At 59.8% G+C, this 56,695-nt stretch carries 58 protein-coding genes (1 of these 58 cut by a window edge); 38 read left to right on the forward strand and 20 right to left on the reverse strand.

Features of this window, described 5'->3' with window-relative positions; genetic code table 11:
* The first annotated feature begins 380 nt into the window (after positions 1–380).
* From KJP29_RS07590 to KJP29_RS07675, 18 genes are all read left to right on the forward strand, one after another.
* Positions 381–1,130, forward strand: a complete 750-nt coding sequence (locus tag KJP29_RS07590; protein ID WP_218462994.1) for a hypothetical protein — start codon at positions 381–383, stop codon at positions 1,128–1,130.
* Between the two features lie 199 nt (positions 1,131–1,329).
* Positions 1,330–6,534 carry an ATP-binding protein gene (locus KJP29_RS07595; RefSeq protein WP_218462995.1) on the forward strand — a complete coding sequence of 1,735 codons (5,205 nt, stop codon included), beginning with the start codon at positions 1,330–1,332 and terminating at the stop codon, positions 6,532–6,534.
* Positions 6,535–6,732: 198 nt separating this feature from the next.
* A complete protein-coding gene (locus tag KJP29_RS07600) occupies positions 6,733–7,224 on the forward strand; it encodes a twin-arginine translocation pathway signal (protein WP_218462996.1) in 492 nt (163 codons plus the stop codon).
* A gap of 6 nt (positions 7,225–7,230) precedes the next feature.
* Entirely contained in the window at positions 7,231–7,851 is a 621-nt protein-coding gene (locus KJP29_RS07605) for a ferric reductase-like transmembrane domain-containing protein (RefSeq protein WP_255553505.1), read from the forward strand.
* A gap of 167 nt (positions 7,852–8,018) precedes the next feature.
* Positions 8,019–8,792: a 23S rRNA (adenine(2030)-N(6))-methyltransferase RlmJ gene (rlmJ, locus tag KJP29_RS07610; RefSeq protein ID WP_218462998.1), complete on the forward strand. Its 774-nt coding sequence runs from the start codon at positions 8,019–8,021 to the stop codon at positions 8,790–8,792.
* A 5-nt stretch (positions 8,793–8,797) separates the two neighbouring features.
* Positions 8,798–9,232, forward strand: coding sequence for a TerB family tellurite resistance protein (locus KJP29_RS07615; RefSeq protein ID WP_218462999.1), 435 nt, complete (start codon positions 8,798–8,800; stop codon positions 9,230–9,232).
* Positions 9,233–9,256: 24 nt separating this feature from the next.
* On the forward strand, positions 9,257–9,691 hold the full coding sequence (locus KJP29_RS07620) for a TerB family tellurite resistance protein (RefSeq protein WP_218463000.1): 435 nt from the start codon (positions 9,257–9,259) through the stop codon (positions 9,689–9,691).
* Entirely contained in the window at positions 9,688–10,425 is a 738-nt protein-coding gene (locus KJP29_RS07625; RefSeq protein ID WP_218463001.1) for a phosphate/phosphite/phosphonate ABC transporter substrate-binding protein, read from the forward strand. Before KJP29_RS07620 ends, KJP29_RS07625 begins: the two co-directional genes overlap by 4 nt.
* 125 nt (positions 10,426–10,550) lie before the next feature.
* Positions 10,551–11,324 (forward strand): ABC transporter ATP-binding protein, encoded by a 774-nt coding sequence (locus KJP29_RS07630; protein WP_218463002.1) that lies wholly within the window; start codon positions 10,551–10,553, stop codon positions 11,322–11,324.
* Positions 11,325–11,351: 27 nt separating this feature from the next.
* On the forward strand, positions 11,352–12,074 hold the full coding sequence (locus KJP29_RS07635; RefSeq protein ID WP_218463003.1) for a transporter substrate-binding domain-containing protein: 723 nt from the start codon (positions 11,352–11,354) through the stop codon (positions 12,072–12,074).
* Positions 12,075–12,125: 51 nt separating this feature from the next.
* Complete coding sequence (locus KJP29_RS07640) at positions 12,126–13,010, forward strand: ABC transporter permease (protein ID WP_218463004.1); 885 nt, start codon at positions 12,126–12,128, stop codon at positions 13,008–13,010.
* Positions 13,010–13,816, forward strand: a complete 807-nt coding sequence (locus KJP29_RS07645) for an ABC transporter permease (protein ID WP_218463005.1) — start codon at positions 13,010–13,012, stop codon at positions 13,814–13,816. The genes KJP29_RS07640 and KJP29_RS07645 overlap by 1 nt, the downstream gene beginning before the upstream one ends.
* A 52-nt stretch (positions 13,817–13,868) precedes the next feature.
* Positions 13,869–15,203, forward strand: coding sequence for a glutamine synthetase family protein (locus tag KJP29_RS07650; RefSeq protein ID WP_218463006.1), 1,335 nt, complete (start codon positions 13,869–13,871; stop codon positions 15,201–15,203).
* Positions 15,204–15,242: 39 nt separating this feature from the next.
* Positions 15,243–15,932, forward strand: coding sequence for a type 1 glutamine amidotransferase (locus KJP29_RS07655; protein WP_218463007.1), 690 nt, complete (start codon positions 15,243–15,245; stop codon positions 15,930–15,932).
* The gene (locus KJP29_RS07660; RefSeq protein WP_218463008.1) at positions 15,925–17,286 is read left to right on the forward strand and encodes a glutamine synthetase family protein; all 1,362 of its coding nucleotides are present in this window, start codon (positions 15,925–15,927) and stop codon (positions 17,284–17,286) included. Before KJP29_RS07655 ends, KJP29_RS07660 begins: the two co-directional genes overlap by 8 nt.
* A 46-nt stretch (positions 17,287–17,332) precedes the next feature.
* On the forward strand, positions 17,333–18,631 hold the full coding sequence (locus tag KJP29_RS07665; protein WP_218463009.1) for an FAD-binding oxidoreductase: 1,299 nt from the start codon (positions 17,333–17,335) through the stop codon (positions 18,629–18,631).
* An 89-nt stretch (positions 18,632–18,720) separates the two neighbouring features.
* The gene (locus tag KJP29_RS07670; RefSeq protein ID WP_218463010.1) at positions 18,721–19,899 is read left to right on the forward strand and encodes a DegT/DnrJ/EryC1/StrS aminotransferase family protein; all 1,179 of its coding nucleotides are present in this window, start codon (positions 18,721–18,723) and stop codon (positions 19,897–19,899) included.
* Between the two features lie 525 nt (positions 19,900–20,424).
* On the forward strand, positions 20,425–22,035 hold the full coding sequence (locus KJP29_RS07675; RefSeq protein ID WP_218463011.1) for a calcium-binding protein: 1,611 nt from the start codon (positions 20,425–20,427) through the stop codon (positions 22,033–22,035).
* A gap of 253 nt (positions 22,036–22,288) precedes the next feature.
* On the opposite strand, the gene phaR is transcribed toward KJP29_RS07675, so the two are convergent.
* Both phaR and KJP29_RS07685 read right to left on the reverse strand, forming a co-directional pair.
* On the reverse strand, positions 22,289–22,846 hold the full coding sequence (phaR, locus tag KJP29_RS07680; protein ID WP_218463012.1) for a polyhydroxyalkanoate synthesis repressor PhaR: 558 nt from the start codon (positions 22,844–22,846) through the stop codon (positions 22,289–22,291).
* A gap of 125 nt (positions 22,847–22,971) precedes the next feature.
* Positions 22,972–23,862 carry an epimerase gene (locus KJP29_RS07685; protein ID WP_218463013.1) on the reverse strand — a complete coding sequence of 297 codons (891 nt, stop codon included), beginning with the start codon at positions 23,860–23,862 and terminating at the stop codon, positions 22,972–22,974.
* Positions 23,863–23,964: 102 nt separating this feature from the next.
* Here KJP29_RS07685 and KJP29_RS07690 point away from each other — a divergent pair, with 102 nt between their 5' ends.
* Complete coding sequence (locus KJP29_RS07690) at positions 23,965–24,837, forward strand: LysR family transcriptional regulator (RefSeq protein ID WP_218463014.1); 873 nt, start codon at positions 23,965–23,967, stop codon at positions 24,835–24,837.
* A gap of 89 nt (positions 24,838–24,926) precedes the next feature.
* Here the strand turns inward: KJP29_RS07690 and KJP29_RS07695 are convergent, their stop codons facing one another.
* Positions 24,927–25,373, reverse strand: a complete 447-nt coding sequence (locus KJP29_RS07695; protein ID WP_218463015.1) for a phasin family protein — start codon at positions 25,371–25,373, stop codon at positions 24,927–24,929.
* A gap of 142 nt (positions 25,374–25,515) precedes the next feature.
* Complete coding sequence (locus tag KJP29_RS07700; protein WP_218464873.1) at positions 25,516–27,321, reverse strand: alpha/beta hydrolase; 1,806 nt, start codon at positions 27,319–27,321, stop codon at positions 25,516–25,518.
* Positions 27,322–27,469: 148 nt separating this feature from the next.
* Here KJP29_RS07700 and phaZ point away from each other — a divergent pair, with 148 nt between their 5' ends.
* The 3 genes from phaZ to KJP29_RS07715 all read left to right on the forward strand — a co-directional run bounded on the left by phaZ (position 27,470) and on the right by KJP29_RS07715 (position 31,526).
* Positions 27,470–28,744 carry a polyhydroxyalkanoate depolymerase gene (gene phaZ, locus KJP29_RS07705; RefSeq protein ID WP_218463016.1) on the forward strand — a complete coding sequence of 425 codons (1,275 nt, stop codon included), beginning with the start codon at positions 27,470–27,472 and terminating at the stop codon, positions 28,742–28,744.
* Between the two features lie 5 nt (positions 28,745–28,749).
* Positions 28,750–29,331: a DUF6151 family protein gene (locus KJP29_RS07710; protein ID WP_218463017.1), complete on the forward strand. Its 582-nt coding sequence runs from the start codon at positions 28,750–28,752 to the stop codon at positions 29,329–29,331.
* A gap of 83 nt (positions 29,332–29,414) precedes the next feature.
* Positions 29,415–31,526 carry a hypothetical protein gene (locus KJP29_RS07715; protein WP_218463018.1) on the forward strand — a complete coding sequence of 704 codons (2,112 nt, stop codon included), beginning with the start codon at positions 29,415–29,417 and terminating at the stop codon, positions 31,524–31,526.
* 27 nt (positions 31,527–31,553) lie between these two features.
* Here the strand turns inward: KJP29_RS07715 and KJP29_RS07720 are convergent, their stop codons facing one another.
* From KJP29_RS07720 to KJP29_RS07750, 7 genes are all read right to left on the reverse strand, one after another.
* A complete protein-coding gene (locus KJP29_RS07720) occupies positions 31,554–32,264 on the reverse strand; it encodes an alpha/beta fold hydrolase (RefSeq protein WP_218463019.1) in 711 nt (236 codons plus the stop codon).
* Positions 32,265–32,369: 105 nt separating this feature from the next.
* Positions 32,370–33,422, reverse strand: coding sequence for a transporter substrate-binding domain-containing protein (locus KJP29_RS07725; protein WP_218463020.1), 1,053 nt, complete (start codon positions 33,420–33,422; stop codon positions 32,370–32,372).
* Positions 33,422–34,501: a transporter substrate-binding domain-containing protein gene (locus tag KJP29_RS07730; RefSeq protein WP_218463021.1), complete on the reverse strand. Its 1,080-nt coding sequence runs from the start codon at positions 34,499–34,501 to the stop codon at positions 33,422–33,424. Before KJP29_RS07730 ends, KJP29_RS07725 begins: the two co-directional genes overlap by 1 nt.
* 124 nt (positions 34,502–34,625) lie before the next feature.
* Positions 34,626–35,240 (reverse strand): hypothetical protein, encoded by a 615-nt coding sequence (locus KJP29_RS07735; RefSeq protein ID WP_218464874.1) that lies wholly within the window; start codon positions 35,238–35,240, stop codon positions 34,626–34,628.
* Positions 35,241–35,257: 17 nt separating this feature from the next.
* Positions 35,258–36,139 carry a carboxylesterase gene (locus tag KJP29_RS07740; protein WP_218463022.1) on the reverse strand — a complete coding sequence of 294 codons (882 nt, stop codon included), beginning with the start codon at positions 36,137–36,139 and terminating at the stop codon, positions 35,258–35,260.
* Positions 36,129–37,475, reverse strand: a complete 1,347-nt coding sequence (locus tag KJP29_RS07745; protein ID WP_218463023.1) for an MFS transporter — start codon at positions 37,473–37,475, stop codon at positions 36,129–36,131. Before KJP29_RS07745 ends, KJP29_RS07740 begins: the two co-directional genes overlap by 11 nt.
* Before the next feature lie 72 nt (positions 37,476–37,547).
* Positions 37,548–38,300 (reverse strand): alpha/beta fold hydrolase, encoded by a 753-nt coding sequence (locus tag KJP29_RS07750; RefSeq protein ID WP_218463024.1) that lies wholly within the window; start codon positions 38,298–38,300, stop codon positions 37,548–37,550.
* A gap of 122 nt (positions 38,301–38,422) precedes the next feature.
* On the opposite strand from KJP29_RS07750, the gene KJP29_RS07755 reads away from it, so the two are divergent.
* From KJP29_RS07755 to KJP29_RS07765, 3 genes are all read left to right on the forward strand, one after another.
* Positions 38,423–39,196, forward strand: coding sequence for a helix-turn-helix domain-containing protein (locus KJP29_RS07755; RefSeq protein WP_218463025.1), 774 nt, complete (start codon positions 38,423–38,425; stop codon positions 39,194–39,196).
* A gap of 3 nt (positions 39,197–39,199) precedes the next feature.
* Positions 39,200–39,616 (forward strand): MAPEG family protein, encoded by a 417-nt coding sequence (locus tag KJP29_RS07760; RefSeq protein ID WP_218463026.1) that lies wholly within the window; start codon positions 39,200–39,202, stop codon positions 39,614–39,616.
* A gap of 192 nt (positions 39,617–39,808) precedes the next feature.
* Positions 39,809–40,273, forward strand: coding sequence for a GNAT family N-acetyltransferase (locus tag KJP29_RS07765; RefSeq protein ID WP_218463027.1), 465 nt, complete (start codon positions 39,809–39,811; stop codon positions 40,271–40,273).
* Here the strand turns inward: KJP29_RS07765 and KJP29_RS07770 are convergent.
* Positions 40,258–40,470 (reverse strand): hypothetical protein, encoded by a 213-nt coding sequence (locus tag KJP29_RS07770; protein ID WP_076626896.1) that lies wholly within the window; start codon positions 40,468–40,470, stop codon positions 40,258–40,260. The two genes, KJP29_RS07765 and KJP29_RS07770, sit on opposite strands and share 16 nt — an antisense overlap.
* 172 nt (positions 40,471–40,642) lie before the next feature.
* On the opposite strand from KJP29_RS07770, the gene KJP29_RS07775 reads away from it, so the two are divergent.
* The 6 genes from KJP29_RS07775 (at position 40,643) to KJP29_RS07800 (ending at position 46,619) form a co-directional block, all read left to right on the forward strand.
* Entirely contained in the window at positions 40,643–41,806 is a 1,164-nt protein-coding gene (locus KJP29_RS07775; protein ID WP_218463028.1) for an MFS transporter, read from the forward strand.
* An 87-nt stretch (positions 41,807–41,893) separates the two neighbouring features.
* A complete protein-coding gene (gene thrS, locus KJP29_RS07780) occupies positions 41,894–43,852 on the forward strand; it encodes a threonine--tRNA ligase (RefSeq protein ID WP_218463029.1) in 1,959 nt (652 codons plus the stop codon).
* A gap of 191 nt (positions 43,853–44,043) precedes the next feature.
* Positions 44,044–44,352, forward strand: a complete 309-nt coding sequence (locus KJP29_RS07785) for a DUF2282 domain-containing protein (RefSeq protein WP_218463030.1) — start codon at positions 44,044–44,046, stop codon at positions 44,350–44,352.
* Positions 44,353–44,427: 75 nt separating this feature from the next.
* Positions 44,428–45,288: a DUF692 family multinuclear iron-containing protein gene (locus KJP29_RS07790; protein ID WP_218463031.1), complete on the forward strand. Its 861-nt coding sequence runs from the start codon at positions 44,428–44,430 to the stop codon at positions 45,286–45,288.
* A 4-nt stretch (positions 45,289–45,292) separates the two neighbouring features.
* A complete protein-coding gene (locus tag KJP29_RS07795) occupies positions 45,293–46,051 on the forward strand; it encodes a DUF2063 domain-containing protein (protein WP_218463032.1) in 759 nt (252 codons plus the stop codon).
* 4 nt (positions 46,052–46,055) lie between these two features.
* Positions 46,056–46,619 carry a DoxX family membrane protein gene (locus KJP29_RS07800; RefSeq protein WP_218463033.1) on the forward strand — a complete coding sequence of 188 codons (564 nt, stop codon included), beginning with the start codon at positions 46,056–46,058 and terminating at the stop codon, positions 46,617–46,619.
* On the opposite strand, the gene KJP29_RS07805 is transcribed toward KJP29_RS07800, so the two are convergent.
* Complete coding sequence (locus KJP29_RS07805) at positions 46,616–46,933, reverse strand: ArsC/Spx/MgsR family protein (RefSeq protein ID WP_218463034.1); 318 nt, start codon at positions 46,931–46,933, stop codon at positions 46,616–46,618. The genes KJP29_RS07800 and KJP29_RS07805 overlap by 4 nt on opposite strands.
* A 185-nt stretch (positions 46,934–47,118) precedes the next feature.
* Here KJP29_RS07805 and KJP29_RS07810 point away from each other — a divergent pair, with 185 nt between their 5' ends.
* Entirely contained in the window at positions 47,119–47,325 is a 207-nt protein-coding gene (locus KJP29_RS07810) for a cold-shock protein (RefSeq protein ID WP_039682550.1), read from the forward strand.
* Positions 47,326–47,391: 66 nt separating this feature from the next.
* On the opposite strand, the gene KJP29_RS07815 is transcribed toward KJP29_RS07810, so the two are convergent.
* Positions 47,392–47,688, reverse strand: coding sequence for a hypothetical protein (locus tag KJP29_RS07815; protein ID WP_218463035.1), 297 nt, complete (start codon positions 47,686–47,688; stop codon positions 47,392–47,394).
* A gap of 169 nt (positions 47,689–47,857) precedes the next feature.
* Between KJP29_RS07815 and KJP29_RS07820 the strand changes: the two genes are divergently transcribed.
* Positions 47,858–48,097 (forward strand): hypothetical protein, encoded by a 240-nt coding sequence (locus tag KJP29_RS07820; RefSeq protein ID WP_218463036.1) that lies wholly within the window; start codon positions 47,858–47,860, stop codon positions 48,095–48,097.
* On the opposite strand, the gene KJP29_RS07825 is transcribed toward KJP29_RS07820, so the two are convergent.
* The 3 genes from KJP29_RS07825 to thyX all read right to left on the reverse strand — a co-directional run bounded on the left by KJP29_RS07825 (position 48,094) and on the right by thyX (position 50,892).
* Positions 48,094–48,351: a hypothetical protein gene (locus KJP29_RS07825; protein ID WP_218463037.1), complete on the reverse strand. Its 258-nt coding sequence runs from the start codon at positions 48,349–48,351 to the stop codon at positions 48,094–48,096. The two genes, KJP29_RS07820 and KJP29_RS07825, sit on opposite strands and share 4 nt — an antisense overlap.
* Positions 48,352–49,051: 700 nt before the next feature.
* The gene (locus KJP29_RS07830; protein ID WP_218463038.1) at positions 49,052–49,990 is read right to left on the reverse strand and encodes a hypothetical protein; all 939 of its coding nucleotides are present in this window, start codon (positions 49,988–49,990) and stop codon (positions 49,052–49,054) included.
* A complete protein-coding gene (thyX, locus tag KJP29_RS07835; protein WP_218463039.1) occupies positions 49,987–50,892 on the reverse strand; it encodes an FAD-dependent thymidylate synthase in 906 nt (301 codons plus the stop codon). The genes KJP29_RS07830 and thyX overlap by 4 nt, the downstream gene beginning before the upstream one ends.
* A gap of 209 nt (positions 50,893–51,101) precedes the next feature.
* On the opposite strand from thyX, the gene KJP29_RS07840 reads away from it, so the two are divergent.
* The 5 genes from KJP29_RS07840 to KJP29_RS07860 all read left to right on the forward strand — a co-directional run bounded on the left by KJP29_RS07840 (position 51,102) and on the right by KJP29_RS07860 (position 55,436).
* Complete coding sequence (locus KJP29_RS07840; RefSeq protein ID WP_218463040.1) at positions 51,102–52,103, forward strand: hypothetical protein; 1,002 nt, start codon at positions 51,102–51,104, stop codon at positions 52,101–52,103.
* Between the two features lie 6 nt (positions 52,104–52,109).
* Positions 52,110–53,492, forward strand: coding sequence for a surface lipoprotein assembly modifier (locus KJP29_RS07845; protein WP_218463041.1), 1,383 nt, complete (start codon positions 52,110–52,112; stop codon positions 53,490–53,492).
* A 71-nt stretch (positions 53,493–53,563) separates the two neighbouring features.
* Complete coding sequence (locus KJP29_RS07850; protein ID WP_218463042.1) at positions 53,564–53,992, forward strand: VOC family protein; 429 nt, start codon at positions 53,564–53,566, stop codon at positions 53,990–53,992.
* A complete protein-coding gene (locus tag KJP29_RS07855) occupies positions 53,959–54,687 on the forward strand; it encodes a DUF1194 domain-containing protein (protein ID WP_218463043.1) in 729 nt (242 codons plus the stop codon). Before KJP29_RS07850 ends, KJP29_RS07855 begins: the two co-directional genes overlap by 34 nt.
* Positions 54,684–55,436 carry a DUF1194 domain-containing protein gene (locus KJP29_RS07860; protein WP_218463044.1) on the forward strand — a complete coding sequence of 251 codons (753 nt, stop codon included), beginning with the start codon at positions 54,684–54,686 and terminating at the stop codon, positions 55,434–55,436. The genes KJP29_RS07855 and KJP29_RS07860 overlap by 4 nt, the downstream gene beginning before the upstream one ends.
* 3 nt (positions 55,437–55,439) lie before the next feature.
* On the opposite strand, the gene KJP29_RS07865 is transcribed toward KJP29_RS07860, so the two are convergent.
* From KJP29_RS07865 to KJP29_RS07875, 3 genes are all read right to left on the reverse strand, one after another.
* On the reverse strand, positions 55,440–55,961 hold the full coding sequence (locus KJP29_RS07865; RefSeq protein ID WP_370630849.1) for a MarR family winged helix-turn-helix transcriptional regulator: 522 nt from the start codon (positions 55,959–55,961) through the stop codon (positions 55,440–55,442).
* Positions 55,962–56,039: 78 nt separating this feature from the next.
* Positions 56,040–56,306: a succinate dehydrogenase assembly factor 2 gene (locus KJP29_RS07870; protein ID WP_218463045.1), complete on the reverse strand. Its 267-nt coding sequence runs from the start codon at positions 56,304–56,306 to the stop codon at positions 56,040–56,042.
* Positions 56,299–56,695: the 3' portion of a helix-turn-helix domain-containing protein gene (locus KJP29_RS07875; protein ID WP_218463046.1), read on the reverse strand. The gene runs 2 nt beyond the window's last position; the window shows 397 of its 399 coding nt (coding positions 3–399); the start codon is cut by the window's right edge — 1 of its three bases falls inside, at position 56,695; it ends in the stop codon at positions 56,299–56,301. The genes KJP29_RS07870 and KJP29_RS07875 overlap by 8 nt, the downstream gene beginning before the upstream one ends.

Here is a 56,695-nt window from a genome sequence, read left to right on the forward strand (position 1 = left end):
GCAGCGATGTCCCACGAGGCATCACCCAGACTGCGAAGAGAAGCGTGACCCGGATGAGTGACAACGGTCCCAAACAAAGAAGGAAAACGAGCTTGACCCAAATGCCCAATTAGAGAAGCGGACATAAAGAAATCCTGCCAGCTTGCTTGAAATATGATTGAGCACGCAACATATCACTATCGAGTGAAGCGAGGAGGTCCTCGCAGGCGCCTGATAAGCGTCATGTGCCCGAAAGGGCATCCGGTTCGAGCCCGGTGCTCCCCGCCAAAGCCCGCTCTTCAGAGTGGGCTTTTATTTTTTTGTCTCAAACCCGAGCCAATGCGCACGAAAGATGCTGTAGCATCGGTATTGCCGTGAAATTTTTCAAGGAATCAAACTAGATGGAAGTCTTCTATTTCAAAGGCCGCGTAGTCCCTGACCACGTACCGCTCACAGTGAACTACACTCCAAAATTCGAGCGGAAGCCAAGTGTGGAAACAGAACCCGAATCTGTCATCGAAGTCTCGATTCTTGAGGGCGGGTTCCAAGTTAAAGTTGAGGTCGAGCAGTATACCGACGACAAAGCACTAGCGCTTTTCCAAGCGGCCTGGGACGCAGCTCAACGCTTGGCGAATGCGGCAGGATTTATCAGTGCTATCCCTTATCAGATTGTTGTCGATTTTGTCGTGAGGCCAGACGGCTCCGTTAAAGCACTTGCACTTGGTGATGCTTATCTGAGATCACTTGGTACTTTCACCGATGACGACATCGAGACCATCGCTGATCTTATGATTGCAGATCATGCATTTGGCGAAGCGGTAGCAGATCTTCTATCGATGCTCAGCAAGACCCACTACGCTCCGATCAGCTATGGTAGAGTTGCGGAAAGCATCGCGCGACTCATAGCTCCAAATGAAAAGCAAGGTGCCATGTGGGCTAAAGCGCGGAGCGAACTCAGGGTCAGCGAAGGTTATTTGAGAGCGCTGACGGAGGCATCAACTGATCCAAGACACGGAAATCGGACACCAGTTAGTGCGGCAACCAATCGGAAACTAAGTCAAATGGCATGGCTTCTAGTTCATCGCTATGTCCACTATCGTTTACGTGAAGGCAATCTACCAAAGGCTGAGTTTCCCGAGCTGTCTGGATAAGTCTATTCTAGTTTTCCTCATCTTTTGTAGCAATCGTAGCCCATAACCGACCTCCACTAGATGATTGAAGCACTACGTTGCGGCCCGCCTTTCTGGACATTGCGTTCGCAATACCGGGCAATCTGACAAATTCATGTTTTTGCTCCACTCGAGTCCGAGTATGATAGGGCCATTCGAGCAAAAAAAATGTGGAAAATTAATGACCGCAAGTCCCGAGGCAACAGGTGGCGTTGGCTACACCTTTGAAGATTCGGTAGTGGCTTCATATCTGACCAGCCTACTTGTTGAAGGCGGAGCGCGAGGGATCTCTGAAGCGATTACTGACGGCGTCCTTCTCCAGCGCGCGGCGCTTGGCGAGCCACTGGACGACATTATTGTGGAGGGGTCGGATCGATACGGCCAACCTTCCAAACTGGCTCTACAAGTGAAGCAAAGCCCAACGCTGAGTTCTGCTGAAACGAATACCGACTTTCGAGACGTTATTTCGGCTAGCTGGCGAGAATTCAAGAAAGACGGCTTCAGAATAGGTCGGGACCGTGTCGGACTAGCTGCTGCTAATATCGCCCAGTCCACACTCCGGGCAGCCCGCTCTACGCTTGAATGGGCTCGTACATCCAAGTCGGCAGACGATTTTTTTAGGCGGCTCGAAACCGAGAATTTCGCAAGCGACGCACAAAGAAGGTTCGTGAGCGATGTCCAAGCTTTGCTCCCAGCAGACGCGCAAGATGAGGAAAATTCGTGGCAGTTTCTAAGGCGTTTTGTCATCCTCGTCTTTGACACGCTTTCAGAAGGAGCGTCAGGTTCGTTCGAGGCGATTGAACGTCTGAGGAATGCGCTACCAACTGGAGAGCGTCATCGTGCCGAAGAGCTTTGGGTACGACTTTCCCAGATATCACGACAAGCGTCCGGCGCAGCAGGTAGCTTTTCAAGGGCAACATTGGTTGAGCAGCTTTCGGGAGTGTTTGATCTTTCTTCTCTTCCAAGCATGCGCAGCGATCTGGTTAAGGTAGCAGAAGAAACAAGACACGCTCTTCAAGGTATCCGAATGGATATCTCTGGGCTGATTGTCCCGCGGAACAGTATTCTCGAAAAGATTAACGAAATTGATGACGGAAAGCGATTTATCCAATTAGCGGGCGAGGCCGGTTCGGGAAAGTCCGCGGTGTTACGCGCGCTGGCCGAAGAGCACGCCAGGCACGGTTTCGCTCTAGTTCTGACCGACAAGCGTCTCGTCGGCCCCGGCTGGCCCTCACTGGCCAAGCACTTGCGCCTAGAAGCGGAACGACTTGCTGACCTCCTTTTTGAGCTAGCCACACTTGGAAAACCAACTCTCTTCATCGACGGGATAGATCGCCTAGGAAATGAGACCCGTCAAACAATCTTGGATATCGTAACTATTCTTCTCGATGATCCAAGGCTTGCGGACTGGCGCGTTGTGGCATCTACCCGGTCGTCACACCTCGAGGACTTGAGAATATGGCTACCTCCTCAACTTGTTGAGGAGGGCCAAGCACACATCGTCGAGATCGATGGATTTGATGATAGTGAGGCTGGCATCCTTGCCGAGCGGTTTCCAGCGATGCACGAAGTCCTGTTCGCCGAGGGTCAAGAAAAGGAATTTGCAAGGCGCCCTTTCTTTGCTCAGGTTTTGGCACAGCGTTCAGTGGGCACTGATGGAGCACCGGACAAATTTTCCGAGATTTCGCTGGCGCAGGTTTGGTTGGAAGGAGCGCAGGCTCTACAAGATAAAGCTTCTTCAATTGAACGCCGCCAAGCGATGGGTGAGCTAGCCGCGAGATGTGCTCAAGCAACCAATAGAAGCGCCGCAGTAGAAGGCATTTCCGCTCAAGCTCTGACGGAACTAGTACAAGAACGAGCGATAGCGGAGGTTGCGGGTAGCGGACGATATTCCTTTACCCACGACATATTTCTTGAATGGGCGATGTTCGGTTTGTGCCGCCAAAATGGTCCAGATTGGCCGAGCACCCTCACCGCCGCTGGAGACAGGCCAGGAATGATCCGGGTAGTGGAGCTACTGTCACAGTTTGAATTCGAGACCGGACACAACTGGTCAGAAACTCAATTGGCACTGGAGCAGCAGGAAGCGTGGCGTCATTGGAGCAGGGTTTGGCTCCTTGCACCATTTTCCTCGCCAGCGTTCTTTGACCGTAAAGACACGATTTCAGAATTCTTGAGGGAAGACCACCGGCTTATCAGGCTCCTTTCTTCTTTCCGCGCTCACAAAACTATCGAAAACCTTCTAGTCGTTCATGGCGCTCTTGAACTCGGCGAGAAAACTAAGTTTGAAAAATTCAGACTAGCTGACTTCTTGTCTTGGCCCCGCCCTGTTCGGAATTGGAGGCGATTGCTGATCTGGTTGCTTTCGCTTGATTGGAACGAGGCAACGGCCGAGGACATTGTTGACACGTTCGAAGTATGGCTGAACCTGTTTCAAGATTATCCCGACAAGATCAAAGATCGTTTTGCTGAACGAGTCGATCAGATATTGACTGAATGGGATGCCTACGACTATAGGGAACGGAGCAAAAAGATCACTCCATTAGGGTTTCGTAAGGATGGTTTCGGTCGCAAACTTCGACAGGCTTTCCTAAGATCCTCGCTCACTAACACGGACCTGCTAACTCGTAGGCTTCAAGCGTGGACAAGCGAACGAATTGACGACAAGATCCAAACCAGCGTCTTTGCATGGAGCGTGCGCCTTGCCAGTGTTGTCCCTGAAGCCCTAGCCGACTTTTCCTTCCAAGCGTTTATCGACCCATTACCATCAGAGTCAGCCAAGAGGTCGCGGGGGCAGATGATCGGTTGGTCGCCCCATATGAATGATTGGGATTCTCCGGGAATTTGCGACTATTCGCGCCACTGCCATCCAGCCTCGCCTATTCAGCAACCATTCGCAGCCCTTTTCGAGCACGCGCCTCAAGAAGGTCTTCGTTTAGTTCGCAAGCTGCTCAGCCGGACCGTTGTCGCGTGGAGAGAGCTTCCCCAATACGACTATCGTAACCGAGAAATTCCGGTTTCATTTAGTGTGGAGTTCCCTTGGGGATCCCAAACGTTTTGGGGCGGACGAAGGATTTATGGTTGGTATCGGGGTCTGTTTTCTTGCGACATCCTCGGGTCGGCACTCATGGCGCTGGAAGATTGGGCGTTCTCCGAGCTCGAAGCCGGACGTGACGTTGATGAGATCGTAGAGGAGCTTGTTACCGGACACGAAAGCGTGGCCACGCTGGGCATCGCTTTGGGAGTCTTGTTGGACAAGGATGCGCTGTCACCGGCGGCAGCCGCTCTGGTAGGCTGCCAGCACATCTGGGCCATGGACGAGTACCGCTGGCAACATGACGTCCAAGGCCTTCATTCAAACGAAATCGGAGCGAGCTTCGGCTTGTCTAACGATACAACTCACCTTGAAGCACTGAAACGCCTCAACTCGCGGCCTTCCCGGAAGAAGAACATCAGATGGCTCGCGACAGCATTCATACTCACAGCTAACGACCAACGCGAAAAGGTGGCGGAAAAGCTTACTAGCTTTCCAAATGAGCTACCCTTCACCCACGAAGGCCAAGAAGATGACGATAAGCTAGTCGCATATTTTCTGCATCGAGCCGAGGAGTGGGCCGCGATGGCAGACCTGTCGAACTATGCTCAGGTGGAAACCGATGATGGGAAAGTCGGCGTTGCATTTCAGCCGTCAGACGAACGAGTGCAACAAGCTGAAGAAGCAGGTGAGCGGCTAGCCCATTGGAACGAAGGCTTCCAACTGCTGAACCAATGTGAGTCTTGGTTTGAGGGCGGCAAAATTGATGATCAGACGCGAGAGGAAATTGTAGCGCTCGCACGCCAGGTCGAAAACGAGGACCTGTTCAAATCTGGTTTTGATGCCGGAGACCCCGGCAGCCGCCGCGCTGGCGGAGTAGCAGCCGTGTCAGCAGCGATTCTGAGTTTGAAGCCCGATCTTCCACGTGATCAAGTGGAATGGGCCGAAAGCGTTGCATTTCGCGCCGCCAGTACTGTTCCGGCAAACGATGAGTTTTTTCACGCTGATGCTCCTTCCGACGACAGACCCGAAACGTTTGCATCGAAGGGATTGACGGCGATAGTCAAGAATGGCGGACCATTAGCAGGTTCAGCACAGGAAGAACTGGTTCGGTTGTGCTTTCATCCCTACAAGGGCGTGCAGTTGGCTGCGTTGGCAAATGCCGCATCATGTTGGCGAGAACACAAGGGCTTCGCTGACAAGTGCACAGCACTCGCTTTCAAGCTGACGACTCTCGAACTGGATCGTGGTTCACCTGATTGGTACCGACGACGCGATGAGAGAGAAAACAGTCTGGCGTCCGAAAAACAACGGCTGTTTGAGGCAACTATACGAGCTCTAGCTTCTGGCGAAGGAAAAGGGCTGTCTGAGACGTATGCCGAAATCGAGCCGGAACACTTAGATCAATGGCGGGTCAAGGATTTCGCGTCGGTGTTGTCGATCATCCCGAAAGACAGGTTCAACGAAGATCATGCTTTTCGTGACGACCTAATAGCTCTTCTGCATAGCTTCGTTGAAAAGCTCACTGCGGCAATTGGCGCAGCTGACGAAGCCGAGCACCGTTCAGGTTCAAGGCTAAGTTTGGAGTTTTCCAGTTGCATTTGGGACTTGGCAGCGCTGTGCGAGAAATTGCCAATTCAAAGTATTCGTAGTGCAATCATACCTATCCTGTCTCAGTTGCCCCATGAGCCGAAGAGCGAAGCTCTCTCGACTTTCGCAAATGCGTACTCCTGCATGCGACTTCTGGATTCACCGACAGTTCCAGCGGGCATTGTTGATGTTTTTCTCGACATCTTTGAGGCAGTCGCAGATGACCCGGATTGGAAGCGTCCGGAGTGGCGGGAGGACTATGGACTTCCCGAGCAGCTTCACAAATTGGTTCGTATCGCAATGGGGGCAAATTGGGATCGGCCAGCAATGGGTGCGGCCCGCTTCGCTAACAATGATTGGTCCGATGCAAAGCTACTGGACCCATTGATTGATTGGATGCTCGAAAGATTTGGCCATCTACCGCAGGTCATGCAAGCATTCTTGCTCCATGTTGAAAGGTCATTCGATCACCGCAGCAGCGAATTCCTCGCTTCGAGGTTGGGAGGCATCGCGCCCGCAGTTTGGCAGTCTAGAGGGTTTTGGTCCGGGGGAAGAACTGCGCAACTCGCCGGTCTATTTCAATCCTTTGCCGAACGAGACGCCCCATTGCAGTCTGATGTCCACGTTCAGTTCTTGGAGATTCTCGATCACTTGACTGAACTTGGGGATCGTCGCGCAGCAGCACTTCAAATGAGCTCGCTGTTTGACCGGCCACGTTTCAGCAATCCGCCACAGGTCTTACAAATCGAAACTTCGCCGTGAGGCCAGATCATAACTTCGTGTCCAAGGTCCGCTTTAAAGGGCTATGGCTTGCCCGTTTGCAACCGCAGCGAAGGTCCGCTTCGTCCGCACAGCGGACCTTTCCAAATCGCGCGCAGGCATCACGACCGCGTGACGCCGCTTTATCCGTCGTGTTACCCTCTTACCTCAAAGGCAACCGCCAACTGAGGAGACATGAACATGACCACCTCACTGCCCCGCCGCACCGTTCTTGCCACCGGCTCCGCCGCCCTGCTCACCACCGGTCTTACGCTCCCTGCCCGCGCCCAGGGGATCGCCCCCACGCCCACAATGCGGGGCGGCGCCAACAATTACCGCCCCGGCGCGCCCATCATGGACCGCATCGGGGGTGGCGGCTTCCTGATGACAGGCACCGTTCTGCGCGCAGGTGACGGGGCACCCATTCCCAACGCACGCATCCAGATGTGGGCCCACACGACCGAAGGGCACGAGCGCGACGAACGCAGCCATGGCGCCACGCTCACGGACGCGCAGGGCCGCTTCCAGATGGACATGCCCCAAATCGTGCCCGCCTTCGGCCAGCCACACGGCCACCTCGCCTATGATGCAGACTACGACGACAACGGGTTCGAGACGGTGTTCCTGCGCCCGATCATGGCCAGCGCCTCCGACACAACGCTTGATGTGCAATTCGTGCTGGTCCCGGCCTGATCCTTGTTGCGCGCCACTCTGATCTGGGCGGCGCTCGGCGTTGCACTTCTGGCCCCGATCACGGCAGCAGCGTTCAGCCCGCTTCTGCAATGGCGCGAGGGGATCTACATCGCCTCCGGCTTTGCCGGTATCCTCGGCATGGCGCTTTTGCTCCTGCAACCCTTGCTCGCGGCAGGTGACCTGCCCGGTCTGTCCCCTACGCGCAGCCGCCGCATCCACCGCATTACGGGCGCGCTACTTGTCCTTGCCGTTGTGGGCCACGTCGCCGGGCTCTGGATCACCAGCCCGCCCGATGTGATCGACGTGCTGCTCTTTCGCTCTCCTACACCCTTTGCCATCTGGGGCGTGATCGCCATGTGGGCCGTCTTCGCCGCAGCTCTGATCGCCGCCCTGCGCAAACGCCTGCCCCTGCGCCCAACATCATGGCGCCGCCTGCACGCAGCGCTGGTGGTCACGGTAGCGGGCGGGACGGTTGCGCACGCCTTGCTGATCCAGGGCACGATGGAGCCGTTCACCAAATACGCCCTGAGCATCTGTGTTGGTCTGGCGGCCCTGCGCATCGCGTTTATCGGCGGCATGATCCCGCGTTTACCCTTTGGCAACGCGTCGCAGCGCACGCACCGTTAAACACGGATTTTGTGCCGGACCGGTGTACGGGGGGTGTACAGAGGGTGCACGCCCGGTGCATCGCCCATATCCCTTGTTTTACGGGCGTTAACCCCCGATTCTCCACCAATCAGGAAAACAGCCCGTTAACCGTTGCGCGTACGGTGGTCGCCGGGCCATAAGCGCCCATGCTCAGCTACCAGCACATCTATCACGCCGGAAACCTCGCCGACGTCCACAAGCACAGCCTGCTCGCCTGGATGCTCGCCTACCTCACGCGCAAGGACAAACCGGTCAGCTACATCGAGACGCATGGCGGGCGTGCGCTCTATGATCTGGGGGCAGACGAAGCGCTGAAAACGGGCGAAGCTGCGCAGGGGATCGCGCGGGCGCGGGACTGGTTTGCGCCTGACCATCCTTACATCAAGTGCCTGACGCAAACCTCTGGCTTACATGGACAAAATGCATACCCCGGTTCACCTCTGTTCGCCACCCAAATCCTGCGCGACACTGACAGCCTGACCATCGCAGAACTGCACCCGGCCGAACACAACGCCCTCGAATTGGCGCTGCCCACGGCCAAGGTTCACCGCGCCGACGGCTTTGCAATGGCGCACTCGATCCTACCGCCCACGCCGCGGCGGGGTCTGATGCTGATCGACCCCAGCTACGAGATCAAGGACGACTACCAAACGATCCCCGGGCATATCCGAAAATACGCACGCGCCTGGAATGTGGGCATCATTGTGCTGTGGTACCCGATTCTGACATCAGGCGCGCACAACAACATGCTGAAATCACTTGAGAAAGACCACCATGATGCCCTCAGGCACGAGGTCCGCTTTCCCCCCGCAAGACCGGGGCATGGCATGGTGGGATCCGGCCTATTCGTGATCCGACCGCCCTTCGGTCTTGCCGAAGAAGCCGCAATTCTGAAAACTCATTTCGACCAGCTGAAGTGACCAAAATGTTCGAACGCCTATTCCCCAAAAGACCCAAAGAAACCGCGCCCTTGCCGGAGCCAACACCGCAACTGGCCCTGGGCGCGCTGCTGGTGCGTGTGGCGATGGCCGATCGGGAGTATCAGGCCCCCGAAGTCGCCGCCATCGACAAGATCCTCGCTGCGACCTTCAACCTAAAGCCGCTTGAAGCCGCCAAGCTGCGTGCCACGTGCGAGGCATTGGAACGACATGCGCCCGGCACACCAGAGTACACGGATATCCTCAGGGAAACAGTAGCTTACGAGGATCGACGCGGCCTCGCCGTGGCGATGTGGCAGGTGCTTCTGGCCGATGGTGACCATGCCCGGATCGAAGAGGATGTGCTGCACCAGATCGAAGCCGCCCTTGCCATTACACCCGAAGACAGCGCCGCCATCCGAACGCAAGCGCTTGGCGACTAACGTATAGCGGCATATATCGCTCCCATGTTCCAAGACCTGCTCAAACGGCTGATCCAGCCCGAACCCGCCCAACTTCCCGATGCTGACGCTCGACTGGCCCTCACGGCTTTGCTGGTGCGCGTGGCCCGGTCCGACAATGACTATTCCGGCGACGAACGGGTGCTGATCGACCAGATCGCGCAGGATCGCTACAGGCTTTCTGCAAGCGATGCCATAGCGTTACGCACCGAAGCTGAAGCCATGGAAGCCGAAGCCCCCGACACCGTGCGCTTCACCCGCGCGATCAAGGACGCCGTCCCGTACGAAGAGCGTCTGGCCGTGATCGAAGCGCTCTGGAAGGTGGTTCTGGCCGACGGGCAACGGGCACAGGAAGAGGATGCGCTTTTGCGGCTCGTCACCAACCTGCTGGGCATCACCGACCAGGACAGCGCCAAGGCACGCCAGCGCGTCAGCGGATGATCGCATCGCTCGGCATGTACGACATGCCGCACCTCCAACGCGCCCATGACCGGCTATGGGCTGGCATCCGCACTGCCCTTGGATATGGCCCCGACCACCTCACTCGGGGTGGTGATCCATGGGCGGAATGGCAATCCCCCGACCTGCTTCTGGCCCAGACCTGTGGCCTGCCGTATCGGGCACGGTTGCATGACAAGGTCACACTCGTCGGCACGCCGGATTATGACCTGCCGGATTGTCCATCGGGGTATTACTTCAGCTACCTGATCCGACGGCGCGACGACCCTCGGCCCTTGAGAGAGCTTTCGAAACAAGGGGTTATGGCCTACAACGAACCGCTATCACAATCCGGTTGGGCCGCTCCGGTGGCGCATTTGGCCGCGCGTGGGCTAAGACCGAAGCGGATCAAACAAACCGGGTCCCACTTGGGAAGCATTAATAGTGTGCTGTTAAAAACAGCAGATTACGCAGCCATCGACGCCGTAACAATGCTCCTCTGGGGCGCTCACGATATGGATGCGGTTGCTTATCTCGAAGCTTTCGACACGACCGAACCAACACCGGCACTGCCCTATATCACCGCACTGGATCGCGATCCCGCACCAATTGCGGATGCCGTACGCTCAGCCATCGCTGCAATGCCACACGAGGACCGGTGCGATCTGCGCCTCAAGGGGATGGTCGACATCCCGGCATCCGAGTACCTCGCCCTGCCCATTCCGCCCACGCCCTGATCAATCCGGCCTCTCCCCACGTCAATTTGCGCAAAACGCAGGCAAAACGTCCCTTTTGCCCGTGGACAAGGCACATCTTTTCCTCCCTTATACCGGCTGATCGAAACAGACGTAGCTGCCCACACGTGTCCGACACCGCCGTTATCGAAATCCGCAACCTACACAAAGCCTATGGCACGCTCGAGGTGCTGAAAGGCGTGGATATTCGGGCGAAACGCGGTGACGTGGTGTCGCTGATCGGGTCATCCGGATCGGGCAAATCAACACTTCTACGCTGCTGCAACCTGCTGGAAGACAGCCAGCAGGGCGAGGTTCTGTTCAAGGGCGAACCGGTCACCTGGAAAGGCAGCGATCACGCCCGCCGCCCCGCCGACGCAAAGCAGGTTCTGCGTATCCGCACGAACCTGTCCATGGTGTTCCAGCAGTTCAACCTGTGGGCCCACATGACGATCCTGCAAAACGTGATGGAAGCGCCCGTGACCGTCCTGCGCCGCGACCCGGCAGAGGTCGAGCAGGCCGCCCGCAAATACCTGGACAAGGTGGGCATTGGCGACAAATGCGACGTCTATCCGGCCCAATTGTCCGGTGGCCAGCAGCAACGTGCGGCGATTGCGCGGGCACTTTGCATGGAGCCGGAAGCGCTGCTGTTTGACGAACCAACCAGTGCCCTGGACCCTGAACTGGAACAGGAAGTTGTCAAGGTGATCAAGGACTTGGCCGCCGAAGGGCGCACCATGCTGATTGTCACGCATGATATGAAACTGGCCCATGACGTGAGCGACCATGTCGTATTCCTGCATCAGGGCCTGATCGAAGAACAAGGGGCGCCCGACGATCTGTTCGGCGCGCCCAAATCGGAACGTCTGCGCGGGTTTCTGTCTGCAACCCACGCCGCGTAAATCAACACACCAACGGGAGTATCACTCATGAAATCCATCCTTCTTTCGACGGTTGCGGTCGCGGTGACCGCCACGTTCGCCCTGGCCGACGGTCACTCGGTCGTGCGCATGGGCACCGAGGGCGCCTACCCTCCCTACAACTTCATCAACGACGCCGGTGAAGTGGACGGGTTCGAGCGTGAGCTGGGCGACGAACTGTGCGCGCGCGCCGAACTGACCTGCGAATGGGTCACCAACGAATGGGACAGCATCATCCCCAACCTGGTGTCCGGCAACTATGACACGATCATCGCGGGCATGAGCATCACGGACGAGCGTGACGAGGTTATCGACTTCACTCAGAACTACACCCTGCCCGACCCGTCGGCCTATGTCGCCATGTCGGCAGATGTTGATCTGGAAGGCGGCGTACTGGCTGCGCAAGCCAATACGATCCAGGCGGCTTTCATCGCCGAAACCGGCGCGACACTGGTCGAATTTGCGACACCCGAGGAAACGATCGCTGCCGTCAAAAACGGTGAAGCCGACGCGGTTCTGGCCGACAAAGCATTCCTGACACCCATCGCCGACGAAGACGCCGACCTGATGATGCTCGACAAGGAAGAGCTGATCGGCGGCGGCATCGGTCTGGGCCTGCGTGAAAGCGACACCGAGCTGAAAGAGAAGTTCGACGCGGCCATCACCTCGATGAAGGAAGACGGCTCGCTGAACGAACTGATCGCCAAATGGGAAATCGGCGACGGTTTCTAAAGACCATTTAGCAGGGCGGAGGACACCTCCGCCCTCCTTTTTCTGGCGTTCATGTTTTCCTTCTGTACCGATCCAAGCACCCTGCCCGACTGGCAGTGGATGGCGTGCTACCTGACAACGGGCAAGCACATGTCGATCTATTGGTCGGTGCTGACTGTCTTTTTACTGTTGGCCATCACTGCGCCCGCGGCCCTGGCCTTTGGTTTTGCCGGAGCCTCGGCGGCTCGATCGCGTATTGCGCCAGTGTCCTGGCTCGGGCGCGGCTACATCGCGATTGTACGGGGCGTGCCCGATATCGCGTTTTTCCTGTTTTTCGTGATCGCGCTTGACCAGGCCATTGAATATCTGCGCCACCGCGCACTTTGCCCCGACTGGACCGACCCCATCCGCCAAGGCAACGATTTTGTGGTCTGTGCGGCGGCCAAGATGCCCCTGGGCAATGCCCCGCAATGGATGCACGAAACTTACGGCTTTGGCCTTGCCGTTTTAACCTTCGCCATCGTGTTCGGCGCCTTCGCAGCCAATGTGCTCTACGGCGCCATGCGCGCCGTGCCCAAGGCGCAGCTCGAGACGGCAGAAGCCTATGGCATGACCACGCGCCAGACCTTCTGGCGGGTGATGGTGCCCCAGATGTGGGTTTTTGCCCTGCCGGGCCTGTCAAACCTGTGGATGGTACTGATCAAGGCGACACCCCTTCTGTTTCTTTTGGGTGTCGAAGACATCGTGTATTGGGCGCGCGAATTGGGCGGGACCAAGACCTCGCGCTTTACGGAGTACCCACATGGCGACTGGCGCATGTGGTACTTTCTCGCGCTGCTGATCTTCTACCTGATGTTCACCCGCGCGTCCGAGATCGTCCTCGACAGGTTGATGGTGCGCCTGACGCATGGACAAGCGACGACAGGCGGTGAAGCACAGCGAAAGGCCGCCGCTTGATGTCCTGCGCCCAGACCATCATGGACTACGGCCTGCGCTCCATCGGGATTGGCGAACGGCTCCTGCCGCGCGATGACTTCACGCTGTGCCAGCAGTTCACCCTGATCGGCTCTGGCATGATCTGGAACATCTATTTTGGCCTGCTCGCACTGGCTTTCGGCTTTGTCCTGGCCACGGCGGTCGCCATGGGCAAGAACGCGCAGTCGAAGCTGATCCGCAAGCCATCGGAATGGTTCATTTTCATCTTCCGAGGCTCGCCGCTCTTTATCCAGTTCTTCTTTGCCTACTTCCTGTTCCTGCAGCTCAAGGGCGTGCACCCCTTCTTTCATCCCTTCTCGGCCGCATGGCTGGGCGCGCTGATTGTCCTGTTCCTGAACACCGCCGCTTACTCAGCCGAGATTTTCTACGGCGCGTTGCAATCCATCCCCAAGGGCGAGGTCGAGGCCGCCGATGCCTACGGCTTATCCGGCTGGCCCCGCTTCAAGCGCGTCGTCTGGCCCACGATGCTGCGGCTGGGCTGGCCGGCCTATACGAACGAAGCCATCTTTCTGTTTCACGCCACGACACTGGTGTATTTCTCCGGCTTTCCGGCGTGGCAACAGCGGGGCGATGCGCTCTACTACGCGAATTACTTTGCAGACAAGACGTTCAACCCGTTTGTACCCTATCCCATCCTTGCAGGATATTTCATCCTGCTGACGTTGATCATCATTGGCATCTTTGGCCTGGTGAACCGTCGCCTGAACCGCCATTTGCCAGCCAACACGCGCCAGAAGATGAAGCTGCGCATGAACCTGATCCGGTGAAGGATTTTGTGCCTCCGGCGGGCATACTTGTCGGAACAATGAAAGACGCGTGATGCACGATTGGCTTACAGACAACCCTGAAATCCGCGCGATCCGCGTGGCTGCTGCCGATCTGAACGGGGTGGCGCGGGGCAAACGGATGCCGGTGCGCTTTGCCGACAAGGTGGCGCGAGATGGCACGCGCTTTCCCATGTCCGTCCTGAACCTCGACATCTGGGGCGAGGATATCGAGGACAGTCCGTTGGTCCTTGCCTCGGGCGACCGCGACGGCGTCCTGCGTCCGACCGAGCGTGGTTTCGTACCGATGCCGTGGCTGAACACACCCACCGGGCTGCTGCCGATCTGGATGTATCACGAAGATGGCCGCCCCTTCATGGGCGATCCGCGCCATGCCCTGGCCGACGTGCAAAAACGTTTCACAGACACGGGCTTGACCCCCGTTGTTGCAGTGGAGCTTGAGTTCTTCCTGATTGACGACGCAGGCAGCCGGTTGCGCGTGCCGCCGTCGCCGCGCTCAGGCAAACGGCGCGTGGCGGGCGAGATTCTGTCGATGCGCACCCTCGATGCCTTCGACGATTTCTTTACCGAGCTCTACGATGCTTGCGAGGCAATGGACGTCCCCGCCGACACCGCCATTTCCGAAAGCGGTCTGGGCCAGTTCGAAATCAACCTGATGCACCAGCCCGACGCGCTGAAAGCGGCAGATGACGCGTGGCTGTTCAAGATTCTGGTCAAGGGACTGGCGCGCAAGCACGGGTTCGCCGCATCCTTCATGGCCAAGCCCTACCCCGACTATGCCGGCAACGGTCTGCACATGCACTTTTCGGTGTTGGATGCGGATGGCAACAACATCTTTGACGACGGCACGGACGCGGGCAGCGATGCCCTGCGCCACGCCATTCAGGGATGTCTAGCCGCCATGCCCGGCTCCATGCTGGTTTTTGCACCGCATGCCAATTCCTATGCCCGCCTCGTGCCCGGCGCCCACGCGCCCACGGGTATCGCCTGGGCCTATGAGAACCGAACGGCGGCGATCCGCGTGCCTTCCGGCCCCACCGCAGCGCGGCGCATCGAACACCGCCTTGCCGGGGGCGACGTGAACCCGTACCTGTCCATTGCCGCGGTCCTCGGCGCCGCACTGAACGGGATCGAGGATGCCACCGAGCCACAAGCGCCGATCACCGGCAACGCTTACGCGCAGGACCTGCCGCAGGTGCCGGGCACGTGGGACAGCGCGATAACCGCTTTTGAAAACAGTCCCGAGATCGCGCGCATTTTCGACGCCGAACTGATCCGCAACATGCTCATGACCAAGCGGCAGGAGGCAAAGCACATGGCCGACCTCAGCCCCGAGGAACAGACCGAAATCTACCTCGACAGCGTCTGAGCAGCACACTATCTTCGCCGCGCAACCATCGGGTGATCCATGAAAATCGGCATTCTGCAAACCGGCCACGCGCCCGACGAAGTGTTGGGCAGCTTGGGCGACTACGACGCCATGTTCGCGCGCCTCCTGGACGGGCACGGCTTTGAGTTCCAAACCTTCAATGTCGTGGATATGGAGTTTCCCGACGGGCCGAACGCCTGCGATGGCTGGCTTGTGACGGGGTCGAAACATGGCGCGTACGAAGATCATCCGTTCATTCCACCGCTCGAAGACCTGATCCGCGCCATTCACGCCTCAGGCCGCCCCATGATCGGGGTCTGTTTCGGCCATCAGATCATAGCGCAGGCCATGGGGGGCAAGGTGGTCAAGTTTGATGGCGGTTGGTCTGTGGGACGGCGCGAATATGCATACAAGGGCGAAACATTGGCCGTGAATGCATGGCATCAGGATCAGGTTGTCGAATTGCCCCCGGCTGCAGAGGTCATTGGGTCCAACGACTTTTGCGAATATGCTGCACTTGTCTATGGTGACCGCATCTGGACCGTTCAGCCGCATCCCGAATTCGGGGCCGACATGATCGACGCCCTGACCAAATATCGTGCCCCGGGTGTGGTCCCTGACCCGCTGATTGAAACAGCCCGCGCGCAGCTCGACACGCCAACACAGCGCAACAGGATCGCCGAAGACATGGCGGCTTTCCTCAAACAGGGGGCCTGCGTCGATGTCTGAACACTGGACAGCCGGATTGCCCGAAGCGGCGCAGCTATACCTCGAAGGCAAACGGCTGGACGAGGTTGAATGCATCATCGCCGACCTGCCCGGCATCGCACGGGGCAAGGCGGTGCCCGCCAGCAAGTTCGCGCGCCAGGACTATTTCCACCTGCCGGACAGCATCTTCTACCAGACCATCACCGGCGATTGGGGAGAAGCCGCGGACGAGGACGGCTTTATCGAAAAGGACATGATCCTGAAGCCGGACATGTCCACCGCCACCGCCGCCCCGTGGACCGGCGACTGGACGCTTCAGGTGATCCACGACGCCTATGACCGCAAGGGCAACCCTGTGCCCTTCTCCCCGCGCAACGTGCTGAAACGGGTTGTTCAGCTGTACAAGGACAGGGGTTGGAAACCTGTTGTGGCGCCCGAGATGGAGTTCTTCCTGATCGCACGCAACCTCGATCCGGCGCAAGAGATCGAGCCGATGGTGGGCCGGTCCGGACGCCCGGCCGCCGCGCGGCAGGCATATTCGATGACGGCCGTGGACGAGTTTGGCCCGGTGATCGACGACATCTACGATTTCGCCGAAGCGCAAGGGTTCGAGATCGACGGCATCACGCAGGAAGGCGGCGCAGGCCAGCTTGAGATCAACCTGCGCCACGGCGATCCGGTCAAGCTCGCGGACGAGGTGTTCTATTTCAAGCGTCTGATCCGCGAGGCGGCGCTACGCCACGATTGCTTTGCCACCTTCATGGCCAAACCCATCGCGAGCGAGCCCGGAAGTGCCATGCACATCCATCACTCGATCATCGACATGGAGACCGGCCAGAACCTGTTTGTCGGCCCGCAGGAAGGCGACACCGACGCGTTCTTTCACTTCATAGCGGGCTTGCAGACCCACCTGCCCTCTGCCCTTGCCGTTATGGCCCCTTTCGTCAACAGCTACCGCCGCTACGTGAAGGACCATGCCGCCCCGATTAACCTGGCCTGGGGCCGCGACAACCGCACCACCGGCATCCGCATCCCCCTGTCTGAACCGCAGGCGCGACGGGTTGAGAACCGCATCGCAGGGATGGACTGCAACCCTTACTTGGGTATCGCAGCGTCACTGGCCTGCGGCTATCTGGGCCTAGTTCAGGAAAAGCGGCCCTCGGCTCAGTTCCGGGGCGATGCCTACGAGGGGGATGGCGACATCCCTCGTGTTCTGGGCTCTGCTCTCGATCTCTTTGATCAGGCGACCGATCTGCACGAGGTGTTGGGAGAAGAGTTCGCCCGCGTCTATTCCATCGTGAAACGGGCCGAGTATGACGAGTTCCTGCAGGTTATTTCCCCATGGGAGCGCGAGCATTTGCTGCTGAACGTCTAGGCGGCAACCCGGCCCTTCGGGGAGGATTTTTTGGAAACAGGGAAGCATGGACCTTCTGACCGCCAATGATCAGCCCGGCGCGTATCCGGACAGTTGGTATGCGGCCACTGCTGACATTCCGGATGTACGCGCGCCATTGCAGGGGCCAATGCAGGCCGATGTCTGCGTCGTGGGCGCAGGTTACACCGGATTGTCCGCCGCCCTGCATCTGGCACAAGCCGGGCGGCGCGTTGTCGTGCTCGAGGCGCAGCGCGTTGGCTTTGGTGCCTCGGGGCGCAATGGCGGGCAGCTCGGGACCGGGCAGCGGGTCGAACAGCCGTATCTGGAGCAGATGCTGGGAAAGGCGGATGCCCGTAAGCTGTGGGATCTGGGCCTTGAGGCAACCGATCTGGTCCGGCATCTGATCGATGCCCATGGGATCGACTGTATGTATCGTCCCGGTGTGGCATGGACCGCCGAGAGTGACGCGGACGTTGTTGACCTGCATGCCTATGCAGACCACATGGACCGACACTACGACCACCCGCTGGAGGTGCTGGACCGGGACGGGTTTCACGCCATCTGTCCGTCGCCTGCCTATCGCGGCGGTGTGATTGACCCGATGTCAGGACACCTTCATCCACTGCGCTTTGCCCTGGGCCTGGCGCGCGCGGCGGAAGATGCGGGTGTTACGATCTGCGAGCGCAGCACGGTAACGCGCATGACCGAAGGCGCAAAGGTCACGGTCGAGAGCGACGCAGGTAAAGTTACCGCAGACCACGTCATCCTCGCGTGCAATGGCTATCTGGGCACCTTGAACAGGCGCGTCGCCGCCCGCGTGATGCCGATCAACAACTTCATCGCCGCCACCGCGCCACTGGAGGAAACTGCACGCGTGCTTACGCGCGACATCGCCGTGGCCGATGATCGGTTCGTGATCAACTATTTCCGGCTCAGCCATGACAACCGGCTGCTGTTTGGCGGCGGCGAAAGCTATGGCTACCGCTTCCCGTCCGACATCGCGGCAAAGGTGCGCGCGCCCATGTCCGAGATTTTTCCCCACCTCGCAGATGTGCCCATCGACTACGCATGGGGCGGGACGCTGGCGATCACGATGAAACGCCTGCCCTATCTCGCACGGCTGGCGCCCAATGTGCTGAGCGCTTCGGGCTATTCAGGGCACGGCGTCGGGACGGCAACCCATGCCGGTATGTTGATGGCGCAGGCCATTCAGGGTCAATCGGATGGGTTCGACGCCATGGCGGCTATTCCGTCCATCCCGTTTCCGGGTGGCCCGCGCCTGCGCACGCCGCTCCTGATGCTTGCGATGACCTGGTACAGCCTGCGCGACAGGCTGGGAATCTGACCTCAATCCCGCCTTCGCGTCACAAAATCGTTTCCTTTTGCGCCTATCGGATTTAGAAAACCAAAAACCGAGCATAAGGATTCTGAAATATGGCCCTGCCCGATATGCACTCCGCCGAACCCATCCCCGCCGCTGCCCGAGCCGAGATTGACCGGCTCCTGACCTCCGGCGATCTCTTCCGCTACACCGCAGCGCAGGATGCGCCGGTCTCCCTGCTTGAAGCCGAGTTCGCCGAGATGATGGGCAGCAAGTTCGCGCTGGCCGTGTCCTCCTGCTCGGCCGCGCTGTTCCTGTCGCTCAAAGCGCTGGACCTGCCCCGCGATGCGCGCGTCCTGATCCCGGGCTTTACATTTGCTGCCGTACCCTCGTCCGTTCTGCACGCCGACTGCCTGCCGGTGCTTTGCGAAGTGCGCGATGACTACCGTATAGACATCGACGACTTCGTGGCCAAGCTGCCCACGGTGCAGGCCGTCATCATCAGCCACATGCGCGGCCACACCTCGGACATGGACGCGATCATGACCCTGTGCCGCGCGGCCCAAGTCCCGGTGATCGAGGATGCGGCACATTCGCTGGGCACGCTGTGGAACGGGCAGAAGATTGGCACCATCGGCGCCATCGGCTGCTTTTCCTTCCAGTCCTACAAGATGATCAACGCAGGCGAAGGCGGCATCATGATCACCGATGACGCCGATCTGGTGGCGCGCGCGATCATCATGTCCGGCGCGTACGAGCACAACTGGAAGAAACACCCAGTGCTGCAGGACGCCTTTGCAAAACATCAGAACAAATGGCCGCTCTACAATCTGCGCATGTCGAACCTGAGCGCGGCTGTCATACGCCCGCAGTTGCCACACCTCGCGCAACGGGTCGAGGATGGGCGGCGCAACCACGACCACGTGGCAAACTTGTTGGAGGACAGCCCATACATCCACGTGCCCGCCCCCCTGCCAGGTGAGTTGCGTGCGCCGGATTCAATCCAGTTCAATCTGGTCAATGTCACCGACAATCAGGTCGCGGCCTTTGTGGAAGCTGCAGCACAGACCGGTGTCAAAGTTCAGGTCTTCGGCGCCAGCACGGACAATGCACGCGCCTTCTGGAACTGGCAGTTCATACCAGATCTGCCTGAACTGCCGCAAACACGGGCGATGCTGATGCGGGCTTGTGACGTGCGCCTGCCTGTGCATCTTTCCGCTGACACACTCGACGCAGTGGCAGATGCGCTGCTCTTGGCCATTGCCTCAGCCACGGAACAGCGCGCAGCTTAAAGGCCACTGCCTGCAACAACCTCCAACACCCGGCGCGCAGGTCTGGGTGTTGAGCCCCATCGTCCGTTTCAAGTGGTGGCGCATGCCTGCCGTAACGTCATGCGCAAACAAGCGCCCAGACGCGGGCGAATTCGCGCTCACACCCCCAGCGCCGAATAAAATCCCGCATTCCAACCTATGCGGTGCCTTGCTACTGCTGCGTGTGTCGGCTGCGGTCGGCAAACTATTAGCGCGAAATATATTTTAGTAAGTTTTCCACGCCCGTCGGGGCACGCATGTTTGCGTGTCGCCATCACCAAGGGCACAGCGCCAGTTCGGTCGGGCTCATTCTTGCTTCGATCGAAGGCGGTGCACGGACGCACATCATAATTCAGACCAACCACTGTTTCAGTCTGCACTGAGCACGTTCGTGCTGCGCAAGCTTACATGTTTCCGCTTTGAAGACGTCCAGGCGATCAAACCGTCTTGGGCATTTTGACCCCATCCGGCGCGACAAAGGCACCGGATATAAATCAGGAGCAATAGATGAGTATCAAATTTCTCGAATCCACCAACGAAGGGCTGTTTTTCGAAGCCGATCCTGGCCCGTACGTGATCGATCAAGATGTCAGGATTTCCAACCAGCTCGGCGATCTTCCGGCAGCCTTGACAGTTGAATCGGCTCTCAATTTGAGTATCACGAATTTCGGCGTCATCGACGGGGTTGGCACCGGCATCAGTGCCTCTGTGTCGGACGGCATCATATACAACGAAGGCGGTGATATCGAAGGCACCGACATCGGTATCAATATGGTCGGTTCAGACAATTTGATCCTGAACTCGAAACCTGCAGATATTTCGGGCAACACCGGAATAAAGTCTGTTGGCTCAAACAACACCATTCTGAATTCGGGGAGCATTTCCGGCAATTTCGATGACGGAGTTGGCATATATGATGAGGGTGAAAACAACCTGATCGTGAACAACGGGTTCATTCGGGCCAAAACAGGTATTGTTGTTGCGTCGGATAATGTCGAAATTATCAACAATTTGAGCATCAATGGCGGTGTAACGGACGGCGTTGGCATTGAGTTCGCGGCAGGTGCCGTTGGCGGTATTGTACGAAACAATGACATAATATCTGGCGGTAACCTCATCGACTCAATCGCGATCAAGGGAAACGACACCGGTCAAACGGTCATCAATAACGGCCTCATCATTGGCGATGTCCTTCTCGAAGGTGGCGATGACCTGTTTGATGCACGCAATAGCGAAACACGCAATCCTATCACACCCGATGTTGTCCACGGCGGCAGCGGAAACGACACCCTGCTGGGCGGTGATTCCAATGAACGGCTCTCTGGTGATGATGGTGACGACGTACTGGACGGCGGCGCGGGCAATGATCTCCTCTTCGGCGGTGCCGGGGATGATATGATCTCTGGCGGTTCCGGCTTTGATCGTGTCTTTGCTGGCGATGGAGACGACAGCGTGGATGGTGGCGGCGCCAACGATCTCTTGTTCGGTGGCGCTGGCAACGACGTGATGAGAGGCGGCGGCGGCGGCGACAGACTCGACGGTGACGCCGGCAACGACACCTTGATAGGTGAAAATGGCGACGACAGGCTCAACGGCGGCGCGGGCAATGATGAGCTCGACGGCGGCAATGGCAACGACACATTGCGAGGTGGCGCAGACGACGACAAACTCGACGGAGGTTCTGGCAAAGACAGGCTGTCCGGTTCAACCGGTAGCGATACCCTTGATGGCGGTGCGGGCGACGATCAACTGTTCGGCGGCGCGGGCAACGACATCATCACCGGCGGTACCGGTCGCGACGTGCTGAACGGCGGCGACGGCGAGGATATCTTTGTTTTCAACAGTGTCGCTGACAGTGCTGTGGCCTTTGGCGAGACTGATGTGATTGCGGATTTCGAAAAGGGCCAGGACAAGATCGACATCGCCGATCTTGGCGACGCTGGGGCGCTCCAACTGGTCGATAACTTTACAGGATCCTCAACCGCCGAGTTCCGCATCGTCACAATTGATGGCAAAGCGTCGCAAGTTCTTGTCGACGTCGACGGAGACGGCGTGGCAGACACCGGTTTTCTGGTTCGCGGCACAACTGATCTGAGTATCGAAGACTTCATTCTGTAAAGTCACAAGCGCACGAACCCAGCGTTTACGAACGCTGGGCTTTCTCGTCGCCACCGTAGGCGGCCAGGTCGCATCGTCTTCGAAGCGACACTGGTTTGTCGGCTTCGCGTCACGAACCGTTTGGATGATGGTTTCCTGTTTCTCGGTCAGGCCACGTATCGCAGCCATGCCATGCCGACACTCGCATTCATGGCGTTACCTTGTTCATCAAGCAGGTGGCGACGCAAAAGCGAACGGCTGAACGAAATATCCTTCAGGACAATTTCGACAGCTTGTCCTGCAACTCGGCAAGCTGCTTTTTGATGGCGTCCAGATCCTCACCGTCATCCTTGTCTTCGGCTTCCGGTGCGGGGCCCGACGATCCCCAAGCGGTTCCGAGCCCGCCCGTCATCGCCTTCATGAAGGCTTCCTGCTGGGCCTGCATCATCTCGAACCCCGGCATCTTGGCCATGGGGTTCATGGCGTTCATGTTCTCCATCACCTTGCTTTGCCCATCACGCAACATCTCGAACGACGCTTGCAGGAATTGCGGCACTACGGACGCCCCACCGCCCATGTAGCTGCGCACCAGATCGTTCAGCACGTCGACCGGCAGGACGCTCTCGCCACGGCTTTCATGCTCCGCGATGATCTGCAGCAAATACTGCCGTGTCAGGTCATCGCCGGTCTTGAGGTCCACGATCTGAACCTCGCGCCCATCCCGGATAAAACCCGAAATGTCCTCCAGCGTGACATAGTCGCTGGTCTCCGTGTTGTAGAGCCGTCGGCTGGCATACCGCTTGATCAACAAGGGTGCTGGTTTTTCTGTCACGTGCCTGATCTCCCCGATGCCGCGTGCTGCAACGCAGCTTAGGCGGGGTGTGGACAAAAAGAAAGGGTGTGTGCAGATGCGGCAAATCAGGCTGTTTGTTGCATCTCACCATACGCTTTCGTTTGCTAGGAGAGTGATGTAGCGATGGCATCCCGAACCGGTGTCTCGCGAAACTCCGGCAGCGCCGCGCGCAGCTTTGCACCGTCAACCTGATGCGGCCGGTGCCAGATATACTGCATCTCGACCACCTCGCGCATCAATGGCGACCACAGGCCCATCACGCCCACCGCCCACCAAGGCAAGCGCGATACACGCATTGGCTTGTCCATGACATCTTCCACCAGCGCGATCAGGTCATGGCCGGTCAGGGCATAGCCACCGAAACCGAACTCTTCAAACCCGTCGAACTCAAGCCGCCGCTCCGCCAAAGCCACCATGGCCCGAGCCATATCCGGCAGATAAGCCCAGGCGTGAACAAGGTGGCGCGGACCGGGATAGGTCAGCTTGCCCTGCCCCGCCTTGGGCGCGATATAGCTTTCAAACCAGTTGCCCGACGCCTTGGTGTCCAGAAAATCACCGCCCCGCAGCACGATGGTCCGCACCCCGCTGTCCCGATAAGCCTCCTCCATACGGATTCGGATCTTGCCCTTTCGGGTTTCCGCCCCCCATGGGGTGTCTTCGGTCAGCATCGGGGGCATGTCGCGCCCGTAATTGTAGATGTTGCCCGGTATCATCACGGTGGCATCCGCCGCACGCGCCGCCACAATGACGGCCTCCGTCACCCGCGGCACGGTGTCGGCCCAGTGATGGTAAAGCGGATTGACCGCGTTGACGATCACCTGATGGCCCGCGCAAGCCGACACCACGGCGGCGGTCTCCGTGGCATCGACGTCCACGCAGCCTTCTCCGCTCAATCCGCGCCCGGCACGAGTGACCCGCCACCCGGCCTCGGCAAAGGCATCCGCGGCCGCGCGTCCGAACCGGCCTTTCACGCCCAAAACAATCACTGACGACATGGAACAGATCTCCTTAAAACGCTTGATCTGCCCCCTATCTAAATCACCTATTTTCGAATATCATTTGGATCAAGATGACACGGTCCATACAAAATTGAATAGATGACCCAACCTGACTGGTCCCAGATACAATCCTTTGCCGCCGTTGCGGAACACGGCTCGCTCTCTGCTGCCGCGCGCGCCCAGGGCAGCAGCCAGCCGACGCTCAGCCGGCATATCGCCCAGCTCGAAGCGACACTCGGAACGCGGCTCTTCGACAGGTCGCGCGGCGGCATGATCCTGACCGATGAAGGCACAGACCTTCTCGCGCACGCCACCGCCATGGCCGACGCAGCAGCACGCTTCGACACGACCCGCGATGGGCACGGCACCGACATTGCCGGCACGGTGCGGCTTACGGCCAGCCATGTGGTGGCGAACTTCATTCTGCCCCCGATCCTGTCGGATCTTCACACCACATACCCGGGGATCGAGATCGAGGTCGTCGCCTCGGACACCACAGAAAACCTGTTGCGACGCGAGGCGGACATCGCGCTGCGCATGTACCGGCCCACGCAGCCGGACGTGATCGCCCGGCACATCACCGACCTGCCGCTTGGTGCCTATGCCGCACCGGCTTACATCGAAAGGCACGGTGCCCCGGACACACTGCAAGACCTGCACCATCACAGCCTGGTCGGCTATGACCGCAGCACACTGATCATTGAAGCATTTGCACAGCGCGGGCTCAAAGTCGGCCGCGATTTCTTTGCGTTTCGCAGCGATGATCAGGTGCTGTGCTGGCACATGGTGATTGCCGGATACGGGATCGGCTTTGCGCCGCGGCGCGTCGGGGATGCCGACAGCCGCGTGATCCGCGTTTCACGGGATGAGGATGCAGGCACCATGCCGCTGTGGCTCACAGCACATCCAGACGTGCGCCGAATCCCGCGGGTGCGGCGGGTGTATGACTGGCTGGCGCGGCACCTCGCCTGATCCAAAGGAAAAAGGCGGGCCAAATGTGGCCCGCCATAGTCACCGCGCCTTTCAGGGAGGAAAGTTGGCGCGATATATCTTTGTGCGACTTACTTCGCAGCAGCAGCCTTCTTGGCCGCGGCGGTCATGTCGCCGGTGGCTTTCTTGACGGCTGCTTGCGCGTCTTCGCTCATGTCTTTGCCTGCGGCCATCATCAGCTCGACGGTGTCCATCTGCACTTTCTTGGCAACTTCAGCGAAGGCGGCCATGTGCTCGGCTGTCACTTCAGCATAGGCCGATGCGAAATCGGTCATGGCTTTGGCGTAGTCGGCAGGCTCTGCCTTGGCTTTGGACATGTCGCCCAGTTTCGCCAGAGTTTCTTTGGTCCACTTCGAGGAAATCTCGGTCGACTTTTCAGCCGCGTCGATTGCCACGTGGCTCAGTTTTTCGTTCAGCGTGGTTGCTGTTTTGAATGCGTCTTCCATGGCCGCTGTGTCCACGGGGAATGCACCCATCATGTCTTTGAACATTGCGGTCATGTCTTGTTGCTTAGCCATTGTCTTCAATCCTTTTGCGCCTGTGCCGGATCATCCCGGTGTTTCTGCGTCTGCACAAAATATACATGCTGCGCTGCAGCATATCAAGGTTTTTGCTGCAGTGCAGAAAAAATAATTTCCGTAGCGGAAAGGATCAGGAATTTCAGGGTCTTGCCTTGACCGTCACGTAGGTTCCGGGCGCATCTTCCAGCACAGGGTGGGCAGAATCACCCGGCTCGCGGGCCTTGACCATCGCCCCGCCCCGCTTTTTCAGCCAGGCGCCCCAGCGCGGCCACCAGGACCCTTCGTTGAAGTCCGCGGTCTCCTGCCAGTCTTTGTGATCGAGGGTAAGATCCGGGTTCGTATAGTGGCCGTACTTGTTCTTGCTGGGCGGATTCACGATGCCCGCGATATGACCCGATTGGGTCATGATAAAGGTCTTGTCCTTCGACCCCATCTGCTGGATCCCGCGGTAGCTGTCTTTCCACGGCGCGATGTGATCCGTCTGGCAGGCGATGGCGCACAGCGGCACGTCAATGTCCGACAATTTCAGCGTGTGACCCAAAAGCTCAAAACCGCACTCGGCCAGTTCATTCCGCTGACACAGTCCGCGCAGATATTGCATCGCCATCTTCTCGGGCAGGTTCGCCCCGTCCCCGTTCCAGTAGAGCAGATCAAAGGCGGGCGGCGTCTCTCCCATCATGTAGCTTTTGATGGCGGGCGTATAGACAAGGTCGTTGGAGCGCAGGAACGTGAACGTCCGTGCCATGATGACGGATGGCAGGATGCCCTTGTCCGCGCATTCCGCTTCGATCCCGTCGATGAAGTCGTCGGTCAGGAACGGCGTGAACTCTCCCTGATCGCTGAAATCCGTCAGCGCGGTGAAGAAGGTGGCCGACTTGATCGACTTGTCCTTGCGCTGCTTCAGCAGGCTGAGCGTTAGGGACAAGGTCGTCCCGGCGATACAGTAGCCGATGGCGTTCACCTGGCTTTGGCCCGTGATGGCCTTGGCCTCCCGGATCGCCGCCAGGTACCCGTCCTCGACGTAATCCTCGAGCCCGACCCCGGCATAGGCCGCATCGGGGTTGACCCAGGACACGACAAACAGGGTGTGCCCCTGCTCCACGATCCACTTCACCAGGCTGTTCTGCTGTTTCAGATCGAGGATATAGAACTTGTTGATCCAGGGCGGGAACAGCACGACGGGGGTCTTGTGTACCTTCTCTGTCGTTGGCGTGTACTGGATCAGTTCCATCATCCGGTTGCGGTAGATGACTTTGCCCGGCGTGGTGGCAATGTTGCCGCCCAACTCGAACGCCTTGTCATCGGCCAGCTTCACGATCAGCTCGCCATTGTTGGCTTCGAGATCGGAAATCAGGTTCTCCAGCCCGTCGATCAGGCTTTGCCCCTCGGTCGCGACGGCCTTTTCCAGCGCATCGGGGTTGGTGGCGAGGAAGTTGGTCGGCGCCATCATGTCCACGATCTGACGGGAGAAATAGGCGAGGCGCTGCTTTTCGACCGGGTCCATATCCGACACGTCCTCAACCGCCTGCGCGATCGCGTCCGCGTTGATCAGGTACTGCTGCTTGACGTAGTTGAAATAGGGGTGCGTGTCCCAGAGCGGGTTGGCAAAGCGGCGGTCTTTCGGTCCGGGATCGGCGGGGGCCTGCAACTTGCCCTGCGCCAGCGCCTGCTGCGCCTCGACGAAATGAGTGACGGATTTCGACCAGAACTGAAGCTGGTGTTCCAGCACCTTGGCCGGATCGCGAAAGGCTTCGGTCCAGTAGGCCGAAGCCGCTTTCTGAAACAATTCCTGATTCGGGCCATCAAGCGCCGCGTTGTGCGTGCTGCGGTGCGTCAAAACCTGGGTGAGTCGCTGTGTGAGCTCCTCAACCTTCCGGAGATTTGTGTTCAATTTATCGAGGTTTTCGCCTGTGACAGCACCATCGGTAGTGTCCTTGGTTGTCATGTTAACGTCTTCCCCGTAGTCTTTGCACGTGCAGCAAATGCGCGTGCGCGTGTTGGTTGTACATGTATGGTCGCATGTTTCAGGGGGCAAAGCGACAAACCGTCCAATGCGGGAGTGCGTACCCGCCCCTAGAGTGAAGGAGAGCGCCATGCGCTACATGATGAGCTACGATCTCATGGAAACGGTCCGCAACACCAATCAATGGTTGGGAGCAACCGCACGGGCCATCGGCGCCTACCCCGCCTTCGCCGCCCTGCCCAACCCGGCCCTTCAGATGATGTCGGCCTGGGGCGAGGTGACCGAACGCACCTTCGAACGCATGGTGGCCAAGCCTGACTGGGGCATCCGCACCTTCACCTGCGAAGACGGTCGCGACCACCTCGTGAACATCGAGAAGGTGATGGAAAAGCCCTTCGGCGACCTCATCCACTTCAATGTCTCGGGCCGCAAGACCCAGCCCCGCAAGATCCTGCTGGTGGCACCCATGTCCGGCCACTACGCCACCCTCCTCCGCTCGACCGTCAAATCGCTGCTCGTCAATTGCGAGGTCTACATCACCGACTGGCACAACGCGCGCGACATCCCCGTCAGCGCCGGCAAGTTCGATGTCGAGGACTACACCCTCTACCTCGTCGACTTCATGCGCGAGCTTGGCCCCGACACCCACGTGATCGCCGTGTGCCAACCCGCACCGCTGACACTGGCCGCCACCGCCTACCTGGCCGAGGAAGACCCCAAGGCGCAGCCCGCCTCCCTCACCCTGATCGGCGGTCCCATCGACCCCGACGCGACGCCGACGGACGTGACCGACTTCGGCCGCCGCGTCACCATGGGCCAGCTCGAGGAAATGATGATCCAGCGGGTCGGCTTCAAATACAAGGGCGTCGGGCGCATGGTCTATCCGGGCCTGCTGCAACTCGCATCCTTCATGTCGATGAACGCCGAAAAGCACTCCAAGGCGTTCACCGACCAGATCGGCCGCGCCGCACGGGGCGAGGCGAGCGACCACGACAAGCACAACCGCTTCTATGACGAATACCTGGCTGTCATGGACATGACGGCTGAATTCTACCTGTCCACGGTCGAACGCATCTTCAAACGAGGCGAGATCGCCAAGAACATGTTCACCGTCAACGGCAAGCAAGTCGACATCGGCAAGATCACCACCGTTGCGGTAAAGACCGTCGAAGGCGCGAATGACGATATCTCTGCCCCAGGACAATGCGTGGCAGCACTCGATCTCTGCACCGGCCTGCCGGACGAGAAAAAGGCGAGCCACGTTGAGCCCGGCGCAGGTCACTACGGGATTTTCGCAGGCAAGAGCTGGCGCAACAACATCCGGCCTCTGGTTCTTGATTTCATCGACGCCAATTCACCGCCACCGCCAAGCAAGAAGGCTGCGAACAAGAACCAGGCGGCATAGTCGTCATGGCGGGCGCGGATCTCCCCTTTGCCTGCGATTGTGGAAAACTGCGCGGCACGCTTCTGGGCGTGTCACCGTCAAACGGTACGCGCGCCGAGTGTTTCTGCCACGATTGCCGCGCCACCGAACTTCATGCGGGCCAACCTGATCCGGCACCGGGTGCCGTCCAAGTCTACCAGACCGTGCCGGATCGTGTGCGCTTTGACTCGGGCGAAGATCAGCTCGCCGTCTTTTCCCTTTCAGAAAAGGGGCTCCTGCGCTGGCACGCACGCTGCTGCGGGTCGATCATGTTCAACACTGCGCGCAGTCCGAAACTGGCCTTTGCCTCGTTTCGAACCGACCGGTTGAAAGATGACAGTCCTCTCGGGCCGATCAAGGCGCGCGCATTTGTCCGCAAGGCCAATGGTAAACGCGGACACGAAGGCGGATTGAAGTTCCTGTTCTGTGTGATCGCCCGTGCGCTTCCTCGGCGTATTGGCGGGAAGTGGAAACAGACCCCGTTTTTCACGCCCGATGGGCAAGCGGTCCGCGACATTTATGTCCTGACAGACACTGAGCGCGCGGCGGTTTACCCACCGCAAGCCTGATCACCGATTCCTCAGAAGTCTTGACGCAGCGGCCATTGGTGCTGCTAAATTCCCGCTATTGGTTAAATCTATTGAGGCGCGTCATGGGAAGGCACCTGATCCTCGCCGTGCATGGCATTGGTGAGCAAAAACCGGGCGACACCGTGGATGCAATTGTCGGAGCAGCCACAACCGACCTGGTCGATGGCGGTAGCAAGGAAATACCAAGAGAACGCAGAAGCAATGGACCCGTTGATGTCTACCGCGACCTGATCGAACTGCCCGAACGGGAATTCGACGGAAGCCCACGCAACGCCAAGCTGTTTCCTGTGAACCTGCGCCGCGTGCGACCAGCGCAAAGTCAGGATACCACAAACGAAACAGTCTTTGCCGAGGTGTTCTGGGCCGACAAGTCGCCTGCACCTCACGGATTTTTCCGCACCGCTTTTGATCTGCTCAGCGTCATTCTCGGGCTGGGATACATCGGCATGGACAATGTCGAAAACACACGTACGAAGTCGTCTATCGCGCTGTTTCACGGGTTCACATGGGCGTTCTATGGGCTCGTCGCACCGCTGAACGCGATCCTGTTGATCGGGGCATTGTTGCTGTTGATCGACGTGACGCCGCTCGACATTGGCGTTCATGTCCCGACGGCACTTACCCTGCTGGGGCAGGGGCTGATTGCTCTGGCCATCGCCGGACTGATCCTGGCTGTTGCGCGGCTCAGCTATCTCATTCGAATATTCACCATCGGCCTTGCCGCTTTCGGCGCGCTGATCGTTCTGATCTGGGTCGCATACCAGGTGCCGCTGATGGCGTGGCTCGCACACGGTATCGAAACGGCACACGCGTCCATACTGCCTTGGTTCGGAGGCGCCGGAGGGCCGCTCTGTTCGCCTCCCGCTGATGTACTCGACAGTTTTCGACAACGGGCAGACCCGAACGGATCCCTGGAGTGCGTCGTTACGTATACTGTGAAACTTCTTGAAGCATCCTGGTTTCTGACCATCACCCTGGGTTTCATCGTTCTGTTCAGCAGTTTTTTCCTGCCACGATCCCTGGATGCGCCGAAAAACGAACAATCCGATACCCTTTACCCGGCGATCGTCGGCGCAATGATCATGTTCTGGATGACCTTCACATCGTCATTCTGGCTCCTGTTCCAAAGTCTGGTTGCCCGTCTCAGCACAGAACGTGGGCACCCGCCAAACACCGCGATCAACGACGCCCACCAACCCGACGGCTTTTTGCACGGTGTCTTTCACCGCCAGTTCGGGGACGCACAAGATACGCTTGGCCTGTCCATATACGCTTTGGGGATATTTCTGCTGGCGGCCTTTGCCCTGGTGTTCGTGCGCCGCTTCAGCCGCGGCAAACTGAGCGCCAAAGACCCCTCGCCATGGATCAGCCGGGTCATCCTGCATCCGTTCCTGTCATTTCTTCTGAAACTGTTCGTCGTCGCTGTATTTGTCTTGGCTGTCGCGCTTTTTCTTGAACGGTTCAGCTTTGCCTTCATGGCCGAGGGGACAATCGTCCGCGCGGCGATGGACCTTGTGGCCTTCAACGATGCCCGCAATGGCACCATCGGAGCGATCGCTCTGGGCTTGGGCGTGTTGATCTATAACTTTCCGTCCTTCGTGGCGGGTGCGCTGGGTGTGGTCCGCGACATAGTCTCCTATGCGGTGCAGGCGCGATGCATCTGCCGCGTGAAGACCGGAAAGTACCGCGCGAATTTCATTCTGCGCAACGACATCAATCGCCGTTTCACAAAGGTGCTGCACTACACGCTTCAGACGATGACACCATCGCGGATCACCATCATTTCACATTCGCAAGGCACGGTGATTTCGACCCAGATGCTGCAAAACTCTCGTGTCCATGACCTGCTTGCTGAGCATGGCAATCCGCCCATCACCCTGATCACCATGGGCTCGCCGGTAACGCAGGTCTATCGCCACTACTTTCCGCACGCGTTCAAGGTGACGACGGACAAGATGCCGGATGGCCTCGTCTGGCACAACATCTACCGAATTGACGACTATGTCGGCACACGCATCGATGAAGACACGGGTGTGGCGCAGAACCTCGACGTCAACGCCGCGGGTCATTTGGGGTATTTCACCGACTACGAGGTCTGGACCCGCATGTGGGAGGACGTTGGGTTCGAACTGTTCGACCGGCCCCAAGGCAAAGTGGTGATCACATCCGGCTAGCGCGGAGTTTCAACTGACAGCCCGACATTATCGCAGGATCAGCGGCTGTTTCAGCCAATCACGCAAGGCCCGCGTCGTTTCTGCCGGTGCCTCCAGCGTGGGTAGATGCCCCGCATCCTCCAGGATTTTCAACTCGGCGCCTGGAATCAACTCAGCCATGAACGTGTGCCGCTTGACCGGGCAAAGCGCATCATGTGCGCCGCACATCACGAGCGTCGGCACCTTGCACTTGCGCAGCGTCCCCTGCTGATCGCGACGGCGTTGCAACGCGCGGGATTGGCGCACGAACACCTCGGGGCCAAGCGCGTCGGCCATGTCCATGACCAGCGCCAGGATCTCGTCGACGTAAGGACCGGGGGCCAGGTAGTTCGGCTTCATCTCATCCCGCATCACCTCGTGCATCCGGCCCGTGCGCACCTTGACGATCTGCGGCTCGCGCGCGGCAGCGATCTGGGGTGTCTCGGCCAGCGGGTTGGTGTCCATCAGCGCGAGCCGTGTGATCCGGTCAGGGGCGCGGCGCAGAAGCTCCATCGCCACGATCCCGCCCATCGACAGACCCGCGAGCGCGAAGCGCTGGGGTAATTCGTCGAGCAGGCCGCTTGCGATCTCCTCGATCCGTTCCCCGCGGGTAACGGGCGCGACCATGACGGAGAACTCGGAGGACAGCTCGGCGATCTGCGGGCCGAAGAGCCGCGCGTCGCACATCATCCCGGGAAGAAAAACAAGGGGTTCAGCCATGCCCCTGCCCTGCAACTGCTGCCATCGTCTGCCTGTCTACGCCTTGTCGTTTACTTTTTGTTAACCATGACCCGACCGAACAGGCGCGGCAAGCCCTGCTGCGTCTCAGTTTTTGATCTGATCCCAGAACAGCGCCAAATGGCGGCTGACGATCTCGTTATAGCGCTCTGATTGCTTAAGTCGCGCAAGACCTGCGTTGAAGCGGTAGAGATGCGCGGTCCCCCGCCAATGCTTTTTCGAAATAAGGACATGCAAGCCCTCGACCGACACGGGCCGCGACAAGGGCGCGACCTGGTCGGTCAGATCCATCTCGAACATCTTCTGCACGCCCAGAAACTCGTTCAAAGCCACCGCGTCGACCTCACCCGCGACCAGCATGTTGAAACAGTCATCGGGTGTGGCGGGCTGTTTCAGCATCACCAGCCCCTCGGACAACCACCGTCTGTCGGCGCGGTCGAGGTCATGGGTAAAATAGCCTGCGGGACGACACAGCGTCTTGCCGTGCAGGTCGCTGTCCTGATCGAAGTTGAACGGGTTATCGCTGCGCGCAAAGAGCAGGATGACCAGATCAACCAGCGGGTCCGAGAAATGGAAATTTGCACAGCGTTCGTTCGACGGGTTGCCCGCGCAGTCGGGCTTGAACCACGGGAACCCCATGTCGAACTCCTTGCTGTCGAGCATGGGAAAGAGGTGCTTGGACCAGTCATTTTCCCATTCGATGGAGTATGTGAGCGGGTTCGGCGTTGCCTCGAACGCGGCATTGACCAGTTCGGTCAGCATCCCCTGCCCCGGCCAACTAAGGTCGGTGAAAGGCGCGTAGTTCGATGCGGTGACGAGCCTGATTTCCGCCTCGGTGTCCTGCTGCAATGGCTTGGGGTCTGCCTCGACCACCGGCGCGGGTGCTGCGGGCTGGGCGGCGACATTGGGGCACGGGATCGACAGCACCGTCCCCGCGGGCAGGTCCAAGAGACTGCCGCCCTGGATGTCGGGATTGTTGTAGAAGATGAGCGACCAACGAGAGAGATCGCCCAAGTGATCCTCGGCGATGGAAAAGAGCGTGTCGCCGGGCGCCACGACGACGGAGGGTTCGCACGCCATGGCGGCGGATCCGACACCGAGCGTGGCCGTTACCGACAAGGCGAAGGTGCGCAAGGACATCAGAACTCCGCCCAGATCTTGGACATGTGCCGGTCGATCACCTGCTGGTATTCGCCCGACAGCTTGATTGCGTCGAGGCCACCATTGATCGTCGATACGAGCGCATCGGCTTGCGGGTGATCCTTGTGAACCAGCACATGCAGCCCTTCGATGGAGATCGGGCGCCCCTGCACCACTTCGACCTGATCCTTCAGCCCCAGATCCTTGATCGCGGCGCGGCCTGTAAATTCGTTCATGGCGACTGCGTCGACCTCACCCGAGACGAGCATGTCAAAGCACCCCTTGACGGTCTGCGGCTGTTTCAGGGTGATCTTGCCATCGGAAATCCAGCGGCGGTCGGCACGGTCGAGGTCGTGGGTGAAATAGCCCGCCGGACGGCAGAGCGTACGCCCTTCGATGTCGCTGTCCTGGGCGAAGGGGATGGGCCGCGCCTTGTCCACGAAAAGCAGGATCAGCATCTCGAACATCGGGTCGGAGAAGTGGAAGTTCGTGCAGCGGTAATTGTCGGGCGAGCCCGCGCAATCGGGTTTGTACCAGGGAAAGGCCATGTCCATCATCGCATTGGTCATCAGCGGATCGAGGTGCGAAGACCAGTCGTTGACCCAGTGGACGTTGTAATTGTCGGCCGATTGCGAGCTTTGCATGGCGGTGCGCACCACGTCAGTGATCAGCCCCTCGTTTTCCAGCGCCTGGTCGGTGAAGGGGGCAAAGTCACCGGCGGTCACGAGGTTGATGGACTGTTCCAGTTTGCGACGCGACGGGGCAGCAGCCGATGCTGTCTGGATCGCTGGCGCTGCGACGACGGGCGCATTGGCGCCCGGCAAGCCCACCGGCAGTCCATCAATGCAGCCCAGCCGCAATTCCATGCCCACGCGCAGTGCATTGGGGTTCTCGCCGATCACCGACAGATTGTTGCGGTGCACTTCGGTCCAGGTCGAGGCGTTCTTGTACTGCCGATCGGCAATCAGCGACAGGCTGTCACCGCGCTGCACCGTGTAGATACCCCCGCATGACTGTGCTGCTGCAACGGTAGCAGATGCGGCCAGCGCAAGCGCCGCCGCCCCCAAGAATCGTTTCATTGCCCGTTCCCCCAGGATCTATTTGGGCCATAAAATCCCTTATTTTGCTGGGCTGCGTCAACTCACAAACCAGATATTGTGCGCAAGTATATTGGTTGACAGCTCGCGCACCGCGAGCACCGCATCAGGGGTATGCGATTCCTCGGAACCGCGGGAAGTCTGCGTAGCGCCGCTGGCGTTGCTCCAAGGGCTCGGTTGGGTTTTCGCCCCTTCGCAGAAGCAGCCCCTTCGGCGCGATGTAGCTGCCGATCATGCGATGCGGGATGGGCCGCCAATCGAGATTGAACGCACAGAGTTTGGGAAAGAACCACATGCCCGAATACGGCAAGTGGTCGTGGATCCACCATGCGAGGTCCTGCCAGTCGCGGCCCTGTTCGTATTGATCCGTGAACCACGGGATCGCGAGCGACGTGCCAGCAATGGCCTTGTCCCCGTCCGCCCAGTCCCAGATGTGGCATTCGATGGGGTTGTCGTTGCGCGCGCAGTTCAGCTTGTTGTCGTTGCCGTATTGATTGAGTTCGGGCGAGCGGTAGCCCGAGCGGATGGCAAGCCGTCCAAATGTTTCCTCGAGCGGGTCGAGGAGTTGGGTGCAAAGCTCCCGACCGTTTGCGATGGCAAGGTCCGGGTCGCGCGGCAGGTTCTGGATCTGGTGGTAGTTGCCGATCTCGGAATAGAGAAAATCGCGCATGTAGAAGTGTTTCGACAACCGGACGCGCCCGAGGTTTTCGAGGCTCCACATGCTGCCGGGGCGGCGCATCAGTCGAGCCCCCTGATCCAGTCGAGCATACCTGTGACTGCCGCATCCGTTTGTCCCGGCGACAGGATGTCCCCCACGACCACGTGGCTTTCGATGTCGTCCTTGTCTGTCAGGGCCGGGTGTACGGTTTGCTTCGGCGCGCCCCAGGCGGCGGCGATGGTTCTGGTGCGGTCCGACAGCACGATGTTGTCCTGTTCAGCATACCAGAAGAGCGCGGGGATCGTCTGTTTGCCGTGGTCCAGCGCGTGTACCCGATCGATCAGCGGCACCATCGGCATGACCGCGACGCTGGGGTAGTCGAGCGTCCAGTAGGTCGCGTGCCGGTCGCTGCGCGCAACGAAGGTGCGCCGCCTGCCGCCGATCCAGGGCAGCCAATGCCGGGCCAGCGGCCATTTCAGCAGCGGGGCCAGCGGGTTGTTGATGCCGTAGTTGGGGGCGACGAAGATGAAGCCTGCGACCCCCTCCATCACGTCAGTGTCTTGCGAGAGCGCCGTGACGATCGTGCCGCCGGTCGAGGTGCTGATGACGATGATCCTGTCGCCCACCGCCCGTGCGGCTGTCAGCGCTTCGGTGACGTCGTCGGTCCAGGCATCGGGCGTGGCTTCGGCCATGGCGTCGGGCGCGCGCCCGTGTCCGGCGAGCCGGGTGTAGACGAGGTTTGCGCCCAGCTCGTTCGCGATGCGGTCCGGGACGGGGCGGATTTCCTCGGACGAGGCGGAGAAGCCGTGGATGTAGACCACGACCCAATCGGTGCGGGTGCCCGGTGCGGTGGCCCAGATCACCCGCTTTTCCGTGCCCGGCTTGATGTCGGTGAACTGCGCTTCGGTTTCGGCGAAATAGGCGTCGATGTCGGGGCCGATGCGGGTGGGGTCAAAGGGCATGGTCGGCTCCGAGAAGTGCGCGGGCGCGGGGGCGGTAGATCAGCAGGAGGCCGAGGATCGAGAGGGCGAGGATCAGTGCTGGGAGCAGCGTGATCGACAGGCGCAGGGCGCCGATGGCGGCGTCGGTCTGGTCGGTCACCCCTTGGGTCGTTTCCTGCCAGCCATAGGTGGCCAATACGAGGCCGAGAAGCAGGGGCGCTATGGCGTTGGCGACCTTCTGGCCGAAGATCCAGACGGCGGAGAACGCCCCTTCGATCGCGGCACCGGTCTCGCGCCGGGTGACGTCCATGAGGTCGGGGAACATGGCCCAGGGGATCTGTTGGTAGGCGCCGTTGGTCATGCCGGCCAGAACGAACATGCCGGCCATGAGCGTGGTGTTTGTGCTGGGCAGCAGGGTGTAGAGCGTGCTGAGCAGGGCGATGTAGAGCACGAGCCCGAGGATCAGGGCCTGAAGCTTGCCGAGCCGTCCGGAGGCGAGCACCCAGATCACCTGGCTGAGGATCGCGCCCACGACAAAGGCGGCAAAGAGCAGCGACAGCATCGACAACGCTTGCGCGGCGCCGCTGAGCAACGTGCCCCCGGGGTCCTGCACCAGGTAGAGCGCGGCAAAGGGCAGACCGGCGGTGATGGTCGAGACGGCGAGGGTCATGACGCCGTATAGCACAACCAGCGTGGCGAATGCCGGGTTTGAAAGGACAAGCCGCAGGGAGGCCAAGAGGCCGACCTGGCTGCTGTGTTCGATCCGGGGGGCCTTGCGCGTGAACCAGACCGACGCCCAAATGGGCAACACCATCAACGGGGCCGCGATCAGCATCGCACCGTCATAGCCCTGGCCCTGTGCAAGGCCGGGGATCACGGCGCCGCCGATCAGGATACCGATGGAGGCAAAGGCCATGCGCCAGCCGGTCATGGCAGAGCGTTCGCGGGGATCCTGCGTCATCTCCCCTGCCGTCGCGCCATAGGGGATAACGACCATGGTGAAGCCGATGGTCGCCACGACAAAGAAGCCCGCGACCCAGAGCGCGCCGGACATGCCTGTTGCGGGCGACATGAACATGGCCACCGTCCCTGCCGTCATCACCACGGCGCCCACGATCATCCAGGGCGCCCGGCGGCCCCAGCGGCTTTGGGTGTTGTCCGACAAATAGCCCACGAGCGGGTCGGTGATGATGTCAAAGGCCAGAATGCCTGTCGTGATCATGCCAGCAATTCCAACCGGCACGCCCAGCACCGACGTCAGAAAGGCCAGCACCAGCAACTGCTTGACCACCACAAAGACCACGATGCCCATGTCGGCCAGGCCCCAGCCCGCCTTTTGTCCGCGCGACAGCGCCATATCGTCCCCTCCCCAGGTCCGGTTTTGCGCCACCTTGTCCAAAATCGGCCTCAGCGCCAACAAAACGCGACGTCACGCGGAGAGTAGGCTAACCTCCTCCACCGCCTGTTCGATCAGGCGCAGGCAGGTGTCGTCGGAAAAGCGGTGGTCGGCATCCTTGACCAGCATCAGGCGCATGTCGGGGCTGTCGGCGTGGTTCAAAAGGCGGACGGCCGTTTCAGTGCTGACCGCCGTGTCGGCAGTGCCTTGCAGGGAGCGGACGGGGAATGGCAGGGAAAGTGGATCACGCAGGACCAGATTGTTGCGCCCATCTTCGATCAACCGACTGGTGATGATGTAGGGCTCCATATAGTCCGAGGGCAAGGCGATCTGGCCGTTGGTCTCAAGCTCGCCCTTTTGCGCGTCGGTGAAGCTGGCCCAATAGCCGTCCTCGGTGAAGTCGGGGGCGGCAGCGATGGTGACAAGCCCCGCAACCCGATCGGGATGCGCGCGAGCATAAAGCAGCGATTGCCAGCCCCCCATGGAACTGCCGACGACGATCAGCTTGCCGGTTGTCAGCGTGTTCAGAGCGTGCGCCGTGTCCTCGGCCCAGTCGCCGATGCTGCCCTCTTCGAACGTGCCTGAGCTTTCTCCGTGGCCTGAATAGTCGAACCGCAGAAAGGCACGGCCTTGCGCGCGGCACCATGCTTCGAGGTGGATCGCCTTGGTCCCCTCCATGTCGGATTTCAGACCACCCAGAAACACCACGCATGGTCCCGACCCATCGGCCCGGTGATAGGCCAGCCGCCGCCCCTGCGGCGTGTCGAGATAGTCCGGTCCGCTCATGTCCACCCTCCTGCGTTTTGGCGGATCATCCGCAAGCATCTGGTGACTGTCCATCCCGGTCGTTGCAATTTCTATATGTTACCACCTTGTCACGTGACTATTTACTCACATATAAGTATTCCATGGATGATCTGTTCAAAGCCTTGTCCGACCCCGCCCGCCGCACGCTGCTTGATGCCCTGCGCGACCGCGACGGTCAGTCCCTGCAGGATTTGCAGGGCTTGCTGGACATGACCCGGTTTGGGGTCATGAAGCATCTGGGCGTGCTGGAAGAGGCCGGGCTGATCACCACGAAAAAGGTGGGGCGCTTCAAGCACCACTACCTCAACGCCCTGCCCTTGCAGGAAGCGATTGACCGTTGGATCGACCCCTACCGGGTCAAACCTGCGGCCCGAGCGGTACTCGACCTAAAATATCAGCTTGAAGACGAAGGAGACCCCGAGATGTCAAAACCCGATTTCGTGATGGAGACATATATCAAGACCACGCAGGACCGTTTGTGGGACGTGCTGCTGGATGAAGATGCGATCCCGCATTATCACTTCATCTGCAGCAAGGCGACGCGCAATGGCGAAGCGATCACCATGCATTTTCCCGACGGCTCGCCCATGCTGACCAACCGGCTGCTGTCATCCGATCCCAAAAGCCGCCAGGAATGGACGTTCGAGCCGCATTGGGACCCCACGACCGAGATCCCAGCCAGCCGCGTGGTGTATTTGATGCGTCCCGAGGGTGATTTTGTCCGTCTGACCGTCGAACATTACGAATTGGGCGAACCGGCCGTGCCGGGTGAAGGGGTGGCCGATGGCTGGGTGCGCTGGGCGGCGGGCCTGAAAACCTGGCTTGAGACGGGCGAGGACGCCCATATCGGCCCCATGGACCGGGCGGAGGCGTAAGTCATGGCGACCGAACTTGTTGTTCTCGGTATTCTCGCGCTGATGGCGGCCTCCCTCTGGATCCCGTACATCGTCGGCGTGAACACCGCGCCAGAAGGGTCAATCCCCGCCGATGCGCCCGATGGGTTCATCCTGCCCCCTGACCCGAACGTCCACCGGCCTTGGGTGCGGCGGGCATACCGTGCGCATCTGAACCTGCTGGAGCAATCGGTGCCGTTTGCCGTGCTGGTGTTGCTGGTCGATCGCGTGGACGGGTTCACGGCGTTGACCTTGTGGGCCAGCATTGCCTTTCTGCTGCTGCGGATCGCACATGCGGTGGGTTACATCACCGGCACGGCGCGCTTTCCGGGGCGTCCGCTGATCTTTACCGGCGGCTGGATCTGTTGCCTTTTGATGGGCTGGGCGCTTTTTGCGGCCTGACGCCGGTCCGCGCCCTTGACGGGCGCGGATTTGCCGGTTTCTGTGTGCCCATGAGCAACCGCATTACACACCCCTATTACTATGGCACGCATTCCCTGCGTGCTTTTGGTGTGACTGCATAACACCAAGGCCGCGTTCGAGCGGCCTTTCCCTGCCTTCCCGAACGCGGCGCGTTTGAGAGAGGAGGCAGAGATGCCGATAACGATACGAAAGATGCGCGAGACGGACGTTCCCGAGGTCGTGACCATGATCAGCGGTTTGGCGGCCTGCCATGATGATGTGCCGGATATTGACCCGGACAGGCTGGCGCGAGATGCTTTGGGCAAAGATCCGTGGATGACCGTTCTGGTCGCCGACGGCGGGTCACGATTGGTTGGCTACGCTGCTCTGATGCGGGAGGCGCAACTCCACTTCGGAGCGCGGGGAATGAACCTGCACCACTTGTTTGTCTGTCGTGACGCGCGGGGCAACAATGTGGGGGCCGCCTTGGTGCGGGCCTGCCGGGAGATGGCCCATTCACAAGAGTGCAGCTTCATGACCGTGGGCACGCATCCCGACAATCACAAGGCCAAGCGCTTTTACGAGCGCGAGGGGTTCCTGCGCCGCAGCGGCACGGGACCGCGTTTCAGCGTTCGATTGGATCAGCCGCCTACGTAAGGACCCTTGGCGGGGCGGTAGAACGTCTTTTGATTGTGCAGCCGCCCCAACAGATCGTGGATCTGGCGGACATTGTCATTTGCCGCTTTCGAGGCGAGGTCGTCATTGATGGCGGCGTTCTTGGACGCGCGCAGCGCATCCTCGATCAGGTCCAGGTCTTCAACGGACAGTTCAAACGTCTTGTTGTACTTGGGCACTGCGCGTTCCTCTCGCGATCAGAAGTTTCCGATAGTGAACACCCTCTTACTTAAGGATTCGCGCGCGCCCGTCCAGTGCAAAAGGTCGGTTTTCGTCTGTTTTTTGTCGTTTTGCCTACATACATTTGTGTGTCGCATTGAAGCCGCCGCAATATGCACCATAACGGCGAGGATGACGCCTCCATCCATACTTATTGCAGTCCTGTCCGCGTGTAATTTCCTGATCGGCATGGGCGTCTTTGTCATTGTCGGCGTGTTGGAGCCTTTGGGTGCTGATTTCGGCATATCGGCTGCTTCTGCCGGAACGTTGATGACGGTCTATGCCCTGTCCTATGCGGTGCTGTCGCCTGTATTGGTGTCTTTGACGGGGGCAATGGGTCGGCGACGCGTTATGGCTCTCGGCTTGTCAATGTTTCTTGCGGCAGCTTTTTTGTCAGCTGTGTCGCCCAATATGACAGTGCTGAGTGCCGCGCGCCTTCTTGCAGCGGCCGGAGCTGGTTTGTTCACGCCTGTTGCTGCCGCGGTTGCTGCAGGCCTTTACCCCGCCGAGCAGCGCGCCCGAGTGTTGGCGGCTGTGTTTTTCGGTCTTTCACTGGCGCAGGTGATCGGTGTGCCTGCCGGCGGGTGGATCGGCTATACCTTTGGCTGGCAATGGGCCTTCTGGCTTGTCGTCGGACTGGCGTTTCCCTGCATCGCCTTGATCTGGGTTCTCGTTCCAAGCGGACTTGCATTTCAGCCTGTATCATTGCGTGACTTGATGGGCACGCTGCGGAACGGACGCATGATGCTCGCCGTGCTGTTCACCGCAACCTTTCTGGCGGCCGTCAACGTACTCTACACCTACATCGCGCCTTTGCTGAGCGAAACGATGGGCTACGGGCGGGACGGGATCACCTTGGTTCTCGTGGTGTTCGGTGGAGGCGCGGTCATAGGGAACATCATGGGTGGCATTCTGGCTGACAGGATCGGATGGCACCGCACGCTCACTTTGTTGTGCATATTGCAGGCCTGTATCATGCCAACCTTTTCCCTTTTGCCGTTACCCGCTCCGTTCCTTTTGGCGCTGACCTTTGCATGGTCAATGTCCGGCTGGTCGTTCATGGCGGGTCAGCAGTTGCGCCTGATAGGGCTGGCCGGCCCACAGGCACCGGTTGTTCTGGCGTTGAACGCCGCCGCAATTTACGTCGGCATTGCAACAGGATCAGCGATTGGTGGCCTGGCTATTCTTGGACACGGCATTTCCAGCGTCGGCATGGTCGCAGGGGCCGTGGCAGTGATGGCTCTTTTGCATCTCACCCTGTCCGCAAAGATCGGTCCTACCGCACAGACCGCTTGACGCAGGCCCTCGCGCCTGTCACATCGCCCAGACACATACCCTAGCAACCGGGCGTTCCGTGGGCGCCAAACTGACGAGGATGCCGATATGGCCAAAGATCAGCACCAGATTTCCCTTACCTTTCCCGACGGCAATGCGCGCGCGTACGACGCAGGCGTGACCCCTGCCGCCGTGGCCGAAAGCATTTCCAAAAGCCTGTCCAAGAAAGCGATCAGTGCGACCGTCGACGGCCAGCACTGGGATTTGCAGTGGCCCATCAACGGCGATGCACAGATTGCCATCCACACCATGCAGGACGAAGCGCAGGCCAATGAACTGGTCCGCCACGACCTGGCACACATCATGGCCCGCGCCGTACAGGAGATCTGGCCCGACACCAAGGTCACCATCGGCCCGGTGATCGAGAATGGCTGGTACTATGACTTCGACCGGGAGGAGCCGTTTACCCCTGAAGACCTCGGCCTGATCGAAAAGAAGATGAAAGAGATCATCAACAAGCGTGATCCCGTCACCACCGAGGTGTGGGACCGCGATGTGGCGATCAAGTATTACGAGGACCGGGGCGAGCCCTACAAGGTCGAGCTGATCGAGAGCATTCCGGGCGATGAGCCGCTGCGCATGTACTGGCACGGCGACTGGCAGGACCTGTGCCGCGGTCCGCATTTGCAGCACACCGGGCAGGTGCCTGGCGATGCGTTCAAGCTGATGTCGATCGCGGGCGCGTATTGGCGCGGTGATAGCAGCCGCGCGATGCTGCAACGCATCTACGGCGTGGCCTTTACCGGCAAGGAAAAGCTGCGCGCGCATCTGAACATGCTGGAGGAAGCCGCCAAGCGCGACCACCGCAAGCTGGGGCGCGAGATGGACCTGTTCCACATGCAGGAAGAGGCGCCGGGCCAGATCTTCTGGCATCCGAATGGCTGGACCATCTACACCGGCCTGCAGGACTACATGCGCCGCAAGCAGCGCGCGGGCGGGTACAAGGAAATCAACACTCCGCAGGTCGTGGACCGCAAACTGTGGGAAGCCTCGGGCCACTGGGACAAATACCAGGAGCATATGTTCATCGTCGAGGTCGAGGAGGAACATGCCAAGGAAAAGGCGATCAACGCGCTGAAGCCGATGAACTGCCCCTGCCACGTGCAGGTGTTCAACCAGGGCCTCAAGTCGTATCGCGATCTGCCGCTGCGGCTGGCCGAGTTCGGATCATGCTCGCGCTACGAGCCGTCAGGCGCGTTGCATGGCATCATGCGCGTGCGCGGGTTTACCCAGGACGACGCGCACATCTTCTGCACCGAAGATCAGATCGAGTCGGAATGCGCGAAGTTCATCAACTTCCTGGCCGAGGTCTACACCGACCTTGGGTTCGAGCAGTTCGAGATCAAGTTCGCCACCCGCCCCGAAAAGCGGGTGGGGAGCGAGGAATCCTGGGACCATGTGGAAGGCGCACTTGAAGCCGCGATCAAGGCCACCGGGCGTGATTTCACGCTGGAGCCGGGCGATGGTGCTTTTTATGGCCCGAAGCTGGACTTCTACCTGACCGACGCGCTGGGCCGTGTCTGGCAATGCGGCACCTTCCAGGTCGATCCAAACCTGCCCGAGCGGCTGGGAGCCACTTACATTGCGCCGGATGGGTCGAAACAGCGCCCCTACATGCTGCACCGCGCGTGCCTCGGGTCGTTCGAACGGTTCATCGGGATCCTGATCGAAGAACATGCGGGCAAGCTGCCCTTCTGGCTCGCCCCGCGACAGGTTGTCGTGGCCTCGATCACCTCCGAGGCTGATGACTACGTGGCGGAGGTCGTCGAGACACTGCGCGCCGCTGGCGTGCGGGCTGAGGCCGACATTCGCAATGAAAAGATCAACTACAAGGTGCGCGAACACTCGGTCGGCAAGGTGCCTGTGATCCTCGCTGTGGGTGCGCGCGAGGTCGAGGAAAAGACCGTGTCGGTGCGCCGTCTGGGTGAAAAGCAGACCAGCGTGCAGGCCTTGGCCGATGTGGCCGCTCAACTGGGTGCAGACGCGACACCGCCAGACCAGCGCTGAGGCGAATTCTGCAACAAAGCGCATTGGTGAATGCAACAAAGGGCCGGAATCCAAGGGGATTTCGGCCCATCTTATGACATCTGATAACGGGTCTGTGACACACCGCCTCGTGAGTGGTAACTTGTCGGCAAGCCGTCTTATGTTCGGCTCACGAACACAGAGTAACCGATATCCGAAAGGGAAGTTTGAAGATGTCGAAGACAATGAAATCCGTTGCAATTGTTGGCGCTGTTGCCGCCGCCATGACCGCCCATTCCGCCACGACCGCCGAAGCGGCAGGCAAAGAGAAATGCTATGGCATCTCGCTGGCTGGCGAGAACGATTGCGCTGCCGGCCCCGGCACCACTTGCGCTGGCACCTCGACAGTGGACTACCAGGGCAATGCCTGGACGCTGGTTGACGCCGGCACCTGCGCCGAGATCGACCTGCCCGCCATGGCAGACGGCACACCGCGCACCGGCTCGCTGGAAGAGCTGAACCGCGATCTGCCCTCCGCATAAGGCGCGTCACACGCCTGCGCCGGGCCCCACAGGGCCTGGCACCCCTGCCTGATCCCCTGCCCCCAAGGTTCCGACATGCTGGATGCGACATTGACACCGCCCCGCCTGCCCGCAGCCCCCGGCGTGGGATACAAGGCACAGCATTTTGCCGATCTGCGCGCGGCGCCCGGCCCAGTCAAGTGGCTGGAAATACACGCGGAAAACTACATGGGCGATGGTGGCCGTCCACATGCCCAACTGCGCGCGCTGCGCGAGGATTTTGCCATTTCGGTCCACGGCGTCGGCCTGTCGATCGGTGGCGAAGGGCGCCTGGATCCGGATCATCTGGCCCGTTTGAAGGCGCTGGTGGGCTGGCTGGAACCGGCCAGCTTTTCCGAACATCTGGCGTGGTCGACCCATGGGGCCGAGTTTCTGGATGACCTGCTGCCCCTGCCCTACACCGATGCGACTCTGATCCGCGTTGCGGACCATATCGATGAGGTTCAGGACGTGCTTGGCCGCCGGATGCTCTTGGAAAACCCCTCAAGCTATCTGGCCTTTGCCGAAAGCACCTGGTCCGAAACCGATTTCCTGGCCGAGCTGGTGCGTCGCACCGGTTGTGGCCTGCTGCTCGACGTGAACAACGTGTTCATTTCAGCAACCAATCTGGATTACACACCGCAGTCCTATCTCGACGCCTATCCCCTTACCGCCGTTGGAGAAATCCATGTCGGCGGCCATGATGAGGACGAAGACGACCACGGCGCGCCGCTGCTCATCGATAGCCACGGGCGCGAGGCAGCAGAGCCGGTCTGGGCGCTGCTGGACCACGCGCTTGCCGGTACGGGACCTGCGCCTGTGCTGGTCGAATGGGACAACGACGTGCCCGACTGGCCCACCCTGCGGGCCGAGGCCGACCGTGCCGCCAGCGCACTGGCCGCCGTCCCTGCCGGGTGACGTGATGACCACCACGCAAGCCGACTTTCGCGCCGCACTCCTTGATCCGGAGCGCGCAGTGCCGGACGGGCTGACCGATCCGGCAGGTCAGCCGACAAAGCGCCGCTTCGCTGTCTATCGCAACAACGTCACCGTCGCACTGATCGACGCATTGCGCACCGGCTTTCCGGTTCTGTGCAAGCTGCTTGGCGATCAGAACTTCGATCAACTGGCTCGGGTCTTTGCGCGTGCGCACCCGCCGACGTCGCCGCTGATGATGCACTATGGCGCGGCTTTGCCCGCGTTTCTGGATGGGTTCGAACCGCTGGCGCGTATCGGCTACCTGCCTGACATCGCCCGCCTCGAACTGGCCTTGCGCCATGCGTATCACGCGGCGGACAGTACGCCGCTGGATGCAGCCCGGCTTGGCGCTCTACCACCGGAGGTGCTGATGCAGACCCGCTTGCACCTGTCTCCGGCCGTTCAACTGGTGCACTCCCGTTGGCCCATCCATGATATCTGGTGCTACAACACCCGGGCGGGCGCGCAAAAACCACGCAGTATCGCTCAACCGGTTCTCGTCACGCGCGCTAAGTTTGACCCCGAACCGCACGCGCTGACGCCGGCACAGGCCGCGTGGATACAGGCCATAATCGATGGTGCAACGCTGGAAAACGCCGTGGATGCCGCGACTGCCATCGACGCGAATTTCGACCTTGGACCCCTGCTGACCCTTCTGATCCAGCACAACGCCTTGACCGACATCACCACTCCAAAGGACTGACCCCATGACTGCCCTGACCCGCCTGCACGCCGCAATCTTTGGCCCGCTTGAACGCGCGGACTGGCTGTTGCCGACCCTTGCCCGTTTCCTGTTCGCCGCCGTGCTGGCCGTATATTTCTGGGTATCTGGCCTGACGAAGCTGGGCGACGGCATATTTGGCATCTTCCAACCATCGCTGGGGGCCTATGCGCAGATCTTTCCCAAGGTGATGGAAAACGTCGGCTACGACGTGACACAGCTGGGCGTTTATCACTGGGCGGTCGTGACCGCGGGCACGGTGGCAGAGTTCGTGCTGCCCCTGCTGATTATCATTGGCCTGCTGACGCGGCTCGCGTCGCTGGGCATGATCGGATTTATCGTAGTGCAATCGCTGACCGACCTGAACGGCCACGACAAGTGGGGCGACGGGCTGGTGCTGGGGGCGTGGTTCGACGCGCCATCAAACAGCCTGATCATGGACCAGCGGTCCCTGTGGGTGTTCTTGCTGCTGCTTCTGGTGATCAAAGGGGCCGGGCCGATCTCATTCGATCGCGCCCTTGCCCCGAAGGCCGCGCCAGCCGCCGCCTAGTCCACGCCGAGGGCGGCTTGCACGTCCTTGGTCCAACCAAGGTGCAGGCTGCCGTTGGTCGCGATCAATGGCCGTTTCATCAGCGTGGGATGCGCCGCGAGCAAGTCCTTCGGCGCGCCCTTGCGCTCCTCCTCCGACAGCCCGCGCCATGTGGTGGAGCGCGTATTGACGAGTTTTTCGCCGAAAGTGGCGAGGGCTGCATCCATCACATCGGTGGGCACACCGTCGGCCCGCACGTCCACAAAATGCGCATCTGGCAAGGCCTTGATGGCCTTGCGGCAGGTGTCACAAGTTTTCAATCCGTATATTTCCATATCTCGACCTCACTTTTGCGTAGAATTAAGCGGCATCTCGCGCGGAATGCGAGGCCCAACCTTGATTTTCCCGCACTGAGGGCAATCTCTGAATGAGCGGCGCAGTCGTTTTGACTGGGTTGTCCAAGGCCCCTGCCCGAACGACCGACGCGGGGGAGACTGCAAGGTAAAGGAGGCACGGGAACATGCCAACTGGCACCGTGAAGTGGTTCAACACCACGAAAGGCTACGGTTTTATCGCCCCAGACGAGGGCGGCAAGGACGTTTTTGTTCACATTTCAGCGGTGGAACGGTCTGGACTGACCGGGCTGGCCGACAATCAAAAAGTGAGTTTCGAACTGCTCGAAGGGCGCGATGGGCGCCAGATGGCAGGCGAGTTGAAACTGCTCTAGCGCCAAGACGCGAACAGGCGGCGCACGATATGCCATCCTGCGCCGCTTGATCCAGGTGCGATCAGATCAGTCGTAGGTGCAGCCTTTGGTCCCGACGGGGCAGCTGCTTTGGCGTACGTGGCGCACATGCTTCACACGTTTCTTGACCGGGTGCGCCAGCGCTTGCTGGTAGCTGATGCCCTGGTTCGGACGACCGCAGCAAATCACGCCATCCATTGTCACCGGTTGAAGCCCGGCGGGGCAGTAGTTGTGCTGGCTGTGGTAGGCATAGATCTTGGGGCCGCCGTGGCTTTGGGCGAGTGCGGCGCCGGCGCCCAGGACTGCAAAAACTGTTGCTGTGGCCAATATTTTTTTGAATGGCATATCTTCCCTCGTTCTCTCAACACACCACGAAATCTATGGGCACGATGCCCGTGATGTGATCACAAGTCCAGAATTTTTGGGAGATTTGCACGGCGCACGCATGATTTACTCAAATTTTGGGGAATTGTGACTAGGCTGGAAACAGTTTTCCAAAGGATCGGTGCCCAAGATGACCGAACTGATGCGACTGTTGGCGCTGTATTATGCCTGTGAAGTCTCGGCCGAGACGACGTTTCCGTCGCCCACCGAATGGGCGCGGTGCATGGGGCACTACCACGCGGTCAAGGCGCATTTTGCGGGCGATCTGACCGGGCCGCAGGCGCAGATCGAAGGGTATCGTGCCTGGAAAACGTGGGAAGATCAGAACGGCGCGCTGGTCGCCCAATTGCGGGACCGCGCGATCCGCTAGGTCGGATTTTCCGTTTCTTCCCAATGCTCTCCCATCGAGACGATGCATGAGGTGCCGCTGGCATAGCGCACCACCATGGCCCAGTCGCCACGCGCATCCGTCCACACTTCCATCATCTGATCGGGCGCACGTATGCCGGAGGCCGTGCGGGCGGAATGGAACTGCTGTTCCAGCTTTTGCTGCATCTGTTTCGTGGGCGCGCAGAGGATGTCCGCGATGGGATTGGCCGCCACGGGCGCGGCCAGAAGGGTCATACATACGGCTGCTCTGATCATGTGCCCAACGTAACAGTTTTATGACGCGCTGTGGATAAGTATTTCCTTCATTTTGGTTAAAACCGGGCCGGAGTGTGAACGGTGTCTAAACACTGCGCGCCTTGTGTTTACCCATAGGGGATGGGGGCGGCGGAAGTGTCTGTGCGGCGGGATATGGGGGCAAACTGCACATTTTCGGGCGGAAACTGCGTGTTTTGAGGGGGCGGATTTCGGGGGAAATGAGCGTGTTTTGGGGAAACTGCACATTTTGGCGGTGAAACTGCGTGTTTTTGGGGTGCTTGCGTGGATGGGGTCCGGGCGGTGGTTAATGCGGGTGATTTTTCTTGTGGTTGGGGTGGTGGGGTGGAACCCCACCCTACCGTTTTGGGGCGGATGGTCCGGGCTTGCGGGGATGGTTTGATAGGTGGGGATGGCGGGGTGAACCCCGCCCTACGGGTTGGCGGGGATGGTGCGGGCGGGGGCGAGGGTCGCTCTCTGTCCCGCCCGCTGGCATGTCTTGGTAGGGCGGGATTTCATCCCGCCGTCCGACGTTTCGATCGTGCGCGGAGCCGGGGCAGCGCCGGGCCGCGGATTGGCGCAGCGACAGGCGTGCGGCGCGGTTTGTAGTTATGGTGTGAGCCAGGAAAAGAATAGAGCGCGAAAAGCCAGTTGACCGTTTCACACGCAACAAAGTTCTGTTTTAGGACTTCGCGCGTTCTGAAATGCACTCCCCCTCCCAAGGCAGATATGAAGCATGGTTCAATCTCACTTCTGGAGCGCCAATTGACAGGCGAACTTTTGAAATCCAAGAAATCGCCTCACGTTCAAAAATATCCCCATCAACCTGTTTGTCCGAAAAGTCTATTTCAACAGCGTTTGATGCGGCTAGTTCGCGCATACCTAGTTCATATAACCGAACCCTCACTTCGCTTGGAAATATTGAGTACATATTTGTAATAAGATACGAGCTTGTACCAACAAAACACAGGTTGACAAAGAGCCAGTCGTGCAGCTTGTTCGGCGTATCTTCGTAGAACGACATCCCGTGCGGTAAAAGATTATGACCACCTAAATCTGTACGGCAGGGGTTTGTGCGAATTGCAAAAACCCGCCAATTTTCAGGGATTCTTGAATCCGAATAGAAGCCTTCATGGTCAACCGAAAATAATCGCCTTATTTGCCTTCGGTCAAATTGCCCGCTAACGTCCCCGACATTTAAAGCGGAGTCATCAAGTGCATTTCGGCAGTAGATAGTGAATAGCGAAACCCAGCGTGCCAGATCCTTCTGGTCACTGACCGACAAACTTACTGGTCCTATGTTATGAATCTTTGTAAATGGTTTTTTCGCAGCATTTTGTATATCACTCAGCCAACCATTGTTACAAGTGTTGCAAACGACGCCTGCCACCGTTCTGTGTAACCCGTGACCCGCTTTTGCGAATTCACCAAGTCTCACTACAAACTCTGTATCACTTACAGCTTGGTTTTCGAGATGATTGCGCCTGCCTTTTAAATTCTGGTTATAGCTGAACAACCCGCGTTGAAGCCACTGCCCCAACACGTGTTCCTTGGAGCGGTAGAATTTACCTGTCGCTTTACCCCGGCAAAATATACACCGTTTATCTTTGTCATCATTCACCTAATAACCTCCATAAACTCCCGCCATTCCCCCTTGGACATGCCGGAATTTTCCTGCGTGACCTCTTCACCTTTCAACATGCGCTGGATGCACCCCAGTGCAGTCGCCGAAAGTGTCGCCCCGCCCATCCGGTAATCCTCGAACGCTTTGTACGCCGCGGGCACCCAATCCTTGACCATGTCGCAGATCGCATCGGCATAGACGCGGATTTCGTATTGGGCGTGGGCGTCCGCGCGCAGGCGGAGGAAGTGGAAGAGGTTGTGCAGGTCCACTTTCCAGTACCATTGGGTGTAGACATTGGCAGGCAGGTTCATGCGGGCGAGTTCACGGGCGAGGCCCTGCTGGCCGTCCTGGGAAATCATCTCTTCATAATGGTCGTAGCAGCGCATGGCGTCGTCGCGCAGGTAGTTGAGGACGCGCTGTGCTTCGTCGCCCGTGAGTGCTTCGCCCCTGCCCTGGTTGTTGACGACCGATTGGGCGGCGAGTGCGTCCTGCGCGGGGATGTAGAATTCGCGGTCGAGGATCGAGTAGCGCGCCGAGTATTCGTTCACGTTGGCGGTGCGGTGGCGGATCCACTGGCGGGCGACGAAGACGGGGAGTTTGACGTGCAGCTTGATCTCGCACATCTCGAACGGGGTCGAGTGCCAGTGGCGCATGAGGTAGCGGATCAGCCCCTCGTCATTTTGGACCGACTTGGTGCCCTTGCCGTAGCTGACCCGCGCGGCCTGGCAGATGGCGGCGTCGTCGCCCATGTAGTCGATGACGCGGACAAAGCCGTGGTCGAGGACCTCGTGCGCCTTATACAGGTGCGCCTCCATCCCCGGGACGGTGGCGCGGAGCGTTTGGGTGGACTGGGCGCGCAGGGCGTCGATTTCGGACTGTTGTTCGGGGCTGAGCGGCATGGGGCGCGTCCTTTATCCACAGAATCTGTCGGGCCTACACCTTATCTTGGGGATGCCGACATGAGAACCGCTATATAAGGGCGGTTTTTTGGCAACGGTTCTTGGGAGGCGCGAATCGCCCCCCATACGAAAGCGTTGACTTTTGGGGGGTTAGCGCGGAGTCTTCAGCCAAAAGAGGCAGTTATATAAACCGCAAAGGTTTTTCGGGCATGAAACGGACAGCAGCAGTGTTTGCGCTTGCCGCGCTTTTGGCGGCGTGCGGGGACGGCAACCCCTTTACGACAGAAGATACGGACGGAGGGGAAACGCCAACGACCCCGACGGAGCCGACCGAACCAACAGACCCGACCGATCCGACCGATCCGACGGACCCGCTGGCCGTGCCGGAGATCATCGCGAGTGATCTGGACAGCATCAGCTTTGATGCCGACACGAACACACTGACGGTGACCGGCCTGACCCAGGATGGTGTGCCGCTGGTCAACGAGTACCGGCATGTGGCCACCAGCTTTGTCGATGGGTACGAGACCTTTACAGGTCAGAACGATCCGCTGGGCCGTCATGCGACTGCATTCGTGGCAAGCCGTGACGGCGTGCAGGCGGGTGTGGTTCTGACCGGTCCGCAGTTCAACACGTTCTTCGGTGGCGTCTATTTCGACAGGTCCGGCGCATATGTGGCCCCCACCGCGCCCGAGAGCCGGTTCGACGTGACCTACTACGGCAACTACGCCGCCGGTCTGAATGTCGACGGCCCGCGCACCGATATTTTCCCGACCCCTGGCGTGGACCCCAATGTGAACACGCCGAACCAGGCAGGTTACGTGCATGGCCTGATGTTCGTGAACGTCGATCTGAACGAAATGTCGGTCGAGGGCGAGATCTATAACCGGACGGCCGTTACGGAAGTCGGGAACTTCGACATGCAGGATATCGTTCTGGTGGACGGGACCTTGACCGGTGAGGGCACCTTCAGCGGAAACATCGAAGTGGATACGACCGACCCGGCTTTCCCCGATTCGACCGAACGGACGGATATTGGTGATTTCGCCGGGGTAATCGGTGGACCGAACGGGGAGGTCATGGCGGGCGGCATCAACGCGACCGACGTTCTTGAAGACTTCGACAACGAGATCGAGATGGGTGTCTTTGTCCTGGACCTGTGCACCGCCGCAGACACCGACCCCGTCTGCGTAAACGCGCTGCAGCCGTAAGGCCCGATGAAGCGCGCGCTTGTTGGTGCCTTGCTGACGCTCTGGGCGTCGGCGGGGGCCACGGACCCACAGTCCTCTGACGACACCCGAACCTTCAGCATCGAACAGGCGCGGGTTCTGGCACGGCAGGCGCTGTATGCGGGCCGGTTTGACCTGGCGCGTGACGTGGCCATGGTTCTGGTGCGCACCGATCCGGAGGATGCCTACGCCTACGGGGTGCTGGCCGCGGCGCATTCGCGGCTGAACGATCCGAAACTGGCCCGGGCGGCTGCGCGCCTGTCCTACAAGTACAGCGAAACGCCCGAACAAAAGTTCGGTGCTGCGCGCACCGCAGCCAGCGTGGCGTTTCAGCAGAAACGGCCCACCGTGTCGCAAGGGTGGTTGCGACTGGCCGCGACCCATGCAGATACGGATGCACAGGAGAAAGCGCTGGCGCAGGACTATGGCCGTGTGCGCGCAGCCAACCCGCTGCGCTTCAACATCAACATGTCCCTGGCCCCGTCAGACAATGTGAACAACGGCACCGACAACGTGCTCGAGGTGATCAACGGCGTGCCGACGCTGGGCGTCTTTCGACCCAGCTCGCGTGCCCTTGACGGCATTGTCGGTACATTCGACGTGCATCTGCGCTACAGAGTTGCGCAGTCCGAAAAGAGCCAGACCACCGCAACGGGCCGCGTCTACACGCGGCGTGTCGATCTGAGTGACGAAGCACAAGCCAGCGTGCCCGACCTGCGCAACAGCGACTTCGGGTCGACCTATGCCGAGACCGGGGTCGAACATACGTTTGCCCTGGGCCAGCGCGGCAACTTTGTGACGGTCGGTGGGGCCGTGGGCGCAAGCTGGTTCGGGGGCGACCGGTCCTATGACTTTGCCAAATTGTCGCTGAGCCGGAGCCTGAAGATGGGCGATGTGGGTCGCCTGACGCTGCGCGGTGCCGCCGAGCGGCGGTTTTCGACCCGCACCAATCTGCGCGATCTGGATGTGCTGACACTTGGTGCAACCTACAGCCACAAGCTTGAGCGGGGCGACCGGTTCAGCGTCGGACTGACGGTGCAGGATATTGCGGGCGATTTTGTCAACGCCGCGTATCAGACGGCCAGCGTGCGGGCGAGTTACACCTTTGGCAAGCAGTTGGGCCCGATGGAAATCTCGACCGGCCTGACGATGGGTTACACCGATTACGATGAGTACCGGCTGGTCCGGACCGTGCAGGGCGGGCGACAGGACGAGAGCCTTTATGGTGACGTGTCGTTGTTCTTCAAGGACTATGACTTTGCGGGCTTTGCTCCGACCATTCGCGTGCGGACGGGGCGCCGGACCTCGAACGTCAACCGGTTCGAGACCGATGAGACGACCATCACGCTTGGGATCCAATCAAAGTTCTGAGAGGCGCTGGTGCCCGCCGGGCGCTATGCTAGGTTAGCGTCAACAATCACAGTTTGACGGAGACCTCCCCCATGGCTTTGACCTATCTGCACACAATGGTTCGGGTGAAGGACCTGGACGCTTCGATGGCGTTCTACAAGCTGTTGGGGCTGGAAGAGACCCGGCGCCACGACAGTGAAGGCGGGCGGTTTTCGCTGATTTTCATGGCGCCGCCCGATCAACCCGAGTGCCCGGTCGAGTTGACGTATAACTGGGATGGCGACGATGAGTTGCCCAGCGACAGCCGTCATTTTGGCCACCTCGCTTACCGCGTCGACAATATTTACGAGATGTGTCAGCACCTTATGGACAATGGTGTGACCATCAACCGCCCGCCGCGCGACGGCCACATGGCCTTTGTCCGGTCGCCGGACAATATCTCGATCGAGCTGTTGCAGGCCGGTGATGCCCTGCCCGCGCAGGAGCCATGGGCCAGCATGGAAAACACGGGCCATTGGTAAGAACCGCGGCCTGCCTGGCCTTGTGCGTTGCGGCGTCCCCTGCCGCGGCGTGCAGACTTGCGCTGCTTTTGGCGCTGGACGTGTCGTCCTCTGTCGATGCGACAGAGGACCAGTTGCAGCGCGGCGGATTGGTGGCCGCGCTGACGGCGCCCGAGGTGCGGGCCGCGTTTTTTGCCGTCGACGCGCCGGTGGCGCTGGCGGTGTATGAATGGTCGGGCCGCTACAATCAGGAGGTCGTGCTGGACTGGACGCTGATCGACAGCCCCGCCACCTTGCTTGATGCCGCCGAGACCGTGGCGGCCAGCAAGCGGTCGCATAACGAATTTCCGACCGCCATGGGCTATGCGTTGGGCTTTGGCGCCGAGATGCTCGCGAGGGCGCCCGAATGCCTGTACCGCACCATCGACATGGCAGGTGACGGTCAGAACAACGAAGGGTTCGGGCCGCAGCTTGCCTATCGCGAGTTCGCCTTTGACGAGGTGACGGTGAACGGGCTGGTGGTGAATGCGGCCGAGTTTACGTCGGAAACCATGCTGATCGAGTTTTACCAGAGCGAAGTGTTGCGTGGCCCCGGTGCGTTTCTGGAAGTGGCGCAGGGGTTCGAAGACTACGAACGCGCAATGCGCCGCAAGCTGGAGCGCGAGTTGACACCGCCCATCATTGGCAGTCTCGACACCGGACAGCGCGGCGGATGAGGGGCGCCGCGCTGATCATGGCCTGTTGTGCGGCGATGATCGGTGCCAGTGCGCATGGTGCCTGTCGGCAGGCGCTGGCGTTGGGGCTTGATGTGTCGGGGTCGGTTGATGCGCTGGAGTATCAGTTGCAGATGGAGGGGCTGGCCGAGGCACTGGACAGCGGACGGGTGCGGCAGGCTCTATTGCAGATGCCATCTGCGCCGGTCAGTCTGCTGGTCTACGAATGGAGCGGGCCGGAAGACCCTGCCGTGATCCTGCCGTGGACCGACATCGACAGCGCGCCTGCGCTTGATGCCGTCATCGGCCATTTGCGCGCGACCAAGCGGCGGCAGGCCAGCCCGGGCACGGCACTGGGCCTCGCCATGCGCGAGGGTGTGGCGCATCTGATGGACCGGTCGGACTGCTGGAAGCTGACGCTGGATATTTCTGGGGACGGGAAGTCGAACCTGGGCATCAGGCCGGTGGATGTGAAGCCGGAAGTGGCGCCCACCGGTATTACGATCAATGCGCTGGTCATTGGTGCGGACGCGCCCAGTTTCGGTGACGCGCGGCAGGCGGAGATTTCGAGCCTGTCCGCCTATTTCCAGAACAACGTCATCGTCGGCTCTGACAGCTTTGTCGAAACGGCGCTGGGGTTCGAGGACTATGCCGCTGCGATGGCACGCAAACTTGAGCGCGAGTTGGAAACGATCATTCTGGGCAAGGGGCCCCTGCCCCGTGTGCCCGATGCAGACCCGTCGTCAAAGTAGCGGTCAGTAGATATAGCGGATCTGGTCCGTCCAGTACCGTTCCATCCGCTTGAGCGATGCGGTGATGTCGATGATCCCCTCGGGGCCGAGCACCCCCTTGGATTGCAGCCCTTCGGCATGGCGCAGGAACAATTCGTTCACCACGTCGCGGATCTTGCGCCCCTTTTCGGTCAGTTTGACGCGCACCGAGCGGCGGTCAATCTCGCACCGCTGGTGGTGCATGTAGCCCATTTCGACCAGCTTCTTGAGATTGTAGCTGACGTTGGAGCCCTGGTAGTAGCCGCGGCTTTTCAGCTCGCCCGCCGTCACCTCGTTATCGCCGATGTTGAACAGCAAGAGCGCCTGCACCGCGTTGATTTCCAGCACCCCGACACGTTCGAATTCGTCCTTGATGACGTCCAGCAGCAACCTGTGCAACCGCTCCACCAGCGACAGCGCCTCAAGATACCCGACCATGAAGCCCGCGTTCGCTGCGTTTCGTTCGGCCATCCCGGGGACCTGGCCAATGGGGTCCTGAATGCTCATCCGTCTTCTCCGACCTGATCTGCTCGGATCAGAAGATGGGGATGATTCGGAAATATTCAGTTAAGTGCAGCAGAGCCCTTATTTTTCGGGCTGAAACGTGCGTGAGACATCTTCGATCAGGGCTGCGATATGGTCCGGCGCGGCCTCTTGACCCGTGACCCAGCGATAGAGATCCTGATCGTTTTCGTTCAGCATCGCGTCATAGGTATCAAGCTGGGCATCCGTCATGCCCGACAGATGACGGCCCGCATAGGTCGACAGGATCAGGTCCATCTCCTTGATCCCGCGGCGCATGGAGCGCATGTGCAGCCGTTTGAGCCGGTGTTCGCGCGGTTCGTCAGACATCAGCGGGGGCCTGCATTGCGGCGCGGAGTTTCTTTTCCAGACGTCCCAGTTGCTCTGCCCGCGCCAGCATGTCGGAGCGCATGTCGCGCACTTCGGTCAGCAGGTCGCGCATGTCTGCGGTCAGCGGCTCTTCCTCCACCGGCGCGTCGAGCCCTTCGCCTTCGCCGTTGATCAGCCACATCATCGAGACGTTCAGCAGACCAGCCATCATCGACAGGCGGTTGGCGCGGGGCTCGCTCAGGTCGTCTTCCCAGGATTTGAGGGTCGCAAGACGCACGCCCAGCCGCTTGGCGAGCTGTTTTTGCGTCATGCCCGCCTGTTCGCGCGCGCCTGCCACACGGTCGCCAAAGGTTGCCGCGTCGGCGCTGTACCAGTCCTGTAGATCGTCC

Source organism: Maritimibacter sp. DP1N21-5 (assembly GCF_019218295.1).
Taxonomy (GTDB): Bacteria; Pseudomonadota; Alphaproteobacteria; order Rhodobacterales; family Rhodobacteraceae; genus Maritimibacter.

Coding starts and splice junctions, on each gene's coding strand:
- KJP29_RS07590 (WP_218462994.1), top strand. CDS start 381: ATGGAAGTCTTCTATTTCAAAGGCCGCGTAGTCCCTGACCACGTACCG.
- KJP29_RS07595 (WP_218462995.1), top strand. CDS start 1,330: ATGACCGCAAGTCCCGAGGCAACAGGTGGCGTTGGCTACACCTTTGAA.
- KJP29_RS07600 (WP_218462996.1), top strand. CDS start 6,733: ATGACCACCTCACTGCCCCGCCGCACCGTTCTTGCCACCGGCTCCGCC.
- rlmJ (WP_218462998.1), top strand. CDS start 8,019: ATGCTCAGCTACCAGCACATCTATCACGCCGGAAACCTCGCCGACGTC.
- KJP29_RS07615 (WP_218462999.1), top strand. CDS start 8,798: ATGTTCGAACGCCTATTCCCCAAAAGACCCAAAGAAACCGCGCCCTTG.
- KJP29_RS07620 (WP_218463000.1), top strand. CDS start 9,257: ATGTTCCAAGACCTGCTCAAACGGCTGATCCAGCCCGAACCCGCCCAA.
- KJP29_RS07625 (WP_218463001.1), top strand. CDS start 9,688: ATGATCGCATCGCTCGGCATGTACGACATGCCGCACCTCCAACGCGCC.
- KJP29_RS07635 (WP_218463003.1), top strand. CDS start 11,352: ATGAAATCCATCCTTCTTTCGACGGTTGCGGTCGCGGTGACCGCCACG.
- KJP29_RS07640 (WP_218463004.1), top strand. CDS start 12,126: ATGTTTTCCTTCTGTACCGATCCAAGCACCCTGCCCGACTGGCAGTGG.
- KJP29_RS07645 (WP_218463005.1), top strand. CDS start 13,010: ATGTCCTGCGCCCAGACCATCATGGACTACGGCCTGCGCTCCATCGGG.
- KJP29_RS07650 (WP_218463006.1), top strand. CDS start 13,869: ATGCACGATTGGCTTACAGACAACCCTGAAATCCGCGCGATCCGCGTG.
- KJP29_RS07655 (WP_218463007.1), top strand. CDS start 15,243: ATGAAAATCGGCATTCTGCAAACCGGCCACGCGCCCGACGAAGTGTTG.
- KJP29_RS07660 (WP_218463008.1), top strand. CDS start 15,925: ATGTCTGAACACTGGACAGCCGGATTGCCCGAAGCGGCGCAGCTATAC.
- KJP29_RS07665 (WP_218463009.1), top strand. CDS start 17,333: ATGGACCTTCTGACCGCCAATGATCAGCCCGGCGCGTATCCGGACAGT.
- KJP29_RS07670 (WP_218463010.1), top strand. CDS start 18,721: ATGGCCCTGCCCGATATGCACTCCGCCGAACCCATCCCCGCCGCTGCC.
- KJP29_RS07675 (WP_218463011.1), top strand. CDS start 20,425: ATGAGTATCAAATTTCTCGAATCCACCAACGAAGGGCTGTTTTTCGAA.
- KJP29_RS07685 (WP_218463013.1), bottom strand. CDS start 23,862: ATGTCGTCAGTGATTGTTTTGGGCGTGAAAGGCCGGTTCGGACGCGCG.
- KJP29_RS07690 (WP_218463014.1), top strand. CDS start 23,965: ATGACCCAACCTGACTGGTCCCAGATACAATCCTTTGCCGCCGTTGCG.
- KJP29_RS07695 (WP_218463015.1), bottom strand. CDS start 25,373: ATGGCTAAGCAACAAGACATGACCGCAATGTTCAAAGACATGATGGGT.
- KJP29_RS07700 (WP_218464873.1), bottom strand. CDS start 27,321: ATGACAACCAAGGACACTACCGATGGTGCTGTCACAGGCGAAAACCTC.
- phaZ (WP_218463016.1), top strand. CDS start 27,470: ATGCGCTACATGATGAGCTACGATCTCATGGAAACGGTCCGCAACACC.
- KJP29_RS07710 (WP_218463017.1), top strand. CDS start 28,750: ATGGCGGGCGCGGATCTCCCCTTTGCCTGCGATTGTGGAAAACTGCGC.
- KJP29_RS07715 (WP_218463018.1), top strand. CDS start 29,415: ATGGGAAGGCACCTGATCCTCGCCGTGCATGGCATTGGTGAGCAAAAA.
- KJP29_RS07720 (WP_218463019.1), bottom strand. CDS start 32,264: ATGGCTGAACCCCTTGTTTTTCTTCCCGGGATGATGTGCGACGCGCGG.
- KJP29_RS07725 (WP_218463020.1), bottom strand. CDS start 33,422: ATGTCCTTGCGCACCTTCGCCTTGTCGGTAACGGCCACGCTCGGTGTC.
- KJP29_RS07730 (WP_218463021.1), bottom strand. CDS start 34,501: ATGAAACGATTCTTGGGGGCGGCGGCGCTTGCGCTGGCCGCATCTGCT.
- KJP29_RS07735 (WP_218464874.1), bottom strand. CDS start 35,240: ATGTGGAGCCTCGAAAACCTCGGGCGCGTCCGGTTGTCGAAACACTTC.
- KJP29_RS07740 (WP_218463022.1), bottom strand. CDS start 36,139: ATGCCCTTTGACCCCACCCGCATCGGCCCCGACATCGACGCCTATTTC.
- KJP29_RS07745 (WP_218463023.1), bottom strand. CDS start 37,475: ATGGCGCTGTCGCGCGGACAAAAGGCGGGCTGGGGCCTGGCCGACATG.
- KJP29_RS07750 (WP_218463024.1), bottom strand. CDS start 38,300: ATGAGCGGACCGGACTATCTCGACACGCCGCAGGGGCGGCGGCTGGCC.
- KJP29_RS07755 (WP_218463025.1), top strand. CDS start 38,423: ATGGATGATCTGTTCAAAGCCTTGTCCGACCCCGCCCGCCGCACGCTG.
- KJP29_RS07760 (WP_218463026.1), top strand. CDS start 39,200: ATGGCGACCGAACTTGTTGTTCTCGGTATTCTCGCGCTGATGGCGGCC.
- KJP29_RS07765 (WP_218463027.1), top strand. CDS start 39,809: ATGCCGATAACGATACGAAAGATGCGCGAGACGGACGTTCCCGAGGTC.
- KJP29_RS07775 (WP_218463028.1), top strand. CDS start 40,643: ATGACGCCTCCATCCATACTTATTGCAGTCCTGTCCGCGTGTAATTTC.
- thrS (WP_218463029.1), top strand. CDS start 41,894: ATGGCCAAAGATCAGCACCAGATTTCCCTTACCTTTCCCGACGGCAAT.
- KJP29_RS07785 (WP_218463030.1), top strand. CDS start 44,044: ATGTCGAAGACAATGAAATCCGTTGCAATTGTTGGCGCTGTTGCCGCC.
- KJP29_RS07790 (WP_218463031.1), top strand. CDS start 44,428: ATGCTGGATGCGACATTGACACCGCCCCGCCTGCCCGCAGCCCCCGGC.
- KJP29_RS07795 (WP_218463032.1), top strand. CDS start 45,293: ATGACCACCACGCAAGCCGACTTTCGCGCCGCACTCCTTGATCCGGAG.
- KJP29_RS07800 (WP_218463033.1), top strand. CDS start 46,056: ATGACTGCCCTGACCCGCCTGCACGCCGCAATCTTTGGCCCGCTTGAA.
- KJP29_RS07805 (WP_218463034.1), bottom strand. CDS start 46,933: ATGGAAATATACGGATTGAAAACTTGTGACACCTGCCGCAAGGCCATC.
- KJP29_RS07810 (WP_039682550.1), top strand. CDS start 47,119: ATGCCAACTGGCACCGTGAAGTGGTTCAACACCACGAAAGGCTACGGT.
- KJP29_RS07815 (WP_218463035.1), bottom strand. CDS start 47,688: ATGCCATTCAAAAAAATATTGGCCACAGCAACAGTTTTTGCAGTCCTG.
- KJP29_RS07820 (WP_218463036.1), top strand. CDS start 47,858: ATGACCGAACTGATGCGACTGTTGGCGCTGTATTATGCCTGTGAAGTC.
- KJP29_RS07825 (WP_218463037.1), bottom strand. CDS start 48,351: ATGACCCTTCTGGCCGCGCCCGTGGCGGCCAATCCCATCGCGGACATC.
- thyX (WP_218463039.1), bottom strand. CDS start 50,892: ATGCCGCTCAGCCCCGAACAACAGTCCGAAATCGACGCCCTGCGCGCC.
- KJP29_RS07840 (WP_218463040.1), top strand. CDS start 51,102: ATGAAACGGACAGCAGCAGTGTTTGCGCTTGCCGCGCTTTTGGCGGCG.
- KJP29_RS07845 (WP_218463041.1), top strand. CDS start 52,110: ATGAAGCGCGCGCTTGTTGGTGCCTTGCTGACGCTCTGGGCGTCGGCG.
- KJP29_RS07850 (WP_218463042.1), top strand. CDS start 53,564: ATGGCTTTGACCTATCTGCACACAATGGTTCGGGTGAAGGACCTGGAC.
- KJP29_RS07855 (WP_218463043.1), top strand. CDS start 53,959: ATGGGCCAGCATGGAAAACACGGGCCATTGGTAAGAACCGCGGCCTGC.
- KJP29_RS07860 (WP_218463044.1), top strand. CDS start 54,684: ATGAGGGGCGCCGCGCTGATCATGGCCTGTTGTGCGGCGATGATCGGT.
- KJP29_RS07865 (WP_370630849.1), bottom strand. CDS start 55,961: ATGAGCATTCAGGACCCCATTGGCCAGGTCCCCGGGATGGCCGAACGA.
- KJP29_RS07870 (WP_218463045.1), bottom strand. CDS start 56,306: ATGTCTGACGAACCGCGCGAACACCGGCTCAAACGGCTGCACATGCGC.